Source organism: Pseudomonas rosaeacicularis (genome assembly GCF_057128745.1).
In genome coordinates this window covers 57044-113017 of sequence record NZ_JBSKHT010000015.1, presented here as the reverse complement: position 1 = coordinate 113017, position 55974 = coordinate 57044, and the positions used below count along the sequence as shown (strand labels likewise).

Annotated in this window: 55 protein-coding genes (2 of these 55 only partly in view); 32 read left to right on the top strand and 23 right to left on the bottom strand. The window is 56.9% G+C overall.

Going from position 1 to position 55974, the window contains the following annotated elements; translation table 11 throughout:
* From gyrB to ACWKWM_RS19990, 3 genes are all read left to right on the top strand, one after another.
* Positions 1-2138: the 3' portion of a DNA topoisomerase (ATP-hydrolyzing) subunit B gene (gyrB, locus tag ACWKWM_RS20000; RefSeq protein ID WP_483847801.1), read on the top strand. The gene continues 280 nt to the left of window position 1, outside the view; the window shows 2138 of its 2418 coding nt (coding positions 281-2418); its start codon lies beyond the left edge, outside the window; the stop codon is at positions 2136-2138.
* Between the two features lie 163 nt (positions 2139-2301).
* Positions 2302-4941 carry an MGH1-like glycoside hydrolase domain-containing protein gene (locus ACWKWM_RS19995; RefSeq protein WP_483847800.1) on the top strand — a complete coding sequence of 880 codons (2640 nt, stop codon included), beginning with the start codon at positions 2302-2304 and terminating at the stop codon, positions 4939-4941.
* A 51-nt stretch (positions 4942-4992) separates the two neighbouring features.
* Positions 4993-6192 carry an MFS transporter gene (locus ACWKWM_RS19990; protein ID WP_483847799.1) on the top strand — a complete coding sequence of 400 codons (1200 nt, stop codon included), beginning with the start codon at positions 4993-4995 and terminating at the stop codon, positions 6190-6192.
* A gap of 186 nt (positions 6193-6378) precedes the next feature.
* Here ACWKWM_RS19990 and ACWKWM_RS19985 read toward each other — a convergent pair whose 3' ends face one another.
* From ACWKWM_RS19985 to glyQ, 4 genes are read right to left on the bottom strand one after another with little or no spacing between them, the layout of a single operon-like run.
* Positions 6379-7149: a lysophospholipid acyltransferase family protein gene (locus ACWKWM_RS19985; RefSeq protein WP_483847798.1), complete on the bottom strand. Its 771-nt coding sequence runs from the start codon at positions 7147-7149 to the stop codon at positions 6379-6381.
* A 55-nt stretch (positions 7150-7204) separates the two neighbouring features.
* A complete protein-coding gene (gmhB, locus tag ACWKWM_RS19980; protein WP_483847797.1) occupies positions 7205-7756 on the bottom strand; it encodes a D-glycero-beta-D-manno-heptose 1,7-bisphosphate 7-phosphatase in 552 nt (183 codons plus the stop codon).
* Positions 7757-7772: 16 nt separating this feature from the next.
* Entirely contained in the window at positions 7773-9827 is a 2055-nt protein-coding gene (gene glyS / locus ACWKWM_RS19975; protein ID WP_483847796.1) for a glycine--tRNA ligase subunit beta, read from the bottom strand.
* Positions 9824-10777 (bottom strand): glycine--tRNA ligase subunit alpha, encoded by a 954-nt coding sequence (gene glyQ / locus ACWKWM_RS19970; protein WP_331188299.1) that lies wholly within the window; start codon positions 10775-10777, stop codon positions 9824-9826. Before glyQ ends, glyS begins: the two co-directional genes overlap by 4 nt.
* 81 nt (positions 10778-10858) lie before the next feature.
* Here glyQ and ACWKWM_RS19965 point away from each other — a divergent pair, with 81 nt between their 5' ends.
* Entirely contained in the window at positions 10859-11422 is a 564-nt protein-coding gene (locus tag ACWKWM_RS19965) for a DNA-3-methyladenine glycosylase I (protein ID WP_483847795.1), read from the top strand.
* A gap of 70 nt (positions 11423-11492) precedes the next feature.
* Positions 11493-12380: a lysophospholipid acyltransferase gene (locus ACWKWM_RS19960; protein ID WP_483847794.1), complete on the top strand. Its 888-nt coding sequence runs from the start codon at positions 11493-11495 to the stop codon at positions 12378-12380.
* A 121-nt stretch (positions 12381-12501) separates the two neighbouring features.
* On the opposite strand, the gene trkA is transcribed toward ACWKWM_RS19960, so the two are convergent.
* From trkA to def, 4 genes are all read right to left on the bottom strand, one after another.
* Positions 12502-13875, bottom strand: coding sequence for a Trk system potassium transporter TrkA (gene trkA, locus ACWKWM_RS19955; RefSeq protein WP_483847793.1), 1374 nt, complete (start codon positions 13873-13875; stop codon positions 12502-12504).
* A gap of 129 nt (positions 13876-14004) precedes the next feature.
* A complete protein-coding gene (gene rsmB, locus ACWKWM_RS19950) occupies positions 14005-15330 on the bottom strand; it encodes a 16S rRNA (cytosine(967)-C(5))-methyltransferase RsmB (protein ID WP_483847792.1) in 1326 nt (441 codons plus the stop codon).
* A complete protein-coding gene (gene fmt, locus ACWKWM_RS19945; protein WP_483847791.1) occupies positions 15327-16286 on the bottom strand; it encodes a methionyl-tRNA formyltransferase in 960 nt (319 codons plus the stop codon). Before fmt ends, rsmB begins: the two co-directional genes overlap by 4 nt.
* A 141-nt stretch (positions 16287-16427) precedes the next feature.
* Positions 16428-16934 (bottom strand): peptide deformylase, encoded by a 507-nt coding sequence (def, locus tag ACWKWM_RS19940; protein ID WP_483847790.1) that lies wholly within the window; start codon positions 16932-16934, stop codon positions 16428-16430.
* Positions 16935-17075: 141 nt separating this feature from the next.
* On the opposite strand from def, the gene ACWKWM_RS19935 reads away from it, so the two are divergent.
* From ACWKWM_RS19935 to tsaC, 3 genes are all read left to right on the top strand, one after another.
* Positions 17076-18101 carry a LysM peptidoglycan-binding domain-containing protein gene (locus ACWKWM_RS19935; protein ID WP_483847789.1) on the top strand — a complete coding sequence of 342 codons (1026 nt, stop codon included), beginning with the start codon at positions 17076-17078 and terminating at the stop codon, positions 18099-18101.
* Positions 18102-18225: 124 nt separating this feature from the next.
* Entirely contained in the window at positions 18226-19353 is a 1128-nt protein-coding gene (gene dprA, locus ACWKWM_RS19930; protein WP_483847788.1) for a DNA-processing protein DprA, read from the top strand.
* A gap of 38 nt (positions 19354-19391) precedes the next feature.
* Positions 19392-19949, top strand: coding sequence for an L-threonylcarbamoyladenylate synthase type 1 TsaC (gene tsaC / locus ACWKWM_RS19925; protein ID WP_483847787.1), 558 nt, complete (start codon positions 19392-19394; stop codon positions 19947-19949).
* A gap of 103 nt (positions 19950-20052) precedes the next feature.
* Here the strand turns inward: tsaC and ACWKWM_RS19920 are convergent, their stop codons facing one another.
* Positions 20053-21030: an NADPH:quinone reductase gene (locus ACWKWM_RS19920; protein ID WP_483847786.1), complete on the bottom strand. Its 978-nt coding sequence runs from the start codon at positions 21028-21030 to the stop codon at positions 20053-20055.
* 232 nt (positions 21031-21262) lie between these two features.
* On the opposite strand from ACWKWM_RS19920, the gene hemF reads away from it, so the two are divergent.
* Both hemF and aroE read left to right on the top strand, forming a co-directional pair.
* Positions 21263-22189, top strand: a complete 927-nt coding sequence (gene hemF / locus ACWKWM_RS19915) for an oxygen-dependent coproporphyrinogen oxidase (protein WP_483847785.1) — start codon at positions 21263-21265, stop codon at positions 22187-22189.
* Positions 22182-23009 carry a shikimate dehydrogenase gene (gene aroE / locus ACWKWM_RS19910; RefSeq protein WP_483847784.1) on the top strand — a complete coding sequence of 276 codons (828 nt, stop codon included), beginning with the start codon at positions 22182-22184 and terminating at the stop codon, positions 23007-23009. The genes hemF and aroE overlap by 8 nt, the downstream gene beginning before the upstream one ends.
* A gap of 96 nt (positions 23010-23105) precedes the next feature.
* Here the strand turns inward: aroE and choX are convergent, their stop codons facing one another.
* A complete protein-coding gene (gene choX, locus ACWKWM_RS19905) occupies positions 23106-24035 on the bottom strand; it encodes a choline ABC transporter substrate-binding protein (RefSeq protein ID WP_483847783.1) in 930 nt (309 codons plus the stop codon).
* 39 nt (positions 24036-24074) lie between these two features.
* On the bottom strand, positions 24075-25580 hold the full coding sequence (gene betC / locus ACWKWM_RS19900) for a choline-sulfatase (protein WP_483847782.1): 1506 nt from the start codon (positions 25578-25580) through the stop codon (positions 24075-24077).
* 114 nt (positions 25581-25694) lie between these two features.
* On the opposite strand from betC, the gene ACWKWM_RS19895 reads away from it, so the two are divergent.
* From ACWKWM_RS19895 to ACWKWM_RS19885, 3 genes are all read left to right on the top strand, one after another.
* The gene (locus ACWKWM_RS19895) at positions 25695-26645 is read left to right on the top strand and encodes a choline sulfate utilization transcriptional regulator (protein ID WP_483847781.1); all 951 of its coding nucleotides are present in this window, start codon (positions 25695-25697) and stop codon (positions 26643-26645) included.
* Between the two features lie 112 nt (positions 26646-26757).
* The gene (locus tag ACWKWM_RS19890) at positions 26758-27249 is read left to right on the top strand and encodes a hypothetical protein (protein ID WP_483847780.1); all 492 of its coding nucleotides are present in this window, start codon (positions 26758-26760) and stop codon (positions 27247-27249) included.
* A 140-nt stretch (positions 27250-27389) separates the two neighbouring features.
* Complete coding sequence (locus tag ACWKWM_RS19885; protein ID WP_483847779.1) at positions 27390-28166, top strand: hypothetical protein; 777 nt, start codon at positions 27390-27392, stop codon at positions 28164-28166.
* Between the two features lie 371 nt (positions 28167-28537).
* Here the strand turns inward: ACWKWM_RS19885 and ACWKWM_RS19880 are convergent, their stop codons facing one another.
* On the bottom strand, positions 28538-29206 hold the full coding sequence (locus tag ACWKWM_RS19880) for an NAD(P)-dependent oxidoreductase (protein ID WP_483847778.1): 669 nt from the start codon (positions 29204-29206) through the stop codon (positions 28538-28540).
* Positions 29207-29292: 86 nt separating this feature from the next.
* Between ACWKWM_RS19880 and ACWKWM_RS19875 the strand changes: the two genes are divergently transcribed.
* On the top strand, positions 29293-29625 hold the full coding sequence (locus ACWKWM_RS19875) for a DOPA 4,5-dioxygenase family protein (RefSeq protein WP_483847777.1): 333 nt from the start codon (positions 29293-29295) through the stop codon (positions 29623-29625).
* Positions 29626-29742: 117 nt separating this feature from the next.
* Here the strand turns inward: ACWKWM_RS19875 and ACWKWM_RS19870 are convergent, their stop codons facing one another.
* The 3 genes from ACWKWM_RS19870 to trpB all read right to left on the bottom strand — a co-directional run bounded on the left by ACWKWM_RS19870 (position 29743) and on the right by trpB (position 32441).
* Positions 29743-30276, bottom strand: a complete 534-nt coding sequence (locus ACWKWM_RS19870) for an anti-virulence regulator CigR family protein (protein WP_483847776.1) — start codon at positions 30274-30276, stop codon at positions 29743-29745.
* Between the two features lie 126 nt (positions 30277-30402).
* Positions 30403-31215 (bottom strand): tryptophan synthase subunit alpha, encoded by an 813-nt coding sequence (gene trpA, locus ACWKWM_RS19865; protein WP_483847775.1) that lies wholly within the window; start codon positions 31213-31215, stop codon positions 30403-30405.
* Complete coding sequence (trpB, locus tag ACWKWM_RS19860) at positions 31215-32441, bottom strand: tryptophan synthase subunit beta (RefSeq protein ID WP_483847774.1); 1227 nt, start codon at positions 32439-32441, stop codon at positions 31215-31217. The genes trpA and trpB overlap by 1 nt, the downstream gene beginning before the upstream one ends.
* A gap of 120 nt (positions 32442-32561) precedes the next feature.
* On the opposite strand from trpB, the gene ACWKWM_RS19855 reads away from it, so the two are divergent.
* Positions 32562-33461, top strand: coding sequence for a LysR family transcriptional regulator (locus tag ACWKWM_RS19855; protein ID WP_483847773.1), 900 nt, complete (start codon positions 32562-32564; stop codon positions 33459-33461).
* On the opposite strand, the gene ACWKWM_RS19850 is transcribed toward ACWKWM_RS19855, so the two are convergent.
* A complete protein-coding gene (locus tag ACWKWM_RS19850) occupies positions 33462-33788 on the bottom strand; it encodes an ElaB/YgaM/YqjD family protein (protein WP_268798674.1) in 327 nt (108 codons plus the stop codon).
* A 179-nt stretch (positions 33789-33967) separates the two neighbouring features.
* Between ACWKWM_RS19850 and ACWKWM_RS19845 the strand changes: the two genes are divergently transcribed.
* Positions 33968-34180 (top strand): dodecin, encoded by a 213-nt coding sequence (locus ACWKWM_RS19845; protein WP_483835303.1) that lies wholly within the window; start codon positions 33968-33970, stop codon positions 34178-34180.
* Positions 34181-34329: 149 nt separating this feature from the next.
* Positions 34330-34554: a DUF1161 domain-containing protein gene (locus tag ACWKWM_RS19840; RefSeq protein ID WP_483847772.1), complete on the top strand. Its 225-nt coding sequence runs from the start codon at positions 34330-34332 to the stop codon at positions 34552-34554.
* Between the two features lie 162 nt (positions 34555-34716).
* On the opposite strand, the gene ACWKWM_RS19835 is transcribed toward ACWKWM_RS19840, so the two are convergent.
* Positions 34717-35718: an LLM class flavin-dependent oxidoreductase gene (locus ACWKWM_RS19835; RefSeq protein WP_483847771.1), complete on the bottom strand. Its 1002-nt coding sequence runs from the start codon at positions 35716-35718 to the stop codon at positions 34717-34719.
* Positions 35719-35992: 274 nt separating this feature from the next.
* On the opposite strand from ACWKWM_RS19835, the gene ACWKWM_RS19830 reads away from it, so the two are divergent.
* Complete coding sequence (locus tag ACWKWM_RS19830; protein ID WP_122667221.1) at positions 35993-36424, top strand: OsmC family protein; 432 nt, start codon at positions 35993-35995, stop codon at positions 36422-36424.
* Between the two features lie 141 nt (positions 36425-36565).
* Positions 36566-36799 (top strand): DUF1161 domain-containing protein, encoded by a 234-nt coding sequence (locus ACWKWM_RS19825; RefSeq protein WP_483847770.1) that lies wholly within the window; start codon positions 36566-36568, stop codon positions 36797-36799.
* A gap of 125 nt (positions 36800-36924) precedes the next feature.
* On the opposite strand, the gene ACWKWM_RS19820 is transcribed toward ACWKWM_RS19825, so the two are convergent.
* Positions 36925-37341, bottom strand: coding sequence for a PA0061/PA0062 family lipoprotein (locus tag ACWKWM_RS19820; RefSeq protein WP_483847769.1), 417 nt, complete (start codon positions 37339-37341; stop codon positions 36925-36927).
* Positions 37342-37453: 112 nt separating this feature from the next.
* Here ACWKWM_RS19820 and ACWKWM_RS19815 point away from each other — a divergent pair, with 112 nt between their 5' ends.
* Positions 37454-38512 carry an aminopeptidase gene (locus ACWKWM_RS19815; protein WP_483847768.1) on the top strand — a complete coding sequence of 353 codons (1059 nt, stop codon included), beginning with the start codon at positions 37454-37456 and terminating at the stop codon, positions 38510-38512.
* 104 nt (positions 38513-38616) lie between these two features.
* Here ACWKWM_RS19815 and ACWKWM_RS19810 read toward each other — a convergent pair whose 3' ends face one another.
* A complete protein-coding gene (locus ACWKWM_RS19810) occupies positions 38617-39267 on the bottom strand; it encodes an HAD family hydrolase (protein ID WP_483847767.1) in 651 nt (216 codons plus the stop codon).
* Between the two features lie 125 nt (positions 39268-39392).
* Complete coding sequence (locus ACWKWM_RS19805; RefSeq protein WP_483847766.1) at positions 39393-39938, bottom strand: gamma carbonic anhydrase family protein; 546 nt, start codon at positions 39936-39938, stop codon at positions 39393-39395.
* Between the two features lie 113 nt (positions 39939-40051).
* On the opposite strand from ACWKWM_RS19805, the gene prlC reads away from it, so the two are divergent.
* The gene (gene prlC, locus ACWKWM_RS19800; protein ID WP_483847765.1) at positions 40052-42103 is read left to right on the top strand and encodes an oligopeptidase A; all 2052 of its coding nucleotides are present in this window, start codon (positions 40052-40054) and stop codon (positions 42101-42103) included.
* Entirely contained in the window at positions 42100-42387 is a 288-nt protein-coding gene (locus ACWKWM_RS19795; protein WP_483835312.1) for a YheV family putative zinc ribbon protein, read from the top strand. Before prlC ends, ACWKWM_RS19795 begins: the two co-directional genes overlap by 4 nt.
* A gap of 84 nt (positions 42388-42471) precedes the next feature.
* On the opposite strand, the gene ACWKWM_RS19790 is transcribed toward ACWKWM_RS19795, so the two are convergent.
* Positions 42472-44115: a phosphoinositide-specific phospholipase C-related protein gene (locus ACWKWM_RS19790; protein WP_483847764.1), complete on the bottom strand. Its 1644-nt coding sequence runs from the start codon at positions 44113-44115 to the stop codon at positions 42472-42474.
* A gap of 270 nt (positions 44116-44385) precedes the next feature.
* Here ACWKWM_RS19790 and ACWKWM_RS19785 point away from each other — a divergent pair, with 270 nt between their 5' ends.
* From ACWKWM_RS19785 to ACWKWM_RS19775, 3 genes are all read left to right on the top strand, one after another.
* Positions 44386-45444, top strand: coding sequence for a PA0069 family radical SAM protein (locus ACWKWM_RS19785; RefSeq protein WP_483847763.1), 1059 nt, complete (start codon positions 44386-44388; stop codon positions 45442-45444).
* Between the two features lie 309 nt (positions 45445-45753).
* Positions 45754-46485 (top strand): carbonic anhydrase, encoded by a 732-nt coding sequence (locus ACWKWM_RS19780; RefSeq protein ID WP_483847762.1) that lies wholly within the window; start codon positions 45754-45756, stop codon positions 46483-46485.
* Between the two features lie 144 nt (positions 46486-46629).
* Complete coding sequence (locus ACWKWM_RS19775; RefSeq protein WP_483847761.1) at positions 46630-48159, top strand: SulP family inorganic anion transporter; 1530 nt, start codon at positions 46630-46632, stop codon at positions 48157-48159.
* Between the two features lie 169 nt (positions 48160-48328).
* Here ACWKWM_RS19775 and ACWKWM_RS19770 read toward each other — a convergent pair whose 3' ends face one another.
* Positions 48329-48979: a hypothetical protein gene (locus ACWKWM_RS19770; RefSeq protein ID WP_483847760.1), complete on the bottom strand. Its 651-nt coding sequence runs from the start codon at positions 48977-48979 to the stop codon at positions 48329-48331.
* Between the two features lie 372 nt (positions 48980-49351).
* Between ACWKWM_RS19770 and coxB the strand changes: the two genes are divergently transcribed.
* The 4 genes from coxB to ACWKWM_RS19750 all read left to right on the top strand — a co-directional run bounded on the left by coxB (position 49352) and on the right by ACWKWM_RS19750 (position 53739).
* On the top strand, positions 49352-50479 hold the full coding sequence (coxB, locus tag ACWKWM_RS19765) for a cytochrome c oxidase subunit II (protein ID WP_483847759.1): 1128 nt from the start codon (positions 49352-49354) through the stop codon (positions 50477-50479).
* A gap of 169 nt (positions 50480-50648) precedes the next feature.
* A complete protein-coding gene (gene ctaD / locus ACWKWM_RS19760) occupies positions 50649-52241 on the top strand; it encodes a cytochrome c oxidase subunit I (RefSeq protein ID WP_483847758.1) in 1593 nt (530 codons plus the stop codon).
* Positions 52238-52816, top strand: coding sequence for a cytochrome c oxidase assembly protein (locus tag ACWKWM_RS19755; RefSeq protein ID WP_483847757.1), 579 nt, complete (start codon positions 52238-52240; stop codon positions 52814-52816). The genes ctaD and ACWKWM_RS19755 overlap by 4 nt, the downstream gene beginning before the upstream one ends.
* A gap of 29 nt (positions 52817-52845) precedes the next feature.
* Positions 52846-53739, top strand: coding sequence for a cytochrome c oxidase subunit 3 (locus tag ACWKWM_RS19750; protein WP_483847756.1), 894 nt, complete (start codon positions 52846-52848; stop codon positions 53737-53739).
* Positions 53740-53767: 28 nt separating this feature from the next.
* Here ACWKWM_RS19750 and ACWKWM_RS19745 read toward each other — a convergent pair whose 3' ends face one another.
* Positions 53768-53971: a twin transmembrane helix small protein gene (locus tag ACWKWM_RS19745; RefSeq protein ID WP_483835322.1), complete on the bottom strand. Its 204-nt coding sequence runs from the start codon at positions 53969-53971 to the stop codon at positions 53768-53770.
* A 72-nt stretch (positions 53972-54043) separates the two neighbouring features.
* On the opposite strand from ACWKWM_RS19745, the gene ACWKWM_RS19740 reads away from it, so the two are divergent.
* The 3 genes in view from ACWKWM_RS19740 to ACWKWM_RS19730 are tightly spaced (at most 9 nt apart) and all read left to right on the top strand, a layout consistent with a single transcriptional unit that may run on beyond the window.
* Positions 54044-54808, top strand: a complete 765-nt coding sequence (locus ACWKWM_RS19740) for an SURF1 family protein (protein ID WP_483847755.1) — start codon at positions 54044-54046, stop codon at positions 54806-54808.
* The gene (locus tag ACWKWM_RS19735) at positions 54774-55367 is read left to right on the top strand and encodes a hypothetical protein (protein ID WP_483847754.1); all 594 of its coding nucleotides are present in this window, start codon (positions 54774-54776) and stop codon (positions 55365-55367) included. The genes ACWKWM_RS19740 and ACWKWM_RS19735 overlap by 35 nt, the downstream gene beginning before the upstream one ends.
* A gap of 9 nt (positions 55368-55376) precedes the next feature.
* A protein-coding gene (locus ACWKWM_RS19730) for a COX15/CtaA family protein (protein WP_483847753.1) crosses the window boundary here: on the top strand, positions 55377-55974 show its 5' portion. 458 nt of this gene lie beyond the right edge of the window; the window shows 598 of its 1056 coding nt (coding positions 1-598); the start codon lies at positions 55377-55379; the stop codon falls past the right edge of the window.

Here is a 55974-nt window from a genome sequence, read left to right as displayed (position 1 = left end):
AGGTCATCATGACCGTGCTGCACGCCGGCGGTAAGTTTGACGATAATTCGTACAAAGTTTCTGGCGGCCTCCACGGCGTTGGTGTTTCCGTGGTTAACGCCCTCTCCGAGTTACTTCTGCTGACTGTGCGTCGTAGCGGCAAGATCTGGGAGCAGACCTATGTGCATGGCGTTCCTCAGGAACCCATGCGCATCGTCGGTGAAAGCGACTCCACCGGTACAGAGATTCACTTCAAACCTTCCGCTGAGACGTTCAAGAACATCCACTTCAGCTGGGACATCCTTGCAAAGCGTATCCGTGAACTGTCTTTCCTGAACTCCGGTGTCGGCATCGTTCTGCGAGACGAGCGCAGCGGTAAGGAAGAGTTGTTCAAATACGAAGGTGGTTTACGTGCGTTCGTTGAATACCTGAACACGAACAAAACTCCAGTTAATGAAGTATTCCACTTCAATGTGCAGCGTGACGACGGGATCGGTGTCGAAATTGCCCTGCAGTGGAACGACAGCTTCAACGAGAATTTGTTGTGCTTTACCAACAACATTCCTCAGCGCGACGGTGGCACTCACCTTGTTGGCTTCCGCTCGGCGTTGACGCGCAACCTCAATAACTACATCGAACAAGAAGGTCTGGCTAAAAAGCACAAGGTCGCCACCACCGGTGACGATGCGCGCGAAGGCCTCACAGCTATTATTTCGGTGAAGGTGCCTGATCCAAAGTTCAGTTCTCAGACCAAAGACAAGCTGGTCTCTTCCGAAGTGAAGACTGCGGTCGAACAGGAAATGGGCAAATACTTCTCGGACTTCCTTCTGGAAAATCCGAACGAAGCCAAGGCCGTTGTGGGCAAAATGATCGACGCAGCCCGCGCTCGTGAAGCCGCGCGCAAGGCTCGTGAGATGACTCGCCGAAAAGGTGCGTTGGATATTGCCGGTTTGCCAGGAAAGCTCGCCGACTGCCAAGAGAAAGACCCTGCCCTTTCCGAACTGTATCTTGTGGAAGGTGACTCTGCTGGCGGTTCCGCCAAGCAGGGACGTAACCGTAAGACTCAGGCTATTCTGCCGCTCAAAGGTAAAATCCTGAACGTCGAGAAAGCGCGTTTCGACAAGATGATCTCTTCGCAAGAAGTGGGCACGTTGATCACCGCTTTGGGCTGTGGCATCGGCCGCGACGAATACAACATCGAAAAACTGCGCTATCACAACATCATCATCATGACCGATGCTGACGTCGACGGTTCGCACATCCGTACGCTGCTGTTGACCTTCTTCTTTCGTCAGTTGCCTGAACTGGTCGAGCGCGGCTACATCTACATCGCTCAGCCTCCGCTCTACAAAGTGAAGAAAGGCAAGCAAGAGCAATACATCAAAGACGACGAAGCCATGGAAGAGTACATGACTCAGTCGGCCCTCGAAGATGCGAGCCTGCACCTTAACGAATCCGCTCCAGGCATTTCCGGTGAAGCGCTGGAAAAACTGGTCAACGATTTCCGGATGGTGATGAAGACGCTCAAGCGTTTGTCGCGTCTCTATCCTCAGGAGCTGACCGAGCACTTCGTATATCTGCCACCTGTCACGCTGGAGCAGCTCGCTGACCATGCCGGCATGCAAGCTTGGCTGGACAAGTTCGATGAACGTCTGCGCGTGGGCGAGAAGTCAGGCTTGGTCTACAAAGCCAGTCTGCGTGAAGATCGTGAGCGTGGCGTGTGGCTGCCAGAGGTCGAACTGATCTCCCACGGCCTATCGAACTACGTCACCTTCAACCGAGACTTCTTCGGCAGCAACGACTACAAGACGGTAACCGCCTTAGGCCTGCAGATCAGCTCACTGCTGGAAGAAGGCGCCTACATCCAACGCGGCGAGCGTAAGAAGCAGGTCACCGAGTTCAAGGAAGCGCTGGCCTGGTTGATGGCTGAAAGCACCAAGCGTCACACCATCCAGCGCTACAAAGGTCTGGGTGAAATGAACCCGGATCAGTTGTGGGAAACCACCATGGATCCAGCTGTTCGCCGCATGCTGAAAGTGACGATTGAAGATGCAATCGGTGCAGACCAGATCTTCAACACGTTGATGGGCGATGCGGTAGAACCGCGCCGTGAATTCATCGAGAGCAATGCGCTGGCAGTATCGAACCTGGATTTCTGAAGCTCGATTTTGCTCGATAAGAAACCCCGAAGGATCATCGTCCTCCGGGGTTTTTTTGTGTTCAGGCACAAAGCAACGCAGCCCTGAGTGTCGTCAAATAGATTTCTTTTCGTTTAATAGCCGCCCTACACTGCCAGACGTCTGACTTGTCCTGGAAGTGAAGATGACCGCCGACGCAGTTGCTACGTCCATCGTGGAAACCACCGAAGGCCTGCGCTTGGCCGGGGAAGACGCTTTCCGGTGGCGAGAATGGGGCCCCTACCTGAGCGATCGGCAATGGGGCACGGTACGGGAGGATTACAGCGCTGACGGCAATGCTTGGGATTACTTTCCCCACGACCATGCTCGCAGCCGAAGCTATCGCTGGGGCGAGGATGGCTTGGCCGGTTTTTCTGACCAGTCTCAGCACTGGTGCCTCGGGCTGGGGTTGTGGAACGAGCACGATGCCATCTTGAAGGATCGGCTATTCGGTCTGAACAATGCCGAAGGGAACCACGGTGAGGACGTGAAGGAGCTGTACTTCCACGTCGATGGACTCCCGAGCCATGCGTACATGCGCATGCTGTACAAGTATCCCCATGCCGCCTTTCCTTACGACGACTTGGTCACGGAGAACGCGCGACGCGGTCTGGAGGACCCTGAGTACGAGATTCTCGATACTGGCGTGTTTAACGACAACCACTACTTCGATGTGACCGTCGAATACGCCAAACACACCCCGGACGACATTTTTATGCGTGTCACCGTCGTTAACCGGTCCGACTGTGCAGCGCGATTGCACGTATTGCCGCATCTTTGGGCAAGAAACACCTGGAGCCTTGGGCGTGACTCCGAGCGCCCTTCCCTGTCGCTGGAGGGTGAAAGCGTTATCGCGCGCCATCCGCAGTTACCTGAAAAAATGGCAACGGCGTGGGGCAAACAGCCTGGTGAATGGCTCTTTTGCGAGAACGAAACCAATGGCCCTAAACTGTTCGGCACGCAAGGTACGGGGCCATTCAAAGACGGGATCAACGACTACATCGTCGGCGCGAAAGCTGATGCGATTCGCCACGATAAAGGCACACGCGTGGCTGCGCACTTTTTGATGCAGCTAGATGGCTACGCAAGCGAAGTGGTTTACCTAAGATTTGCGCCTGCCGATGCCGAGCGCATTAACGCTCGCGAGTTGTTCACTACACGTCTCAAAGAAACTGATGATTACTACAACGCGCTGCAATTGGGTATGCCGGACGCCGACGCGCGCAACGTCCAGCGCCAGGCATTGGCCGGTTTACTGTGGTCCAAGCAGCTTTATTACTTTGATGTGAAGGCCTGGCTGGAAGGCGATCCCAATCAGGCCCCGTTGCCGCCAGACCGTCCGAAAATTCGAAACAGCCAATGGCAGCACCTGTGCAATTTCGACATCGTCTCGATGCCGGACAAATGGGAGTACCCATGGTACGCGTCCTGGGACCTAGCTTTTCAGGCGGTGGCATTTGCCCTTATCGATCCCGACTTTGCCAAAGACCAACTGTTGTTGTTGATCAAAGATCGCTTTATGCACCCCAATGGTCAGTTGCCTGCTTACGAATGGCGTTTCGATGATGCCAATCCGCCCGTCCACGCTTGGGCGACGTGGCGGGTCTATCAAATGGAAAAGGCACTGAAGGGTGAAGGCGATGTTGATTTTCTTGAGCGAGTTTTCCACAAGCTGCTGCTGAATTTTTCTTGGTGGGTTAACCGCAAGGATGCCGAGGGACACAACATTTTTCAGGGCGGGTTTCTTGGGCTCGATAACATTGCCCTGTTTGATCGATCTGCGGCCATGGCCCCGGGTTATCAACTCGATCAAGCCGACGGGACGGCTTGGGTCGCCGGTTACGCGCTGGACCTGATGCGTATCGCCTTGGAGTTGGCCAAGCGCAACGAGGTTTACGTTGATATCTCGGTTAAGTTCTTTGAGCACTTTCTCTACATCGCCGGTGCAATCAATCAGGCGGGCAAAGACGCCGAGGGTCTATGGGATGACGAAGATGGTTTTTTCTACGATGTCCTGCATCGTCCCGATGGCACCAGCGACCCGGTCCGCTTGCGATCCATTGTAGGCTTGATTCCATTGTTCGCGGTTCGCGTGCTGGAGCAGCGCGAACATGAAGGCTTGAAAGGGCTGCGTGATCGACTGCTTGGCTTCTTGCATCACCGACCAGACCTCGCACTCCTGGTCTCACGCTGGACAGAACCGGGTAAGGGCAATCGCTTGCTGCTGGCTTTACTGCGGGGTCAGCGGACAAAGGATCTGCTCAAGCGCATGCTCGATGAAAGCGAGTTCTTGTCTGAATTTGGTATCCGCTCACTGTCCAAGTCCTACGCTGCACGGCCCTTCAGCATGCACATCAACGGCGACAATCTTTGCGCGGACTATCAGCCCGCAGAGTCAGAATCGCGCCTGTTTGGTGGCAATTCCAATTGGCGCGGCCCGATCTGGATGCCGCTCAATTACATGCTAATCGAATCACTGCGTGAGTTTCATCGCTATTACGGGGAGAATTTCTCGGTTGAGTACCCGACGGGTTCAGGTTATCTGGCATCGCTGGAAGAAGTGGCTGACGGACTCAGCGCACGGGTCTGTCGTATGTTTGTGCGGGATGAAGCTGGGAATCGCCCGTCCATGTCCGGTTATCCACAGCTACAAACTGACCCGCAGAGCCGGGATCTGGTGTTGTTTCACGAGTATTTTCATGGGGAAAACGGACGCGGATTGGGCGCATCGCATCAGACTGGTTGGAGCGCCTTGGTCGCGTTGATGCTGCAACCAAAGCAGTAGTCGATTGTTTGTCGTCAGGAGTATTTTCAAGCACAAGGAGCTGTCCCCAGGATGTCGTTGTACAAATACCGAAAAGTGCTGGAACTGCCGCGGGTGCTTCCAGCCATTCTGTTCATGTTCGTTGCAGGCCTTCCCCTGACCATAATGAGCCTTGCGCTAACGCTGCATGTGCTGACGGACCTGGGACGCGGCTATTTTGAGGCCGGTGTGGTGGGTACCACCACCGCGCTCGGTTTCGCACTCGGCTCACCCGTGCTGGGGCGCATGATCGACAAGCATGGCCTGCGCCCTGTCGTAGCGGTTTGCGGCCTCCTCTCCACTGTGGCTTGGGCACTGCTGCCGTTCGTCCCGTTTCTGGTATTCATCGGGCTGTCGTTTCTCGCTTCGTTGTTCACCGTGCCCACCGGCTCACTCGCCAGGCAATTCGTGGCAAGCCTGGTGCCTGAAGATTACCGCCGCCCCGCCTATTCGCTGAACATGATGTTGATGGAGTTTTCGTTCGTCATCGGCCCCACGGTGGGCATTTTGCTTATCACGTTGTATTCGCCTATGGCTACATTGGCAGGCATTGGTATCTGGCGTGCGGTTTCCTATGTTGTGCTGTACCGACTGAATTGGCCGACGCGTACGCCAGAAGAGATCAGGATTGAAGCAAAGCCAGTTCGACCCGCCATGCGGACATGGATGTCAGGTCGTTTGATCTCTGCCCTGTTCGTCAGCGCTGCGGCGTTGTTTGTGCTCTCCGGAACAGAGCTGGCATTGATTGCAGTCCTGCGTGGAAACGGCCAGCTCGCTTTCACCGGCTACGTCATTGCGGCTATGTCTGTAGCTTCGATCGCGGGCGGGTTTGTGCACGGCATTGTTCATCGATCATTGTCGCAGTCGTCCCTGGCTTTGGGGATGAGCTTGCTGCTCCTGCCAGTGGCACTGTTCGATCAGACCTGGTGGATTCTGATGATAGCGCTCCTGCCGACCAATCTGCTGTGTACGCCGACATTGGCGGCAGGCTCTGAAAGCATGGCTAATCTGGCTCCCGCTAACGTCCGGGGCGAAGCAATGGGTCTTCAAGATTCGGCTTACAGGATCGGACAAACAATGGCGATGCCGCTCGTAGGACTGGCGATCGATAGCGTTTCGCCGAGCATGGGATTCGTCGCAGCGGCGATCGGCGGGTTGGTGTTGATAGGGATGGCAGCGCTTTGCAATCTGTGGATAACCAAAGCGAAACTGGAGGGTGTAGATCTTAATTAGCGCTGGTGCAACAAGCGCCCAAGACCGGCAATTTCCGGCGTGCTTAGCGGGCCAAAAACAATGGCATCAAAAAACTTATGCACGTTTTTGGCCCGCTAATCGCGATATGAAATAAGCATGCAAATTAGCTAGTTACAGCGCTTTATCAGAATATTTACAAAAATGGTGCACAGGTTATCCACAAAATTACGCTGATGCTTTCTCAGGCGTGCTTGCGGGTATGCCCGGAGAGCCCAGAGCTTTTTGCGTGGCTTCGTTCCAAGCGAAAACGCGGTCATTCAATGCTGCAACTGCACGGGGCCCTGTGCCTTCGGCATACATGGGTTCACCGATCACCACCCGGATAGTGCCTGGCACTTTGCCCCACCCTTCTTTGGGCCAGAACTTGCCGGCATTGTGTGCCACAGGCAACACGGGCAACTCGGCGTTGACCGCCAGTGCCGAACCACTGCGCGAGAATTTCCCGATCTGCCCGTATGGAACACGAGTGCCTTCCGGGAAGATCAGAACCCACACACCGTCCTTCAACAACTCATCGCCCTTCTTGGCCACTTCTTTGAGCGCCGCTTTGGGGTTGTCGCGGTTGATAGCAATCGGACGAAGCATCGCCATCGCCCACCCGAAGAACGGCACGTATAGCAATTCACGCTTGAGCACTTGGCTCAGCGGTTGGAAGTGCGCCGACAGGAAAAACGTTTCCCATGTGCTTTGGTGGTTGGACACGATCACACACGGGGTTTCCGGTACGTTTTCCTGGCCGGTGACTTCAACTTTAATATTGAGCATCACCCGCGTTAGCCACAGCGCGCACCGGCACCAATAGACATTGATGAACCGATAACGAACGCGAAATGGCATAAAGGGCGCGACGAAGAAACTCAGCGAGCACCACAACAGAGCGGTGCTGCCCAAAAGCAGGTAAAAGAAGAAGATCCTGATTGCCCGCATCATCGACATAGAAGCATTTACCGTACGGGCGTTGCCCGAATCTTGCGCACCGTTGGGCGACCGGCTAGCCGTTCAACGAAGCGTTATTGTGAATAAGCTCTGCAGCAATCGCCGCCAGATCATCAAAAATCAGTGTACCGGCAGGCAAGGAACCGCTGCGGGTCTTGTGACCTTTGCCCGTCATCACCAGAACAGGCTGAGAGTCGACGGCCAGCGCGGCCTCCAGGTCACCCTTGCTGTCCCCCACAAACCAAACGCCAGCAAGATCTACAGCGTAATGGCTGGCTATGGTACGCAGCATGCCGGGCTTGGGCTTGCGACATTCACAGCCTTCGTCGGGGCCGTGTGGGCAGTAAACGATCAAACCGACCTCGCCGCCCTGCTCTGCTACCAAGGCGCGCAATCGCGCATGCATGGCATCCAGAGTGGCGATATCGTAATAACCACGAGCGATGCCGGACTGATTAGTAGCGATTGCCACTGTCCAGCCGGCGTTGCTCAACTGCGCAATCGCCTCGATAGAACCGGGGATCGGAATCCACTCCTCCACCGACTTTATATAGGCGTCGGAGTCCTCGTTGATCACCCCGTCCCGATCGAGAATCAGCAGCTTCACGTGTCGCTCTCCCGCATCAGCTCAACAGGGAAATGTCGGCAACGCCCAGGAACAGTCCTCGCAGACGTGCCAGCAGCGCGTAACGGTTAGCCCTGACACTGGCATCTTCGGCGTTGACCATCACCGCTTCAAAGAACGCATCCACAGGCTCACGCAGTGCAGCCAAGCGCGCCAGTGACTCGCTGTACTGACGTTGCGCAGCCATCGGCTGCACCGCCTGGTCTGCTTGCTGGATAGCGGAGTACAGCGAGAACTCGTTGGCGTTGTCGAAATATTTGGGCTCGACCGTGCTGGCGATGGCGCCTTCGGCCTTGCTCAACAAATTCGAGACGCGCTTGTTCACGGCCGCCAATGCCGCTGCTTCTGGCAGTTTGCGAAAAGCTTGAACTGCCTGGACACGCTGATCGAAATCCAACGCTGAAGCAGGTTGCAGCGCACGCACCGACAGGTAAACCGAAACGTCCACGCCTTCGTCTTCGTAGCGCGCACGCAGGCGATCGAATACGAACTCGAGTACCTGTTCCGGCAAGCCCGCTGGTTTGATCTTGGTACCGAATTGGGCAACTGCAAACTGCACGGTCTTGATCAGATCGAGGTCGAGTTTCTTCTCGATCAGGATGCGCAGAATGCCAAGCGCCGCGCGACGCAGTGCGTACGGGTCTTTGCTGCCGGTGGGCAGCATGCCAATACCGAAGATACCAACCAGCGTGTCGAGCTTGTCTGCGATGGCAACTGCAGCGCCGGTCAGCGTGGTAGGCAGTTCAGCGCCAGCGCCGCGCGGCATGTACTGCTCGTTGAGCGCCAGCGCGACGTCTTCTGGCTCGCCGTCAGCCAAGGCGTAGTAGTAACCGGCAATGCCCTGCATCTCAGGAAACTCGCCGACCATTTCGGTCGCCAGATCGCACTTGGACAGCAGGCCCGCACGTGCAGCGCGCTGAGCGTCGCCGCCAATACGAGCGGCGATAAAAGCAGCCAGCTTGGAAACACGCTCGGCCTTGTCGAACACGGTGCCCAGTTGTGCCTGGAACACCACGTTTTGCAGGCGCTGGTTAAAGGTCTCCAGCTTCTGCTTCTTGTCCTGCTTATAGAAAAACTCGGCATCGGTCAGACGCGGGCGAACGACTTTCTCGTTGCCGAGCACGATCTGCGTCGGGTCTTTGCTTTCGATGTTGGCGACCGTGATGAAGCGCGGCAGCAACTTGCCGTCTGCATCCAGCAGGCAGAAGTACTTCTGGTTGTCCTGCATGGTGGTGATCAACGCTTCCTGAGGCACATCCAGAAAGCGTTCTTCGAACGAGCAGACCAGCGGAACCGGCCACTCGACCAGCGCAGTTACTTCGTCCAACAGGCTCGGCGGTACGATGGCAGTGCCTTCGTATTCGGTGGCGAGTTCTTCGATGCGCTTGCTGATCAACTGACGACGCTCGTTGAAATCGGCCAGTACATACGCCGTACGCAGATCGCTGATGTAGCTGGCAGGCGAGCTGATGCGCACGTTTTCCGGGTGATGGAAACGATGACCGCGCGACTCACGGCCGGCGGTTTGCGCCAGGATCGTGCAGTCGATGACGTGCTCACCGAACAACATCACCAGCCATTGGGTTGGACGCACGAACTCTTCTTTGCGAGCACCCCAGCGCATGCGCTTGGGGATAGGCAGGTCGTTCAATGAGTCTTCAACGATGGTCGGCAGCAGGCTGGCGGTGGTCTTACCGGCGATGCTCTGGCTGTAGCGCAGTTTCGGGCCGCTTTGGTCGATTTCGCTGAGATCCACGCCGCACTTCTTGGCGAAGCCCAAGGCTGCCTGAGTCGGATTGCCTTCGGCGTCGAAGGCTGCCTGACGCGGCGGGCCATCGAGGTTCACGCTGCGATCGGGTTGCTGTGTCGCCAGTTCGGTGATCAGTACGGCCAGACGGCGAGGCGCGGCGAATACTTGCTTGGCGCTGTAGGTGAGGCCTGCGGCCTGCAAACCTTTTTCGATACCCGCCAGAAATGCATCGCCGAGCACGCTCAGTGCTTTGGGTGGCAGTTCTTCGGTGCCCAGTTCAACCAGGAAATCTTGAGCACTCATTGCGCAGCCTCCAGCTTAGCCAACACTTCGTCACGTAGATCAGGGGGTGCCATCGGGAAGCCAAGCTTGGCCCGGGCCATCAGGTATGCCTGGGCCACGGAGCGCGCCAACGTGCGCACACGCAGGATGTATTGCTGACGCGCAGTCACGGAAATCGCGCGACGGGCATCCAGCAAGTTGAAAGTGTGCGAGGCCTTCAGGACCATCTCGTAGCTCGGCAACGGCAGCGGTTGATCAAGTTCGATCAAACGCTTGGCTTCGCTTTCGTAGAAGTCGAACAGCTCGAACAGTTTTTCGACGTTCGCTTGCTCGAAATTGTAGGTCGACTGCTCCACTTCGTTCTGGTGGAACACATCGCCGTAGGTGACGCGACCGAACGGACCGTCGGCCCAGACCAGGTCGTACACCGAATCGACGTTTTGCAGATACATCGCCAGGCGCTCGAGGCCATAGGTGATTTCGCCGGTCACCGGGTAGCACTCGATGCCGCCAGCCTGCTGGAAGTAAGTGAACTGCGAGACTTCCATGCCGTTGAGCCAGATTTCCCAGCCCATGCCCCAGGCGCCAAGCGTCGGCGATTCCCAGTTGTCTTCGACGAAGCGTACGTCATGGACCAACGGATCGAGACCGACATGCTTCAACGAGCCGAGGTACAGCTCTTGGAAGTTGTCCGGATTGGGTTTGAGAACCACCTGAAATTGGTAGTAGTGCTGCAAGCGGTTCGGGTTTTCGCCGTAGCGGCCGTCAGTCGGACGACGACTGGGCTGCACATAAGCGGCGTTCCAGGTTTCCGGGCCGATGGCGCGCAGAAACGTGGCGGTGTGGAAAGTGCCGGCGCCCACTTCCATATCGTAGGGCTGAAGTACCACACAACCTTGCTCAGCCCAGTATTGCTGGAGGGCGAGGATCAAGTCTTGGAAGGTACGCACGGCTGGCGTAGGCTGGCTCACGAAATTCACCTGTACTGGGGGGCTGCGATTTAAAGAGCGGGAGTATACCCGATTCGACCGCGCCTCCACCCTTGGAGCCCTATGCCACGCTGCTTTTGGTGCAACGAAGACCCTCTTTATATGGCCTATCACGATCAAGAGTGGGGCGTGCCGTTGCGCGACGCGCAGATGCTGTTCGAGTTCCTGTTGCTCGAAGGGTTCCAGGCCGGCTTGTCATGGATCACGATTTTAAAGAAACGCGCTCGTTACCGAGAAGTCATGTTCGATTTCGATGTGCAGCGCGTCGCGCAAATGACCGAGGCCGAAATTGAAGCACTCATGCTTGAGCCCGGCATTGTGCGTAATCGCTTGAAGCTCAATGCCGCGCGGCGCAATGCTCAGGCCTGGCTGAAGCTTGAGGATCCGGTGGCGTTCGTCTGGTCCTTTGTCGGTGGAACGCCAAAGGTCAACCACTTCAAGGATCGCAGCGAAGTCCCGGCCATCACCCCGCAGGCTGAGGCCATGAGCAAGGCGCTGAAAAAAGCGGGCTTCACTTTCGTCGGTCCCACCATTTGCTACGCCTACATGCAGGCCACAGGCATGGTCATGGACCACACCGTCGATTGCGATCAGTACGCAGCGCTGGTGAGTAACGATTCACTGTAGGAGCGGTTGTTGCAGCCCGGCTCATGGCTGAATGGTTACAATGCCCGCCTCATCGATTCAGGAGTGATCTGTGGATAAGTTCAAAGGCGCCATGATGGTCGGGGCGTTGCGGTTGTTTGCCCTGCTGCCTTGGCGCGCGGTTCAAGCGGTCGGCACCGCCATCGGCTGGCTGATGTGGAAGTTGCCCAATCGTTCGCGCGAAGTGGCGCGGATCAATCTGTCCAAGTGCTTTCCCGAGTTGAACCCTCAGGAGCTTGAAGCGCTGGTCGGTCGCAGTCTGATGGACATCGGCAAGACGCTGACCGAAAGCGCCTGCGCGTGGATCTGGCCGGCGCAGAAATCGATCAATCTGGTGCGCGAAGTCGAAGGCCTTGAAGTGCTGACCGCCGCGCTGGCGTCGGGTAAAGGCGTGGTCGGTATCACCAGTCACCTGGGCAATTGGGAAGTGCTCAACCACTTCTATTGCAGCCAGTGCAAACCGATCATTTTCTATCGTCCGCCCAAGCTCAAAGCCGTGGATGACCTGCTGCGCAAACAGCGTGTGCAGTTGGGTAATCGCGTGGCCGCCTCGACCAGGGAAGGCATTCTCAGCGTTATCAAGGAAGTGCGCAAAGGCGGTTCCGTGGGGATTCCGGCTGACCCGGAGCCAGCAGAATCAGCAGGTATTTTCGTACCGTTCTGTGGGACGGTCGCGCTGACCAGCAAGTTCGTGCCGAACATGCTGGCGGGCGGCAAGGCGGTGGGTGTTTTCCTGCACGCAATGCGACTGGAGGATGGTTCGGGCTACAAAGTGGTCCTCGAAGCGGCGCCGGAAGACATGTACAGCACAGATACTGAAACATCTGCGGCGGCCATGAGCAAGGTCGTCGAAAAGTACGTGCGCACTTATCCAAGTCAGTACATGTGGACGATGAAGCGGTTCAAGAAACGTCCAGCCGGTGAGGCGCGGTGGTATTAAACCCGAGACCATCGATTCTGTAGGAGTGAGCTTGCTCGCGATTGCTTTATCTCAGACAAAATGGCGTAGGGCGTCTGAAAAAATCGCGAGCAAGCTCACTCCTACCAGTAAGCGGTGGGTTTTAAAAAAAGCTCAACCCCACCTGAAACAACCGCTCCACGTCCCTGATGTACTTCTTATCCACAAGAAACATGACCACGTGATCGCCCGACTCGATCACAGTAGCGTCGTGGGCGATAAGCACATCTTCCCCGCGGGTGATCGCGCCGATAGTGGTGCCTGACGGCAGATCAATATCCCGAATGGCCCGGCCAATGACCTTGCTCGATTTCGAATCGCCGTGCGCCACTACTTCAATCGCTTCCGCCGCGCCTCTGCGCAATGAATGCACGCTGACGATATCGCCGCGCCGCACGTGGGCCAGCAATGTACCGATGGTTGCCAGTTGCGGGCTGACCGCGATATCGATTTCGCCGCCCTGCACCAGGTCCACATACGCCGGGTTGTTGATGATCGTCATCACCTTCTTGGCGCCCAGCCTTTTGGCCAGCAGCGACGACATGATGTTGGCTTCATCGTCGTTGGTGAGGGCCAGGAACAGGTCAGCGTTGTCGATGTTTTCTTCCATCAGCAGATCGCGGTCTGAGGCACTGCCCTGCAGGATGACGGTGTTGTCGAGCGTGTCCGACAAGTAGCGACAGCGCGCCGGGTTCATCTCGATGATTTTGACCTGATAGCGGTTTTCGATGGCCTCGGCCAGCCGCTCCCCGATATGTCCGCCGCCCGCGATGATGATGCGTTTATAGCTCTCGTCGAGCCGGCGCATTTCGCCCATCACCGCTCGAATGTGCGCCTTGGCGGCGATGAAGAAGACCTCATCATCAGCCTCGATCACCGTGTCGCCCTGAGGAATAATCGGACGATCGCGACGGAAAATCGCGGCTACCCGCGTATCCACGTTGGGCATGTGCTCCCGTAGTTGGCGCAATTGCTGACCCACCAACGGCCCGCCGTAGTAGGCCTTGACCGCCACCAGCTGCACTTTGCCCCCCGCAAAGTCGATCACCTGCAATGCGCTCGGGTATTCGATCAGGCGCTTGATGTAGTTGGTCACGACTTGTTCCGGGCTGATCAAAACATCGACCGGAATCGCATCGTTATCGAATAGACCCGCACGCGTCAGATAAGCCGCTTCGCGAATACGCGCGATTTTGGTGGGCGTGTGGAACAGCGTGTACGCGACCTGGCAGGCGATCATGTTGGTTTCGTCGCTGCTGGTGACGGCCACCAGCATGTCGGCATCGTCGGCGCCAGCCTGACGCAATACATGGGGAAATGAACCGCGACCTTGTACGGTACGGATGTCCAGACGGTCGCCCAGATCGCGAAGTCGGTCACCATCGGTGTCGACCACTGTGATGTCGTTGGCCTCACTGGCCAGATGCTCGGCCAGCGTGCCACCGACCTGCCCTGCGCCGAGAATGATGATTTTCAATCAGTCTCTCCTTGAAATGGTTTGTCCTGCCGCCTGCCGCTCTTTGTGTAAGCGCTGCCGAAGGCTGCGATTGCGGTGTGCCATAAGATTCGCATCGCAGTCTTCGGCAGCGCCTACAGGGATCGAGTTTCAGGCAGATGCCGCAGCGATCTTGATCAGCTTGGCGTAATAGAAGCCATCGTGCCCACCTTCCTGGGCCAGCAATTGGCGACCATGGGGTTGTTTTAGCCCCGGCGGTGAATTGCCGTTTTGCCCTGCGATGTCCAGCTCCCGCGCGCCTGACGTCCGCGCGAGAAATGCTTCGATGACCTCAGTGTTCTCCATCGGCAATGTGGAGCAGGTGGCGTACAGCAGAATCCCGCCGACTTGCAGCGTTGGCCACAAGGCGTCCAATAACTCACCTTGCAGCGCGGCGAGGGCCGGAATGTCGTCCGCCTGACGTGTCAGCTTGATGTCGGGATGGCGTCGGATAACGCCCGTTGCCGAGCAAGGCGCATCCAGCAAAATGCGCTGGAACGGCTTGCCGTCCCACCATTGATTGGTGGCGCGTGCATCGGCAGCGATTAGTTCGGCGGTCAGGCCCAAGCGATCCAGGTTTTCCTTCACCCGAACCATACGCTTGGCTTCGAGATCCACGGCCACTACGCCAGCAAGTTGCGACTGCACTTCCAGCAGGTGGCACGTCTTGCCCCCTGGTGCGCAGCAGGCATCGAGCACGCGCTGACCCGGCGCCAATTCGAGCAGGTCAGCGGCCAGTTGCGCGGCCTCGTCCTGAACGCTGATCCAGCCGTCGGCGAAACCCGGTAGCCCGCGCACATCACCCGGCTCGGCCAACACGATGCCGTCTTGACTGAAGGCGGTAGCACTGGCCTGTATGCCCGCGTCCAGCAGCAGTTGCAGGTATTGATCGCGGGTCTTGTGACGACGATTGACCCTCAGGATCATCGGCGGATGCGCGTTGTTGGCCGCGCAGATCGCTTCCCAGTGCTCAGGCCAGGAGGCCTTCAGCGCTTTTTGCAGCCAGCGCGGGTGCGAGGTGCGCACTACCGGGTCGTGTTCGAGCTCGGTCAGCAGCGCTTCGCCTTCGCGTTGGGCGCGGCGCAGCACGGCGTTGAGCAACGCCTTGGCCCAGGGTTTTTTGAGTTTGTCAGCGCAGCCGACCGTTTCGCCGATGGCGGCATGGGCGGGAATACGCGAATAGAACAGTTGATACAAACCGACCAGCAGCAGGGCTTGCACATCGTTGTCGGCGGCCTTGAAAGGCTTTTGCAACAGTTTGGCAGCCAGCGCCGAAAGCCTTGGCTCCCAGCGCGCAGTACCGAATGCCAGATCCTGAGTCAGGCCGCGATCCCGGTCGTCTACGTTGTCCAATTGCTTGGGTAGCGAGCTATTAAGAGAAGCCTTGCCGCTGAGCACGGCGGCAAGGGCCTTGGCGGCGGCGAGACGCGGGTTCATTGGGCATCTACCGATTGGCCGAGCACGATGCCGATGGCGAATTTCTCGCGGCGGCTGTTGTACAAATCGGCGAAATTGAGGGGTTTGCCGCCGGGCAATTGCAGACGCGTCAAGCGTAAAGCACCCTGGCCACAAGCGACGATCAGCCCTTCTTTGCTGGCGCTGAGAATCTCGCCGGCTGCGCCCTCCCCTTGAGCGACTTCAGCGGCCAACACTTTCAGCGCTTCGCCATTTAGCGTGCTGTGACAGATCGGCCAGGGATTGAACGCACGAACCAGACGTTCCAACTCATCGGCTGGGCGTGTCCAGTCAATGCGGGCCTCATCTTTGTTGAGCTTGTGGGCGTAGGTGGCAAGGGCTTCGTCCTGAATCTCGTCGATCAGGGTGCCAACTGCCAGACCGGCAATGGCTTTCACCACAGCGGGCGGGCCGAGTTCAGCCAAGCGGTCGTGCAGTGTGCCACCGGTGTCTTCTGCGTTGATCGGTGTCGTTACTTTCAGCAGCATCGGGCCGGTATCAAGCCCCGCCTCCATGCGCATGACTGTCACGCCGCTTTCGGCATCACCCGCCTCTACTGCACGCTGGATCGGCGCCGCTCCGCGCCAGCGTGGCAACAGCGAGGCGTGGCTGTTGATACAGCCCAGACGCGGAATATCCAGCACCACTTGCGGCAGAATCAGGCCGTACGCGACGACCACTAACACATCAGGTTTGAGGGCTGCGAGTTCGGTCTGAGCCGCTGCATCGCGCAGAGTCGGCGGCTGCAAGACGGGGATATTGTGCTGCAAGGCGAGCTGCTTGACCGGGCTGGGCATGAGCTTTTGCCCGCGGCCGGCCGGTCGATCAGGCTGGGTGTAGACCGCGATCACCTCATAAGGACTGTCGAGCAGGGCTTTCAAGTGTTCGGCGGCAAATTCGGGGGTGCCGGCAAAGACGATGCGCAATGGCTCAGTCATGGGCTTCTCGTAGGGGAGTGCAATTGAACTGTAGGGGCTGCCGCAGGCTGCGATCGACCGGGACCGGTCGCCGGGTTCAGTATCGCCGAAGGTTGTTCCAACCTTATCGCAGCCTTCGGCAGCTCCTACAGGGAAGAGGGGTCAAGCGTTTTGCTTGTGCAGTTTTTCGAGCTTTTTCTTGATCCGGTCACGCTTGAGATTGGACAGGTAATCGACGAACAGCTTGCCGTTCAAGTGATCGCATTCGTGCTGAATGCACACCGCAAGCAGGCCTTCGGCGATGAGCTCATATGGTTGGCCATCGCGATCAAGGGCCTTGATTTTTACCTTCTGCGGCCGATCTACGTTCTCGTAGAAGCCCGGAACGGAAAGGCAGCCTTCCTGATATTGTTCCATCTCGTCGGTCAGGGTTTCGAACTCAGGGTTGATGAAGACCCGTGGATCGCTGCGGTCTTCGCTCAGGTCCATGACCACGATGCGCTGGTGTACGTTAACCTGCGTCGCCGCAAGACCGATGCCAGGGGCTTCGTACATGGTTTCAAACATGTCGTCGACCAGCTGGCGGACACCGTCGTCGACCACGGCCACCGGTTTAGCGATGGTACGCAGGCGCGAGTCGGGAAATTCGAGAATGTTTAAAATGGCCATATACGTGAGCGCTGCACTTGTAGGGTAAAGTCAAAATCGGCTGCTAGGCTTGGGACGTCACAAGCGGGCAACCCTGGTAAGAAGAAGTCTCGCAGGACTCCATGATTCACGCGAAGCCAACATGATAAAGGGATTCACCGCATGAGGAAATCACTACTCGCCCTGCTGCTGTTGGCCGCGACAGGCCTTGTTCAGGCGCAAGTACAGTTAAAGGAAGGTCATCCAGAGCGTTACACCGTTGTCGCCGGCGACACGCTTTGGGGCATTTCCGGAAAATTTCTGAGTCAGCCATGGAAATGGCCCGAGATCTGGCGCGCCAATCCTCAGGTCCACGACCCGGACTTGATCTATCCGGGTGACGTATTAACCCTCACGTACGTGGACGGCCAGCCACGACTGACGCTCAACCGGGGCGAGTCGCGCGGCACGATCAAACTGTCGCCACGCGTTCGCAGCAGCCCGGTGGCAGATGCAATCCCGATTATCCCGTTGGGCGCAATCAATGCGTTCCTGCTGAAAAACCGAATCGTCGATACTCCGAAAGAGTTCGAACAAGCGCCTTACATCGTCGGCGGTAACGGTGAACGCGTGCTCAGCGGCGCGGGAGATCGCATCTACGCCCGCGGCTTTTTCGATCCGGAACACGCCAGCTACGGCATTTATCGTCAGGGTAAAACCTACATCGATCCGGTCAGCAAAGAAGTACTGGGGATCAACGCTGACGACATCGGTGGCGGTGACATCGTGGCCAGCGAAGGTGACATCGGCACCTTGCAACTTCAACGCTCGACCCAGGAAGTGCGCCTCGGCGACCGATTGTTCGTCAGTGAAGAGCACGCCATTAACTCCACGTTTATGCCTAGCGCACCGTCCGCGCCTGTCGATGGACTGATCATCGACGTACCACGTGGTGTCACGCAGATCGGTGAGTTTGACGTGGTGACTCTTGATCGCGGCAGGCGCGACGGCCTGAGCGACGGCAACGTGCTGGCGATCTACAAGACCGGCGAGCATGTGCGTGATCGCGTCAGCGGCGATGACGTGAAGATTCCTGACGAGCGCGCGGGCGAGCTGATGGTTTTCCGTACCTATGAGCGCTTGAGCTACGCCCTCGTGCTGCACGCAACCAGATCTTTGGCGGTGATGGACAAGGTGCGCAATCCGTAACGCTATGTATAAGGTGCGACAGGCTTTTTTCCACCGAAGTGCTTCACTTGGATAATTGTTGTCAACAGAGTTATCCACAGGTTGCTCCTCTTTTTAGGAGGGGCCGCCGATCAAGGAAGATCCTATGCCGTTGTTCCAAAACGCTGCCTCATCGCCTGCCGAACTGGAAGCCCGTCTGCGCCTGCACAGGCTTCCGGAAGTTGGTCCGAAACGCTTTCATAAACTTATCGATGCCTTCGGTGGAGCCTCCGCCGCCCTCAGCGCCCCTGCTTCGGCGTGGCGCGCCTTAGGCGTTCCGATAGCTTCTGCAGAGGCCAGACGCAACCCTGAGGTACGCGATGGCGCCAGTGCCGCAATGGCCTGGTTAGAGCGTCCGGACCAGCATTTACTGATGTGGGACGATCCAGACTATCCCGCCCTGCTTGCCGAAATCCCAGACCCACCACCGCTGCTATTCATCGCTGGCAATCGCACTTTGCTGGATCGTCCGCAGCTTGGAATGGTTGGCAGTCGGCGCGCTTCCAAGCCGGGGATGGACACTGCGGCAGCGTTCGCTCGGAGTCTGGCGGGTGCGGGATTTGTGATTACCAGTGGCTTGGCACTGGGAATTGATGGCGCTGCGCATCAAGGCGCTTTGGATGTTGGAGGGGCCACAATCGGGGTACTGGGAACGGGCATCGAAAAACTTTATCCACAGCGGCACAAACACTTGGCGGGGGCGATGGTTGCCCAAGGTGGCGCTGTAATCTCAGAGTTGCCGTTGGATGCCGGTCCTCATGCCAGCAACTTTCCCCGGCGTAACCGGATCATCAGTGGTCTATCCCTGGGGGTGTTGGTGGTGGAAGCCAGTGTCGCCAGCGGATCGTTGATTACTGCGCGTCTGGCGGCCGAACAGGGGCGTGAGGTGTATGCCATTCCAGGCTCGATTCATCACCCGGGTGCGCGGGGTTGTCACCAGTTGATTCGCGACGGCGCGACGCTGGTGGAGACCATCGATCACATCATGGAAGGCCTGCGAGGCTGGCAAGTATTGCCGCCATCCAATGACCTTCAGGCGCCTGAGCCTGCCCAAGCGTCCAAACCGGTTGCTCACCCGCTACTTGCGTTATTGCATGCGGCACCGCACACCAGCGAAGCGCTTGCAGTGTCCAGCGGCTGGCCATTACCCAAAGTGCTGTCGGCGTTGACTGAACTTGAGTTGGACGGCTGCATTACGTGCGAGGCGGGACGATGGTTTGCCCGGGCGTCGTGAGGTTAAACTGGCCGCCAGCTTTGTATGGAGAGAGTGCGATGGTCAGCAGTTGGCGTGTGCAGCAAGCCGCACGAGAAATTCGGGCCGGGGCGGTGATTGCCTATCCAACCGAGGCCGTGTGGGGATTGGGGTGTGATCCTTGGGATCCTGAGGCGGTGTATCGCCTGCTGGCAATAAAAGCCAGGCCGGTGGAAAAAGGGCTGATCCTGATTGCTGATAACATCAACCAGTTCGATTTTCTGTTCGACGACTTTCCGGAGCTGTGGCTCGACCGGATGGCCAGCACCTGGCCCGGGCCGAACACCTGGCTGGTGCCACATCAGAACCTGTTGCCGGACTGGATCACCGGCGGGCATGAGACAGTCGCACTGCGGGTCAGTGATCACCCGCAAGTGCGCGAGCTGTGCGCGTTGACCGGTCCATTGGTTTCGACCTCGGCCAACCCGACCGGGAGGCCTGCTGCGCGCAGTCGTTTGCGTGTGGAGCAATATTTCCACCAGCAACTGGACATGGTGCTGGGTGGGAGTCTGGGCGGTCGTCGCAACCCAAGTGTGATTCGCGATCTGGTGACAGCGAATGTGGTGCGGCAGGGTTAACGCAACATTGTTTCTGTAGGAGCGAACTTGTTCGCGAGGCGCTCTGGCAGATGCACCGTGCTTACTGCCTCGCCAACAAGTTGGCTCCTACAGACGTTCTGTATTACGGAATTAGAATCATCGACCCCGTCGTTCGCCTCGCCGACAACTCGGTCTGCGCCTTGCCTGCATCCTTGAGTGCGTACTGCTGAATGTCGTCCACTTTCACCTTGCCGCTGGCTACCATACCGAACACTTCATCGGCCATGGCTTGCAACGCCTCCGGGGTATTGGCGTAGGAGCCCAGCGTTGGGCGAGTCACGTACAACGAGCCTTTCTGCGCCAATATCTGCAGGTTCACGCCTGATACCGGTCCGGACGCATTACCGAAGCTGACGAGCAAACCTCTCAGTTCCAGACAATTGAGCGACGTTTCCCACGTGTCTTTGCCGACGCCGTCGTACACCACCGACACCTTCCTGCCGTCAGTCAGTTCCAGCACGCGTTTGGCAACGTCTTCTTTGCTGTAGTCGATGATTTCCCACGCCCCCAAGGCCTTGGCGTGCGCGGCTTTTTCCGCCGAACTGACCGTGCCGATCAGCTTCACGCCTAGCGCATTGGCCCACTGGCAGGCAATCGAGCCGACGCCACCTGCGGCAGCATGGAAAAGAATGGTTTCTTCCGGGCGAATTTCATAGGTCTGGCGAAACAGGTATTGCACGGTCAGGCCTTTGAGCATAACGGCGGCGGCTTGCTCGAAGCTGATCTCGTCCGGCAGCTTCGCCAGATTGGCGGCGGGGATCAGGTGCAGGTCGGCGTAACTTCCCAAGGGGCCGGTGCCATAGGCCACGCGGTCGCCGACTTTTACGTTAGTCACCTCGCTGCCGACAGCCTCGACCACGCCCGCCCCTTCATTTCCCAGGCCGGATGGCATTGATGGCACTGGGTAAAGGCCGGTGCGGAAATAGGTTTCGATGAAGTTGACGCCAATTGCCTTATTGCGCACGAGCACTTCTTTGGGCCCCGGTGCTGCCGGCTCGAAGTCGACATACTCAAGGACTTCAGGGCCGCCGTGAGCACGGAACTGGATACGCTTTGCCATTTGCTTTCTCCGAAAGGGTCGAAACAACACGTGCGAAAGGGTCCTATCGGACTCCTTCACTTGGACTTCGTCAACAGCGACGTCTGGTTGGCCGGTGGTATGCTACGCGCCAATTTTGCCGATGCGCTTGTGTTTACAAGGCCTCGGGCTCGAATGCTGCGACGCTTGTTTGTGCCAATTTCGAGCTCGTTGCCCAAGGGTCAGTTCAAGCGCTTGATACGAAGGTATTGCCATGTCCACACGCACCGAAGCTGTCAAAGCCTACCTGCTCGATCTGCAAGACCGGATCTGCGCAGCCCTTGAGCAGGAAGACGGCAGCGCACGTTTCGTTGAAGATGCCTGGACGCGCCCGGCGGGCGGTGGCGGACGCACCCGGGTACTGGAAAACGGCGAGCTGATCGAAAAGGGAGGGGTTAACTTCTCTCATGTATTCGGCGCCGGGCTCCCACCATCAGCCAGCGCACACCGTCCTGAGCTGGCCGGACGGGGTTTCGAGGCGCTGGGCGTTTCGCTGGTCATGCACCCTCATAACCCTCATGTGCCGACCTCCCACGCCAACGTGCGTTTCTTCATCGCCGAAAAAGAAGGTGAAGAACCGGTCTGGTGGTTTGGCGGCGGTTTTGATTTGACGCCCTATTACGGCGTCGAAGAGGACTGTATCCATTGGCATCGCGTCGCCGAGCAGGCCTGCGCGCCTTTTGGCGCCGACGTTTACCCGCGTTACAAAGCGTGGTGCGACACTTATTTCCACATCAAGCATCGCAACGAGCCTCGCGGCATCGGTGGTTTGTTTTTCGATGATCTGAACGAATGGGATTTCGACACCAGCTTCGCCTTTCAGCGGGCCATTGGTGATGCGTTCATCGACGCCTATCTGCCCATCGTTCAGCGCCGCAAAGCTAAGCCTTACACCCCTCAACAGCGGGAATTCCAGGAGTTCCGGCGCGGGCGCTACGTCGAATTCAATCTGGTTTACGACCGCGGCACGCTGTTCGGCCTGCAATCGGGGGGGCGTACGGAGTCGATTCTGATGTCCCTGCCACCGCAGGTGCGCTGGGGCTATGACTGGAAAGCCGCGCCGGGCAGTGAAGAAGCACGGCTGACTGACTACTTTTTGCAGGATCGGGACTGGTTGGGTGAGGCGCAAACAAATGACTGACCAATACGTCGTCTTCGGTAACCCCATCGGCCACAGCAAATCGCCGCTGATCCATCGCCTGTTCGCCGAGCAAACCGGTCAGGCGCTTGAGTACATGACATCTCTGGCGCCGCTGGATGATTTCACCGCCTTCGCTAAGACGTTCTTTGAGAGCGGTCGTGGCGCTAACGTCACAGTGCCGTTCAAGGAACAAGCCTTTCAATTGGCAGACAGTCTGACCGAACGCGCTCAACGGGCTGGCGCGGTAAACACGCTGATCAAGCAGGCCGATGGCAGTCTTCGAGGCGACAACACGGACGGTGCGGGTCTGGTGCGCGATCTGATGGTCAACCACGGCGTGACGCTGAAGGGTAAACGCATTCTGGTATTGGGCGCCGGTGGCGCAGTGCGTGGGGCTTTGGAGCCGTTGCTTGCAGAGCAACCGGAAGTCATCGTCATCGCGAACCGTACGGTTGAGAAAGCCGAACAGCTGGCGAAGGAATTTTCTGATCTTGGCCCGGTATTCCCGAGCGGCTTCGATTGGCTTGAGGAGCCGGTAGACATCATCGTTAATGCGACCTCCGCCAGCCTGACAGGCGAATTACCGGCGATATCGCCGAGCCTGATCCAACCGGGCGAAACGTTCTGCTACGACATGATGTACAGCAATGAGCCGACCGCGTTTTGCCGATGGGCAACCGAGCACAAGGCCGGTCAATCGGTGGATGGCTTGGGGATGTTGGTGGAGCAGGCGGCAGAGGCATTCTTCCAGTGGCGCGGCATACGGCCTGAGTCGGCGCCGGTATTGGAAGAGTTGCGACGCTTGCTGGCAGGCGCGTAGTGACTCTGTAGGAGCGAACTTGTTCGCGAAGCGGTGTGCATGACACACCGCGTTGTCTGCCTCGCCAACAAGTAGGCTCCTACAGAGGGCGTCGTTCTACAACTTGGCTTTCACTGCCGCCGACGCATCTTTGTCATCCAGCGTCTTCACGCCATTGAGCCAAGTGTCCAGTACCGCCGGGTTGGCTTTGATGTAGGTCTTGACGGCCTCAGTGTTGGTCACTTTGGTATCCACCACGGTCTTCATGATGGTGTTCTCCATGTCCTGAGTGAACGTCAGATTGGACAGCAGTTTGCCCACGTTCGGACAGGCGTCCGCGTAACCTTTGCGGGTCACCGTGTAAACGCTGCCTGTGTCGCCGAAATATTTCTCGCCGCCCTTCAGATAATGCATGCCCTTGATCTGCACGTTCATCGGATGCGGTGTCCAGCCGAGGAAGACCACGAACTCGTTCTTCTTCACGTTACGCTGCACTTCGGCCAACATCGCCTGCTCGCTTGACTCGACCAGCTTCCATTCGCCCAGACTGAACTCGTTCTTCTTGATGATTTCCTGCAGCGACGCGTTGGCAGGCGCCCCGGAGCCAATGCCATAGATCTTCTTGTGAAACTTGTCGGCGAATTTGTTCAGGTCTGCGAAATCATGCACGCCTGCGTCGTACACGTAATCAGGGACGGCCAGTGTGAACTCGGTGCCTTCCAGGTTTTTCTTGTACTGAGTGACGTCCCCGGTGGCGATGAACTTGTCATAGAAGCCTTGCTGCGCCGGCATCCAGTTGCCCAGAAACACGTCCATTTGCCCGTCTTTGAGACCACCATAGGCAATCGGTACCGCCAGCGTGTCAACCTTCGCTTTGTAACCCATGCCATCGAGCAAAAAGCTGGTGATGGCGTTGGTCGCCGCGATATCGCTCCAGCCCGGATCAGCCATTTTCACTGTGCTGCAACTTGCCGAGTCAGCGGCGTACGCAACAACGCTGCTCAAACTCATGACCCCAACCGCCAGCGCCGTGGATAACTTCTTCATGGTGTGCCCCTTTTTTGGTTTTCTAGGTTTTGGCAGGGTTCAAGGTTGTGGATAACGGGCCTTGCGCTCCAGATCGTCTAAATCGATATGGTTGCGCATGTACTGCTGACTGGCGTCTACCAGCGGCTGGTGATCCCAACTCTTCAGCTTGCCGAGTGCCAGCGATTGCGCGACAAAGCGCCTGCGTCGCTGGCTGGCGAGCACCTGATGGTGTATCGCCGGTACATCCCATTTGGCCCGTGCTTCGGCCAGAAATGCGTTGAACAGGTCGTGATGGTCTTCGGACTGACTCAGCTCTTCCTGTTCTTTCGGATCGTTATGCACGTCATACAGGAGGCATGGATCGTCTTCCGAATAGATGAATTTGTAGGCGCCGCGACGAATCATCATCAGCGGTCCAATCGTGCCTTCGGCCATGTATTCGCCGAAGACTTCGTCGTGTCCGGCCTGACCCTGCAAATGCGGCATCAGCGAACGGCCATCCAGTGGTAGCCCGGCTTCCAGCGTGCCTTGCGCCATCTCGACAAAAGTCGGCAGCAGGTCAGCCGTTGAAACCGCTGACTTAACGCGGCCAGCCTTGAATTGCCCCGGAGCGTACACCAGCAAAGGCACCCGCGCTGACATCTCGAACCAGTGCATTTTGTACCAGAGGCCTCGCTCACCGAGCATGTCTCCATGATCACCAGAGAAGACGATGATCGTGTCGTCCGCCAGTCCTGTGTCTTCCAGCGTCTGCAACAGCTTGCCGACGTTGTCATCGATATAGCTGCACGCGCCGAAATACGCCCGACGCGCATCACGAATCTTTTCATCAGGCAGCGGTTTGTCCCACAGGTCGTAAACCTTCATCAAGCGCTGCGAATGCGGGTCCTGATCAGCCTGTGCCGGTCCTTGGGCAGGCATAGGGATGTCGTTGTCGCTGTACAGATTCCAGTAGCTTTTCGGGATGGTGTACGGGTCATGCGGGTGGGTCATCGAAACGGTGAGGCAGAACGGCTGATCGCCATCTTCACGCACATGATCAAACAAATACTGCTGAGCCTTGAACACCACCTCTTCGTCGAAATCCAGCTGATTGGTACGCACCGATGGACCGGCTTGCAGCACCGAGGCCATGTTGTGAAACCACGTCGGTCGCACGTCCGGCTCATCCCAGTTCACCGACCAACCGTAGTCGGCAGGGTAGATATCGCTGGTGAGGCGCTGTTCGTAGCCGTGCAACTGATCCGGGCCGCAGAAATGCATCTTGCCCGACAGCGCCGTGTGATACCCCAGGCGGCGTAGATAGTGGGCGTAAGTCGGGACATCAGCGGGGAAGTCGGCCGCGTTGTCGTAGGCGCCGATTTTGCTCGGCAGCTGACCGCTGACCAGGGTGAAACGCGATGGGGCACACAGCGGGCTGTTGCAATAAGCAGCGTCGAAGACCACACCTTCAGCAGCAAGGCGGCTCAAATTCGGCATTTTGATCGGAGATGAAGCGTAGAACGGCAACATCGGCGCGGCCATCTGATCGGCCATGATAAAAAGAATATTTTTGCGCTTCATGTATTCGCGGCATTCCATAGTGAATATTTATGCGAAATTGCTCCGAGTCAGGATGGGACCCTATAGTGCGTATGTAAAACCCATAGACGGCAATGCCTAGGATAAGCCCAGCTTATGTTTGACTCGCTTGGTGACATGTCGCTGGACCTGCTTCGTGGCTTTGAGGCGGCCGCTCGCCTGCGCAGCTTTACCGCTGCCGCTATCGAGCTTGGCACAACGCAGCCGGCGATCAGCCAGCAAATCAAAAGACTGGAAGAACAATTGGCCACTCGATTGTTTGATCGCATCTACCGAGGCATCGAACTGACGGACGCCGGGGAAATTTTGTTCAGCCATGTGCAAACCGGTTTGCAGTCGATGGATGCCGGTCTGACCGCTATCACCGAGCAGCACCAGCATGAGGTGTTGCAGGTCGCCACAGACTTTGCTTTCGCAGCGTACTGGCTGATGCCGCGCCTGCACCGCTTCCACAAGTTGAACCCGGATGTCGACGTCAGCCTCGTCACCAGTGAGCGCAGCCACACGATGCTGCGCGCCGATATCGACGTAGCGGTGCTGTTTGGCGACGGCCGATTCAAGCAGGGCGAGAGCCACTGGTTGTTCAGCGAAGAAGTCTTTCCGGTGTGTAGCCCACAGCTGATCGCCGGGCGTGCGCTGCCATTGCCGGTAGAGGCACTGAGAGAGTTTCCTTTGCTGCATCTACGCGGCGAAGGCAGCAACAACTGGTTCGACTGGGGCGGCGTGTTCCGCGCACTGAACATCCCCCAAGCCCCTGCGCCCGGGCAGCTTCGCTTCGACAACTACACACTGCTCATCCAGGCTGCAATCGGCGGCCAAGGCGTCGCGATCGGTTGGCGCCATCTGGTCGATGCGCTGCTGGATCAGGGCTTGTTGTGTCGCCCGATTCAAGCCAGCGCGATATCAGCCTACGGTTACTACGTCGTCCTCCCCCAACGCAAAAGGCGAGTTCAGATCGTGCAACAGTTCCTGGACTGGTTGAAAAGTGAACAAGCGCGCAGTGGGGATTCACTGGTGGGCAAGCCGTTGCCGTCGATTGCGGTGTAGGACTTAGTAAGATTATTAAAGAGTCGGCTTACGGAAAGTTGGGAAGTTTCTGACGCTTAAACAGACTCTAGTTTGTTAGTGTCTCCTTTTTTGTAATCAGGTTAAGTTCTTTATGTACCGGTATTTGTTAATTTTGCACCTTGTGATCATGGTTGAGGGGTGTACCTATTTCTCTTTGCCTATCCACCTTCAACACTGGGATGCAGCCGATATCCCACCTGAGTCTATTAATATCTTTAGTGAGACCATTATTCGAATGCGCAGTGATCTCGACGATACGATGCTTGATTTGAAGGAAGGACAACGTCTTGGAGAGCGATCATTTAACTCCTTCAGAGCATCATGGTTAATCGCATACTTCGATTCGTTGCGGGGAAGTTGTCAACAGTCAGGTAGAAGCCAAAGGAAGCTGACTTGTGTCGTCAAAAAACGCTTGGCTTATAACGGCTTAGGGCTTAGCGGAAACGGTAAATTTCGCTGTGCCAATCTGGTGATGCTGATCTACGAGTTTGAATATCCTTCGTTTATCAACCGTGATTCGGTTTGGTCATCCATGACGTTCGATGCGCGGCAGGAAGAGTGTAAGCCGATTGAGAGTCTCTGACTTTTTCTAAACTCCACCAAGCACTAGAGTAAATAAAATATTTATATATGTCATGCAAGGCTAAGACTTGAGTAACTTGTCGGTTGTCGAAATTGGTATCAGCCATTTGCTAATAGATAATTACATGATGCTAGACTTATATGAATAAAAATTACGCCATTGAAGCCCGCTCCCTGAATATTGCAGGTTTTTGGAGCCATAATTTTTGGGTGCTGCGTCATCCTAACGGCGAAGTGATGGGAGAGCTTCATGGATTGGCAACGGACAGACGCAATGGTCAGTTCGTGCCTATCGGAACTAATGAACATCATTCGTTACGAGCTTGGCATTTCACATCAGCAAAGCACAGCGCGGAGGTTGGTGTGAAGTCGAATGTTGTTAATCAACACGCTTTTTATGAACAAGGACAGCGAGCTAGTACTTTATTAATGGGTGACGTTAATGCAGTAATGCCGCGTTGGCGTGCAGCCGCGAAGTCCGTGGACTTTATCAATGGAATGGATTTGAACTATCCTGCTGGTGGCGTAAAGATAACTGGTAAAACCAAAAACAGTAACTCTATGTATACCACTATGGGTGATATCATGGGCTTGCCTCGCTTTAGCTTTTGGCAAGTATTTGAACCGGGGATATCTACACCGGTGTTGATTCCTGACCTAGTTGATGCGGTACAGGCATTGTCCGGGGAAGTATGGGATAGCCCCGTTCACTCTCCAGTACCCAGTAGTCAGCCAGCCGTGAATAGCAGCTCTGCTATTCCACCACCAAATACATTGCCCATGCCTCGTGGTGGTGGACGTCCTCCCCGCGTTAATCGGGGAGGTGTCGGGTATAGACCTGGTATTGGAAATTCACCGCCCCGGGGGAAAGTCAGTATTCCCTTCGTGGAAATCACCCGGGGCGGCGGAAGTAATTAATGCCCTGCCTTTCAGTTGTCTAAACGTTAATCTAACGCTAGCGTTGCTTTCGTCCAGATTAGCGATGTGAAATTTACAAACAGCGTCAAGCCTATTGGAGTTTGTAGAGTAGCTGCGTTATTTACTCTAGGTTTATAGGAGTTGGCGTCTGCTTGACTCAATATCAGCTGATTGGGGAGTGGTTGAAAAGTGAACAGGTGCGCAGTCAGCACTTGTTGGCGGGTAAACCATTGCCGTCGATTGCGGGGTTAATTGCACCTGACCCCTTGTGGGAGCGGACTCGTCCGCGAATGCCAAATGTCAGATGTTGAAACTGCATCTTAAAGACACGCGTCTTCTCGGACGAGTCTGCTCCCACAGGTTTTGCGTATTCACACCACAAAATTCACATACTGGCGCACATGCAGATTGAATTTGAGCTCATCAGCAATTCCCGCTGCCACCCGACCCAGTACCTCAAGCGGGACCTCAAGCCCTGACTCGACCGTCCCGCCTGTCTGGCTAAAGTGCTCGATGCTGAGCCCCGCCACGCCTTGTGGCGCTTTGACTAACGACCACTCAATTTCGCTTCGGCGCAGTGAATCGACAATGAGTGCCGAAGCCTGGAATTGATCAAGTCTAGGGTCTTGGTAGTCCGGAAGTGACGCTTCATGCCGTAGCTCGATATCACACACCACAATGAGCCGTTTCACGCCGCTACGGGGCATGCATGCCAGCAGGTTCTGTGTGACAAGTAGTTGTTGAACCGGGGTCAGGTCCTGAGGATTTTTTTTGAAATCGGCACCCGTGGGCAGCACTTTTGAATCCAACAGGCATATCACCACGCAGCTACCGGCGATGCTTTCGCAGATCCGCTCCTGATTGAAGAGATCGCCCTGCTTGGCTCGCAAACCTGGACGAGGCGCCAAGGCATTCAGATCATCAAGGACGGCGATGACCTCGTGTTGCCGCCGCAGTAATTCGGCCATGAGCGCGCTGCCAAAGCTGCTAACGGCCCCGAACAGTGCAACTTTCATCACCGGCGTTTCGGCGTTTTTCATAGTAATCGGTCCGCGACTGTGGATAACTTCCTACCCTTTGAGAGTAGCAGCGCATCCCGCTGTTCCGCGTTTATGGAGGACTGGCCATGTCGTCTGTCGAGGAATATCACGCTCACGTTTATTTCGATGCCCGGACCTTGGAGCAAGCTCGGGCCTTATGCGAAACGGTTGCCTCTGTGTTCGATGTAAAGATGGGGCGTGTGCATCAACGCCCCGTCGGGCCGCATCCGGACTGGAGTTGCCAATTGGCGTTCGATCACTCGAAGTTTGCTGACGTAATGCTCTGGCTGGCGCTGAATCGCAACGGGTTGGTGGTGTTTACGCATCCGCTGACTGGGGGTGATTTGGCTGATCACACTGAACACGCGATCTGGATGGGCGGGATTCGGGAGTTGAAGGTGGGGATGTTCAAGACGTGAGCGCGAGCCCCATGTGGGAGGGAGCTTGCTCGCGAGACGTTGGCCCTTGCGATATAAATCGACTGGTCCGACAAATCGCGAGCAAGCTCCCTCCCACAGGTTTTTGCCCGACCGGGATTAGTTCAAAACGCCTTCCAGGATTTCATAAACAAGCCCGCTACCAATAGCGATCAAGACCACGTCAGGCCCCAGACGGCGCCATTCGTAGCCGTCGTAACGCGGCAGATACTGCAGCGATCGGCTGTCCAGACGTTTGCCGTAGCCACGTGGCAGTGGATGCCCGCGCTCGATACGAATATTGGACGGCAGTGGTTGGCCACGACCGATGGTTTCGCGATGTTCATACACCTGGCGACGCACATCGTCGAAATTCGCGGGAGGACGCCCACCGCCGCGATTGTCTGCATGCTGCTGGTTACCCGGCTGGTTATTACCCTGCTGACCACGGCCCGGCTGGTTGTTACCCGGTTGATTGCCGCCTTGCTGATTATTGCCGTGTTCGTTGCCGCGACCTTGGTTCTGATCCTGATGATTGTCCGGACCACGATTATCCTGGCCGCCTCGCTCATCAGGCCCTGCAGCATTCACCAAGGTGGTAGCGCTGATCATCAAGATGCCTACCCCAGCAATCAAACGGTTTGACACTTTCATGTAGCGCGCTCCTGAACCAATATGGATCAGCAAAAAAGGGGTTCAGAATCTGGTCCTGAACCCCTTTGCTGTACTACTTAGTCTCGAGACAGTGGTTTGAATTCCTCTGTATCAAAAACTTTACTTTCAGCTAACGCGCGCCGCACGCACGCCTTCAGACAATGCCGAGCAGAGTGTCAGCACACCGGTAATGGCTTCGTCGGATGATTTGGCATTAGCGATGCAATCGATCAAAGCCGACCCGACAACTACACCCTCTGCCAGTCGAGCTATAGCCGCCGCCTGTTCCGGCGTACGGATGCCGAAACCAACGCTGATCGGCAAATCAGTGTGGCGACGCAAACGCTCGATGGCCTCTTTGACCTGATCAGTCGTTGCCGCGCCTGCACCGGTCACACCGGCAACGGACACGTAGTAAACGAAGCCTGAGCTGCCGTTTAGCACCGTTGGCAATCGCACGTCATCCGTCGTTGGTGTGGTCAGACGAATGAAATCCAGCCCAGCCGCCTGAGCCGGATCGCACAACTCCTCGTTATGCTCCGGCGGCAGGTCGACCACGATCAGGCCGTCAACGCCCGCTTCACTGGCTGCCGCGATGAAGCGGTCGATGCCGTAGGCGTGAATCGGGTTGTAATAACCCATCAGCACCAGCGGCGTGGTTTGGTCTTCTACGCGAAACTCACTGACCATTTGCAGGGTTTTCGCCAGGTTTTGCTTGGCCGCCAGCGCACGAATGTTGGCCAGCTGAATGGCTGGGCCGTCGGCCATCGGGTCGGTGAACGGCATGCCCAGCTCAATGACGTCGGCGCCATGTTTAGGCAGCCCTTTAAGGATCGCCAGCGAGGTGTCGTAGTCCGGATCGCCGCCGGTGACAAATGTCACCAGGGCTGCGCGGTTCTGTTGTTTGAGTTCGGCAAAACGTGTTTGCAGGCGGCTCATCAGTGTTTCTCCTGCGTGGACAGATCCAGGTGGTGCATCACGGTTTGCATATCCTTGTCGCCACGGCCGGACAGGTTGATCACCATCAAGTGATCCTTCGGCAGCAATGGCGCGCGTTTGACCGCCTCAGCCAGGGCATGTGCGGTTTCCAGCGCAGGAATGATCCCTTCAAGGAGACAGCACTGATGGAACGCCGCCAAAGCCTCGTCGTCGGTGACCGAGGTGTACTGAACACGGCCGATGTCGTGCAACCAGGCATGTTCAGGGCCGATGCCTGGGTAATCCAGACCTGCGGAAATGGAATGGGCGTCGGTTATCTGACCGTCGTCGTCTTGCAGCAGGAACGTACGGTTACCGTGCAGCACGCCCGGTACGCCTCCGTTCAGGCTCGCAGCGTGCTTGCCGGTTTCGATCCCGTGACCGGCCGCTTCAACGCCGATGATGTCGATGCCGGTGTCATCCAGAAACGGGTGGAACAGGCCCATCGCGTTGGAGCCGCCGCCAATGCACGCCACCAGGGAGTCGGGCAGACGTCCTTCCTGAGCCAGCATCTGCTCGCGAGTTTCCTTGCCGATGACGGCTTGGAAGTCCCGCACCATCGCTGGGTACGGGTGTGGCCCGGCCACTGTGCCAATCATGTAAAACGTGCTATCGACGTTGGTCACCCAGTCACGCAATGCCTCGTTCATGGCGTCTTTCAAAGTGCCAGTACCCGCAACGACCGGGATGATTTCAGCGCCCAGCAGCTTCATGCGGAATACGTTGGCCTGTTGGCGATCGATGTCGGTAGTGCCCATGTAGATCACGCATTGCAAGCCAAAACGCGCCGCCACGGTTGCGGTCGCCACGCCGTGCATGCCCGCGCCGGTCTCGGCGATGATGCGTTTTTTGCCCATGCGCCGCGCCAGCAGGACCTGGCCGATACAGTTGTTGATCTTGTGCGCGCCAGTGTGATTGAGCTCTTCGCGCTTGAAGTAAATCTTGGCACCGCCGCAGTGTTCAGTCAGGCGCTCAGCGAAGTAGAGAGGGTTTGGACGGCCCACATAGTCGCGCTGAAAGTAAGCCAGATCCTTGAGGAAAGCAGGATCGACCTTGGCCGCTTCGTATTCACGATTCAGGTCAAGAATCAGCGGCATCAAAGTTTCAGCGACGTACCGACCGCCGAACGATCCGAACATGCCTTTGGTGTCGGGACCATTGCGAAATTGGGTCTGGGTCTGGCTCATGGAACCTCCGGGATAACGAATGAGTGTTGCCGTTCAGGCAGTGAACACACTTTAACCAGCGTCACGCTCGTTGAAAACCGATAAGATCGGCGCAACCTGTCAGGAAAACTCACAGATACCATGAGCAGAGACCTTCCCCCGCTTAACGCCCTTCGCGCCTTTGAGGCCACCGCGCGTCTAAACAGCGTCAGTCAGGCAGCGGAGCAGTTGCACGTTACCCACGGGGCGGTTAGCCGACAGCTGAAAGTGCTTGAAGAGCATCTGGGCATCAGCCTGTTCAGCAAAGACGGTCGCGGCCTTAAACTCACAGATGCTGGCGTCCGCCTGCGTGATGCAAGCGGTGAAGCGTTCGATCGATTGCGCACTGTTTCCGCTGAACTGAGCAAAAGCAGCGCCGATGCGCCGTTTGTCTTGGGCTGCTCTGGGAGCCTGCTGGCGCGCTGGTTCATCCCTCGCCTTGGGCGGCTCAATGCGGACCTGCCTGATTTACGACTGCATCTTTCGGCTGGAGAAGGCGATCTCGATCCCAGGCGCCCGGGTCTGGACGCTTTGCTGGTGTTCGCCGAGCCTCCGTGGCCTGCGGACATGCAAGTGTTCGAACTTGCCAGCGAGCGAATCGGCCCCGTCATGAGCCCTCGCTTCGAACGCTTCGAAGCTCTGAAAACAGCCCCCGCAAGTGCACTGATCCACGAACTGCTGTTACAGACAACGTCGCGGCCTCAGGCGTGGCCGAGTTGGGCGAAACAGAACGGGATTGACCCTCATAGCCTGCATTACGGACAGGATTTCGAGCATTTGTATTACTTGTTGGAGGCAGCCTCTGCGGGCCTGGGAATAGCCATCGCCCCTGAACCTTTGGTGGCCGACGACTTGAAGGCGGGACGCCTGGCTGCGCCATGGGGCTTCAGAGAAACCCCGGCGCAACTGGCGTTATGGGTACCCAAACGTGCCGCAGACGGGCGAGCTCAACAGTTGGCGCATTGGCTCAAATGCGAACTGGAACGTTCAGGTCAGGCGTAATCAGTTACCGCGCTTGAACAGCAAGTATGCTGCCAGCAGGCCAACTGCACCGACAGCCACACCTGCTGTAGTCCAAGGATGTTCTTGAGCGTAGTCACGGGTGGCGACGCTGGTTTCGCGGGTTTTGACTTTGACGTCTTCGTAGACATCGCTCAGCAGGCTGCGTGAATGGCTCAGCGCGCTTTCAGCATTGGCTTTCAGGTTCTTCAAGGTTTTGCGCGACTCGTCCGACGCGTCCGACTTCAAGCTCTCCAGAGACTTGAGCAGACTCTCGATCTCGGCTTCCATGCTTTGCAACGAAGCTTTACGTGATGACGTGAATGGCATGATTTGACTCTCCTGCAGTGATGAGTGGCGTGTGTTGTTTGGGACTACAGGGTTTTCAGAAAGTGCAGTGCATGTTGCGAAGTACCGTTTCTTCTGAACTTTTCACCGGGTTTTCGCCACAGACGTAGTAAGCGATTTCGCTGCTAGGCTCACCCTCAAGACCTTTTAGGAGAACTGCCATGTCTGAACATACTTACAAAATGCTCGAACTCGTTGGCTCGTCGACCACAACTGTAGAAGACGCCATCAACAACGCACTCGCCGAAGCAGGCCAAAGCGTGCGGCACATGGAATGGTTCGAAGTGCTGGAAACCCGCGGCCACATCAAAGACAACAAAGTCGCTCATTTTCAGGTCACGATCAAAGTAGGCTTTCGCATCGACAAGAGCTGATTTGCTGAACTTTTGAACTGGCCGATTGCCACACCTTCGCTACAACGAAGCCCGCTGTCGATCAGTCGATGCGAGTGCAACGTATTTTGGCCGCTACTTTCCAGGCGGCCTTTTTGCCTGAAGTAGAGCCTGACGAGGGAGTGTGACCCATGAAGAAGTTTCTTTTGGCCGTAGGTTTGTTGAGTATCGCTGGCACCACTATGGCAGCTGGCAAATCCTGTGATGACGTGAAAGCCGAGATCGATGCCAAGATCAAAGCCAATGGTGCTACGTCGTACACCCTTGAAGCTGTCGACAAAGGCACAGCGGCAGACGGCAAAGTCGTCGGCACCTGTGAAGGCGGCGCTAAGGAATTGGTGTACAAGCGCGGCTGATTGTTGGCTGGTGAGTACGAAAAACCGACGCATTTGGCGTCGGTTTTTTTATGGGTGCGCGACAGACTGTAGGAGCGCGCTTGCCAGCGAAAGGGTCTGTTCAGGCACTACAAAGGTGATTGATACATCGCAATCGCGGGCAAGCGCACTCCTACAAACATCTCAGCCCTTGGCGACTTGCGCGAGGATCTCATACGAGCGCAAACGATCGGCATGCTCGTACATGTCGCAGGTAAAGATCAGCTCATCGGCATCTGTCTGTTCCAGCAGCACCTCCAGCTTGGCGCGGATCTTCTCAGGTCCGCCGACCATCGCCAGCCCGAGGAAATCCATCACTGCTTCACGCTCGTGTGGCAGCCACAGGCCGTTCATGCTCTCGACGGGCGGGCGCTGCATCAGGGACTGGCCACGCATCAAGGCCAGGATACGTTGATACACCGACGTCACCAGATAATCGGCACGTTCGTCAGTGTCAGCGGCAGACAGCGGTACACCAAGCATCACATACGGCTGATCCAGGGTGGCAGATGGCTTGAAGTGATTGCGGTAGACGCGAATTGCTTCGTGCATGAAGCGCGGCGCGAAATGCGAGGCGAACGCATACGGCAGGCCACGCTCCCCTGCCAATTGGGCGCTGAACAAACTCGAACCTAGCAACCAGACGGGAACATTGGTGTTGGTGCCCGGCACCGCGACCACGCGCTGATGAGGCTGGCGCGGACCGAGGTAGGCCATCAACTCGGCCACATCATAGGGGAAATCATCGGCGCTGCCGGAACGCTCACGACGCAGCGCCCGGGCAGTCATTTGATCAGAACCAGGTGCGCGGCCCAGACCCAGATCGATACGGCCTGGATATAGGCTGGCGAGGGTGCCGAACTGCTCGGCGATCACCAACGGAGCATGATTGGGCAGCATAACGCCGCCGGAGCCCACACGGATGGTCGAAGTACCGCCGGCAAGGTAAGCCAGCAGCACCGACGTCGCCGAACTGGCGATACCGTCCATGTTGTGGTGTTCAGCGACCCAGAACCGGTTGTATCCCCATTTCTCGACGTGCTGCGCGAGATCCAGCGAATTGCGTAACGAGTCGGCCGGGCCTTTGTCCTCGCGAACCGGCACCAGATCGAGGGTGGAAATCTTCACATCGGCTAATCGTGTCATGGGTCGCTTGTATCCTCTTGGGCTGCTGCGCGCATATGCAATCACTAAGCGCACATGCGAAGCCGGCCTAAAGCCTAAATATTTGCGTTAAGGCTATAGGATAAGGGCAAAAGGCTGGGATTCAATGGGGAAGGCAAAATTTCCTACTATTTTGGTCGGATTTATCTGACGAAATAAATTCACTGTTTTATCGCCGTTGAACTTTGCTACAAGGTCTATCCTCAGATTCCTTGTTCCTGTGCGATCCCTCGCACGCCCTTTATCAGGAGACATTATGAGTATCGTCAAGAAAGCATCCGCCCACTGGGAAGGTGACCTGAAAACCGGTATCGGCAGCATCTCTACTGAAACTGGCGTACTGCGCGAAGCACCCTACGGTTTCAAGGCCCGCTTCGAAGGCGGCAAGGGCACCAACCCTGAAGAACTGATCGGCGCTGCCCACGCAGGCTGCTTCTCCATGGCACTGTCGATGATTCTCGGTGGTGAGAACCTGACGGCCGAGAGCATCGACACCACCGCTGATGTGACCCTTGATCAAGTGGACGGCGGCTTTGCTATCACCGCTGTACACCTGACGCTGAAAGCCAAGGTGCCGGGCGCGACCCAAGAGCAATTCGACAAGCTGACCGCTGCCGCCAAAGAAGGCTGCCCGGTGTCCAAAGTGCTGAACGCAAAAATCACTCTGGACGCAACGCTACTGAGCTGATCGCCCACAGCGCTGTATCAAGACGACCCGCCCGGCCTGCGCTGAGCGGGTCGTTTTCGTTTGCACAGATCCAGAACTGGGCCGTGTAGGGGATGTCGTATGTAAGCCGCTGCCCATTGCGCGGCGCCCGAGGAGTCAAGCATGAACCGCATTGTGTTAGCCGTAATCGCCACTGCCCTTTCCAGCGGTGCGTTCGCCGCGCCCAAGCCTTGTGACGAACTCAAAGCTGAGATCGAAGCCAAGATCCAGGCGCGGAACGTCAGTTCGTACACCTTGGAGATAGTCCGAAAGGAAGAGGTGCAGGATCAGAATATGGTGGTCGGTACCTGCGAAAACGGCACGAAGATGATCATCTATCAGAACAATGATCGGTGAGACTACCGCCTGAACAACCGACGCGGTCTTCTGTAGGAGCGAACTTGTTCGCGAGACATCGAAGCTGACACACAGAATTGTCCGCCTCGCCAACAACTTGGCTCCTACAGATTTTCCATGGCGGCTTAAGGCAAACAAAACACGTTACTTTCCTCTGCCAACACCGTGCGCTGCTCGTCCTTGAGTTGCGCATCAATACTGTTGGCGATGTCTCGCACTTCAAGCCGATAGCGGCGGCCGGCTTCGAATTTGTCGTATTTGACGGTCACATAACAGGTGATCTCGTTGTACAAATCCATCGACAACCCCAGCCCGCCTGCTGCGTACTCATAGTCGTAACGTACTTCCAGTTCGTGTTTGCCCGGCGTCACTTGAAAATAGCGGCCGTCTTCAGTGCGCTTGCCGTCCAACTTGTCGGCCATGACCAGCTTGCCGGTGAAGGTGTGCATGTCGACCCACGCTTGCTGCGGGTCGACTGCAGGCAACGGGCCGGCGCAACCGGCCAGCAAGCTCAGGGCAGCAAGTAAAAAAGGCAGGCGCATGGCAGGCTCCGGGATGATCAGGACGCGGCGATGATAGTTGCGTTGATGGCCGGCTGTCCGGCATAACGCTGATGCTTTGAGACCTTCACGCTTTCGACTTTAAGGCCGCTGCATGAATTCCTTCAATCTTTCCCTCTGGCGATGCTGCATGCCGGTCGTGTTGCTGCTGCTCGGTGGTTGCTCCAGCATTTCGTATTACAGCCAATTGGCGACGGGTCAACTGCAATTGCTCAAAGCCCGGGAACCCGTAACTGACGTCATTGCCGACCCCAGTCGTGACCCAAAGCTGCGCGAACGGCTTGCCCAAGCGCAAAAGGCGCGAGTCTTTGCCAGCGAACACCTGCATCTTCCTGACAATAACAGTTACCGGCTGTACGCCGATATCGGCCGTCCGTACGTGGTCTGGAATGTCTTTGCGACAGGGGAATTTTCACTGGAGCCTGTCAGCCATTGCTTCCCTATTGCAGGCTGCGTGGCCTATCGCGGTTATTACGACCAGGGCTCGGCACGGGGCGAGGCAGCGTTGCAGAGGCTGGAGGGTAATGACGTTTACGTGAGCGGCGTGGAAGCCTATTCAACCCTGGGCTGGTTCAACGATCCCATCATCAGCTCGATGATGAATTGGGGCAGCGAACGACTGATGACGCTGATTTTTCATGAGCTGGCGCATCAGCAGTTCTACGTGAAGGACGACAGCGAGTTCAACGAGTCCTATGCCAACTTTGTCGAGCAGGAAGGCACGCGGCAGTGGCGTTCTGCGCGCGGATTGCCGCCTGAAACGTCTTCCGAAACCCGGCACCGCGATCAATTCACATTGTTGGTGCTCGCCGCTCGCGAGCGTCTTAAACAGCTGTACGCCCAACCGTTGCCACCTGACGTGATGCGGGCACGTAAAGCCGCTGAGTTCGAGCAGCTGCGTGCCGATTATCGGCAGATGCGCGATGCCCAATGGGCGGGAGACAAACGTTACGACGCTTGGATCAACGCCCCGATGAACAACGCACGTTTGCTGCCCTTTGGCCTTTACGATCAGTGGGTGCCGGCGTTTGCAGCGCTGTTCAAGCAAGTCGGCGGGGATTGGGTGGCGTTTTATCAGGCGGTCAAAAAGCTGGGTGGGCTGCCCAAGGATGAACGTAAGGCGACCTTGGAAAAGTTGATGAAGCTCGCTTAATGTTGGAGCGAGGCTTGCCCGCGAAGCTATAGACGCGGTGTGTCAGGCGGGCCGAGATCTCAGCTTCGCGAGCAAGCTCGGCTCCAACAGGTTTCCCGTCGACCTCAGGATTGACGGAACGCGTGATGCAGCTCTTTCAGCGTATCGAAGTGATACGTCGGCGCTTCTGCTTCTAGCTCTTCACGACTGCCAAACCCATAGCCCACCGCTGCGACGTCCAGGCCATTGCGCTTGCCGCCGATCAAATCGTGCTTGCGGTCGCCGATCATCAGCGTCTGTTTCGGGTCCAGCCCTTCCGTGTCTAGCAGATGGCGAATCAGCTCAACCTTGTCGGTGCGGGTGCCGTCCAGCTCGCTGCCATAGATCAGCTTGAAATGCCGAGCGAAGTCAAAATGGCGGGCGATTTCATGAGCGAACACCCAGGGTTTTGAGGTCGCGATGAACAGATTGCGGCCCTGCTCGGACAACAATTCCAACAGCTCGAAAACGCCGTCGAATACCAGGTTTTCATACAGCCCGGTGACCTGGAATCGCTCGCGGTAGAACCCCACCGCTTCCCAGGCTTTCGCCTCGTCGAAATCGTAAGAGCGCATGAATTGCTGCAGCAGCGGCGGTCCGATGAAATGTTCCAGCGCAGTAATGTCGGGTTCATCAATGCCCAAGCGGCTCAGCGCGAATTGAATCGAACGAGTAATGCCCTCGCGTGGGTCGGTCAGCGTGCCGTCAAGGTCGAACAGAATGTTTTGGTAGTGCATGGTTTTTCTCGGTAAATGACCTGTAGGAGCGAATTCATTCGCGAGGCGCCAGGACAGCCAACACACCTGTACCGCCTGTCACATTACTTCGCGAATGAATTCGCTCCTACGAAATCAGGGCTGAATCAAGGCTGATCGAAGCCTTCAGCCAAGTGCTGATCCTTGAGCTTCACGTAGTTCCCGGCGCTGTATGGGAAGAAGGCGATTTCCTTTTCGGTCAGCGGGCGAATCTGTTTCACCGGGCGTCCCACATAAAGAAAACCGCTTTCCAGCCGCTTGCCCGGCGGCACCAGGCTGCCCGCGCCGATGATTACTTCGTCCTCGACCACGGCGCCGTCCATGATCGTGCTGCCCATCCCGATCAAAATCCGATTGCCCACCGTACAACCATGCAGCATCACCTGATGACCGATGGTCACCTCATCGCCAATCAGGCAGGGGAAGCCGTCCGGGTTGAACGGCCCGGCGTGAGTAATGTGCAGCACGCTGCCGTCCTGAACACTGGTGCGCGCGCCGATCCGGATGCGATGCATGTCACCGCGTATGACCGTCAGCGGCCAGACAGAGCTGTCGGCGCCGATCTCGACATCACCGATTACCACCGCCGAATGGTCGACGAAGGCGCGCTCGCCAAGGGTTGGCGTGTGGTTCTGAAAAGTGCGAATGGACACTGATAGGCTCCTTCTCTGGGGCTGATAGCGCGGTCGTAGTAGCGAGATAGCTGCGGTCAGCCGCGATTGTAATTAAGATGGCCGGGTGTTTCTTTCTGCCAAGGTGCCAAACCGTGAGCGCGAACAACCCTCTGTTGCAATCCTACGACCTGCCACCTTTCTCGGCGATCCGCGCTGAGCATGTAAAACCGGCCATTGACCAGATTATCGCCGACAACCGCGCAGCAACTGTCGATCTCCTCGCCCAACAAGGCACGCAGCCTACATGGGCTGGCCTGGTATTGGCGATGGACGAACTCAACGACCGGCTCGGCGCCGCCTGGAGCCCGGTCAGCCACTTGAACGCTGTGCGTAACAGCCCTGAGCTGCGCGAAGCTTATGAGTCCTGCTTGCCGGCGCTGAGCGCGTACTCCACCGAAATGGGCCAGAACCGCGAGCTGTTCCAGGCCTTCGAAAGCTTGGCCAACAGCCCTGAGGCCGCTGGTTTCGACGTGGCGCAGAAGACTATTCTCGAACACTCGCTACGTGACTTCCGGCTGTCCGGCATCGACCTGCCGCCTGAGCAGCAGAAGCGTTACGCCGAAGTGCAGAGCAAGCTGTCGGAGCTGGGCAGCCAGTTTTCCAACCAATTGCTCGACGCAACGCAAGCCTGGACCAAGCACGTCACCGATGAATCCGCCCTCGCCGGCCTCACCGATTCGGCCAAGGCGCAAATGGCGGCTGCGGCCAAAGCCAAAGACCTCGACGGCTACCTGATCAGCCTTGAATTCCCGAGCTACTACGCGGTGATGACCTACGCCGAAGACCGTGCCCTGCGCGAAGAGATCTACGCGGCATATTGCACGCGCGCGTCGGACCAAGGCCCGAACGCCGGTAAGAACGATAACGGTCCGGTGATGGAACAGATCCTCGACCTGCGTCAGGAACTGGCCAAGCTGTTGGGTTTCGCCAGCTTCTCCGAGCTGAGCCTGGCGACCAAAATGGCTGAGTCCAGCGATCAGGTGCTCAGCTTCCTGCGTGATCTGGCCAAGCGCAGCAAGCCGTTTGCCGCCCAGGATCTTGAGCAGCTCAAAGCCTACGCCGCCGAACAAGGCTGCCCGGACCTGCAAAGCTGGGACAGCGGTTTCTATGGCGAGAAACTGCGCGAGCAGCGTTACAGCGTCTCCCAGGAAACCCTGCGTGCCTACTTCCCGATCGATAAGGTGCTGAGTGGCCTCTTTGCCATCGTGCAAAAACTGTACGGCATTGAAATCGCTGAGCAGAAAGGCTTCGATACCTGGCACCCGGACGTTCGCCTGTTCGAAATCAAGGAAAACGGTCAGCACGTTGGCCGCTTCTTCTTTGATCTCTACGCCCGCGCCAATAAGCGTGGCGGTGCATGGATGGACGGCGCTCGAGATCGTCGTCGCACGTTGGACGGCGTACTGCAAAGCCCGGTTGCCAATCTGGTATGCAACTTCACCCCGGCCGACAGTGGCAAACCTGCGCTGCTCACTCACGATGAAGTCACCACCTTGTTTCACGAGTTTGGTCACGGCCTGCATCACCTGCTGACCCGCGTCGAGCATGCTGGCGCTTCGGGCATCAATGGCGTGGCATGGGACGCGGTCGAGTTGCCAAGCCAGTTCATGGAAAACTGGTGCTGGGAGCCTGAAGGCCTGGCCCTGATTTCCGGTCACTACGAGAGCGGCGAATCGTTGCCTCAGGACCTGCTGGAGAAAATGCTCGCGGCGAAGAATTTCCAGTCTGGCCTGATGATGATTCGCCAGATCGAGTTCTCGCTGTTCGACTTCGAACTGCATGCTACCCATGGCGACGGTCGCACTACGCTGCAAGTGCTTGAAGGCGTGCGCGACGAGGTTTCAGTCATGCGTCCACCGGCCTACAACCGCTTCCCGAACAGCTTTGCGCACATCTTCGCTGGCGGTTATGCAGCTGGTTATTACAGCTACAAATGGGCGGAAGTGCTCTCGGCGGACGCTTTCTCGAAATTCGAAGAAGACGGTGTGCTGAATGAAGACACCGGTCGTGCGTTTCGCGAAGCGATTCTCGCCCGTGGCGGCTCGCAGGCGCCGATGGTGCTGTTCGTCGACTTCCGCGGACGTGAGCCTTCGATTGACGCACTCTTGCGCCATTCCGGCTTGAGTGAGGACGCCGCAGCATGACCGATACACCCGCTGTAGTGACCAAGAAGCGCTTCATCGCCGGGGCGGTATGCCCGGCGTGCAGCGAGCCTGACAAGCTGATGATGTGGAACGAAGATGACGTCCCGCATCGCGAATGCGTGCATTGCGGTTACTCGGACACGCTCAATGCCCAAGGTCAGTCGATCCCGAAAGAGCTCGGTACACGGGTAAACAAGCCCGTGGTCAAGCCAGCGGATCCGAAGGTCCAGGGCGTGCAGTTTTTCCCGAATCCTAAATTGAAGAAGCCGGTCGATCCAAGTTGAAATGAAACATGGATGCCCGCGAATTAATCGCGGGCATCCATGATCAGCCGTGTTCAAGTTAGGTGAATGTATGTAGCGGTAATGCTATTTTGTGCCGCGTAAACCTGCGAAAGAAATCTTGCCATCAATACCATGATGATAGTTAACAACTCTCACGTATTCATTTGTGAAGCTGGTGTTGAAGCTTGGGATGTTAAGGGGAGATTTAATATCTTTCAAGATTTCAATAGTAGTGACACCTTGATCATTCTTGCCATCCGGATGTCCGTACAGACTGAGTGATGCCCCCGCTTTGGCTTTCACGATTTTGGCGGATTTAATTTCGTCATTAGAACAGCCGAAGCTGTTGTTTTTCATTTTGACTACGTGATGGCTCGCAAACGGAACAACGCAATCAAGGTTCTGAGTACCGTTGCCTCCTTCATAGAATGCGATAGAAGAGTCAGAAAAATCAGTCGGTGTTTTGCCAATAGTGATACGGGATATCTTGCCGTTCAGACCATTGTTTTGGTTGTAGATAGTATCAAAGCTACTCCATGAGTAATTCGTCTGGAAGTTTGGGAGAACGACTCGTTCGTTGAAGCCGATGTCTCTCTTTACATCGATGATCAGGTGGTCGTCCTGAGTGCTACCGGAGGGGCTGTCGTACAGTGTAATCCGGGTGCCTCTGGATACGCCGGACAAACTTAACGATCGGGCTTCATCGTTCTCACAGCCGTTACCCTTCATATCTACAACGCCTGGCTTTGTTGGAATAACACAAACGGCATCCTGTTTTTTGTCAGCGTTAGCGCCCTCATAAAAGTAAATGCCGCCGTTGTTCAACGCATTGGTATAGCGTTCAACTTCTCCACTTAAATAGTGGTTCACGCCAATGAAGTTAGGTGTGGATTCACAGTGGTCGACGCGGCGCAGCAGGTAGGTCATGTTGTTGTCATAGGCCGCTGAGTCAGTCTCAAGTGACGTTCCATGGTGAAATTGATTCATCAGGAAGAGACGGCTCCATTCTTTTCCAGTCCGCTGATTGACGTTTTGGGTTTTCAGTGGGAGGGCATCGTTGCGTGTCGGGCATGACCAATTATGTGCTGACTCGATGTTGCTTGCCAACAAGCCCAAAGTGTCCCAGCGATTTTCGACCATCCAGTCGTTATCATATAGAACGGTAACCTTCTTATTGCCGACCGGGTAGTCCCCAACAATTTTCGTGCTGGCAGTCATGAACACCAGTCGATTATTCTTGGCGGCCATTTCTTTCAGTGTTGGCCATTCTTTGCCTGAAAAATTCTTCGGATCGAAGGAGTATTCTGCGAGCTCCGGAACCGCATCAAAAACTACTTTTAGTTGATCGAATTCGACGTAGGATTCAAGGAATATTGTCACGATTTCATTGGGGTTTTTCCGCAGGAATGGGACAAATTCATTCTTGAGCTGATTGATAAGCGTGCCGTAGCAAGCGAGATCTTTATGGCACAGTAGCACTTTGTCTTCAGGCTGTGTGTTTCGCGTGTTGTAATAGATGTCCAGCATAAAACCGCGAACACCATCTTTAAGCTGCTGTGAAATCTCCTTCCCATTTTGGTTGAAAATCTCGTAAGAGTTATGTGTTGTCACCCAGGAATACTGGTTGAAAGGCTTGTCCCGAGAGTCAATAGGGACGGCCGTGGCAGGAAGTGCGGTAAGCGCTAGCAATGAAGCAAGCGCAGTGGTTGCTGTAATACGGTTGTTCATTTCGAAATCCTTTTCGAATATTGCGTTGGTCACTCGACCTTTGGTGTAAAGCTGCTAATCATTAGCGGCTTGGTGCGTAGTAATAACGACTCTGATTACAACTGCAAGTCTGCGACGAAATACGTGTGTTGCCAATTGCGTAAGCTGATGACTAATAGGACGAGAATCCGCTGTACCGTCGATCACCTGTGGGGGCGTTTGTTACAGCCGACGTGGAGCTACACTTGTGATCGGTGTACTGTATGTATGAACAGTTATCGGGAAACTCTTATGTCTGACCAATTCCCCCCTCGCGGTCGAGGCACGGCCACTAATCCACACAATCGCTTCGCCCCGAACCGCTCGGTGGCCGAGGATGACGGCTGGTATCAGGAAGTGCCCATGACCCAAGGCACCACCGTTACGGTCGAAACTGCGAAAAGCATCATCACCCGCAATACCTCCCCCGACATCCCGTTCGACCGCTCGATCAACCCCTACCGAGGGTGTGAGCATGGTTGTATTTATTGTTACGCCCGTCCCAGCCACGCTTTCTGGGACATGTCACCCGGCCTGGACTTCGAGACCAAACTCATCGCCAAAACCAATGCCGCAGCGCTGTTGGAACAGCAACTGTCCAAACCTGGATACAGCGTTGCGCCAATTACGCTGGGGGCCAATACCGATCCGTATCAGCCGATCGAGCGGGAGTACAAAATCACTCGTGCGACGCTTGAGGTGCTGCTGCGCTATCGCCATCCCGTGACGATTATCACCAAAGGCTCATTGATTCTGCGCGATCTCGATCTGCTTCCAGAGTTGGCCAAGCTGCGGCTGGTTTCGGTGTTCATCAGCCTGACCACGCTGGACGACGAGTTGAAGCGCATTCTCGAACCACGAGCCGCAGCACCCAAAGCGCGCTTGCGGGCGATTCGCGTGATGAGGGAAGCCGGCATTCCGGTGGGCGTGTTGCTGGCGCCGATGATCCCTATGATCAATGACATGGAGCTTGAGGGTTTGATGGCCGAGGCAAAGGCTGCAGGCGCACTGGCCGCCAGCTATGTGATGTTGCGGCTACCGTTGGAGGTGGCGCCGCTTTTCGAGGAGTGGTTGCAGGTGCATTATCCGCAAAGAGCCGCCCACGTCATGAGTCTGGTGCGACAGTCGCGCGGCGGTGAAGTGTATGACAGTAGATTCGGCAGCCGGATGCGCGGCGAAGGCGTGTTCGCCGACCTGCTGGCGCAGCGCTACAGTATTGCGGTGAGGAAACACGGTCTCGATGCTCGAGACAGTTTCAAGCTCGATTGCGATGCGTTTTGCAGGCCGGGTGGGCAGATGTCGTTGTTGTAGCCAAGTGGCTCACGGCACTGTAGGAGCGCGCTTGCCCGCGACAGATTCATTAGGATCCAGAGTTGTGTTGAATGTTCCTAAGCCCTCGCGGGCACGCGCGCTCCTGCAGCGCGGGTGCCGGATTAGCTTTTCTTAACCAAGACCCGCGAGCTAGAGCGACGCATTCAGTTTAAGTTAAGTTTGGGCCGTTAAGGTAACTCCGAGTAACAAGTTGGGCGCGCACATAGCGATATGGTCGCTGTCCCAGAGCATGGGTCATCCTTCAGTCGATGCGGACCTCACACTTCAATCCGTCAGAGAGGACGAGACATGAGAGACACAGACATTCAGCCTTCAGTAGTGCCAGCGGATGCCTTGCCCGAAGCGGAATCCGCGGATGTGGCGCTGCGACATATCGTCGACGGCTTCAAGCATTTTCGTACTGACATCTTCCCCCAGCAGGAAGAGCTATTCAAAAAGCTCGCGACCGCCCAGCAGCCCCGAGCCATGTTCATCACCTGCGCCGATTCCCGGATCGTGCCGGAGCTCATCACTCACAGTTCACCTGGCGATCTTTTCGTCACCCGTAACGTCGGCAACGTCGTCCCCCCTTACGGCCCCATGAATGGCGGCGTCTCCACCGCCATTGAATATGCCGTCATGGCCTTGGGCGTTCATCACATCATCATCTGTGGCCATTCCGACTGTGGCGCCATGCGCGCTGTACTCAATCCGAAAAGTCTCGAAAAAATGCCGACCGTCACGGCCTGGCTGCGTCATGCCGAGGTTGCTCGCACCGTTGTTGAAGACAACTGCAATTGCAGCGGCGAGAAAGAAACGATGCATGTGCTCACCGAAGAAAACGTCATCGCTCAGTTGCAGCACCTGCGCACACACCCTTCGGTTGCGTCGAAAATGGCCAGTGGACAGCTGTTCATCCATGGCTGGGTCTACGACATCGAGACCAGCGAAATACGAGCCTACGACGCCGAACAAGACTGTTTTCTGTCTCTCGATGGCGACCATCCAACGCCGATGGCCACGCCGAGGCGTCGTTACTAAAGCCCCATCCAGGGACATCGTGTTGCCGGGCGTGTGAATCCTATTCACCACTGACGGTTCGATCCTCATTCAAGCTCGATGCGGTCGCATTTTTTGCGTGCCGCCGGGCGTTGTCACGTCTGAAGAATTTGCCGGAGAGTCGTCATGGCTATTACAAATCTGAAATCGGTCTTACCACGGGAGCTGATGGCTTCCGTGGTGGTTTTCCTCGTTGCCCTGCCCTTGTGCATGGGTATCGCCATTGCGTCCGGCATGCCGCCGGCCAAAGGCTTGATAACCGGGATTATCGGCGGTCTGGTCGTAGGTTGGCTGGCGGGATCGCCGCTTCAGGTCAGCGGTCCGGCTGCCGGGTTGGCAGTGCTGGTTTTTGAAGTGGTGCGTGAACACGGCATGGCAATGCTTGGGCCGATCCTGGTGCTTGCCGGTTTGCTGCAACTGCTCGCCGGGCGTTTCAAGCTCGGTTGCTGGTTTCGGGTGACAGCGCCTGCTGTGGTCTACGGGATGCTCGCAGGGATTGGCGTGTTGATTGTGCTGTCGCAGGTCCATGTGATGTTCGACAGCGGGCCTAAACCGTCAGGGCTGGACAACCTGATGGGCTTTCCGGAAACCCTGTTTAATGCCGTAGGCCCCGGCACAGGCATGCAGGCCGGGTTGCTTGGACTGGGTACAATTGCGGTAATGTGGCTATGGGAAAAGTGCCGTCCACATGCGCTGCGCTTCGTACCCGGCGCCTTGCTTGGCGTAGGCATCGCGACGGCGGTGAGCCTGTTCATGGCCTTGCAGGTCAAGCGCGTCGAAGTGCCAGCCAATCTGGCTGAAGCCATTGACTGGTTGCGCCCCGCAGACCTGATGAATCTGGCTGATCCGGCGATTCTGGTTGCGGCGATTGCCGTAGCGTTCATCGCCAGTGCCGAGACATTGCTGTCGGCTGCTGCGGTTGACCGCATGCACGACGGCCAGCGTTCGGACTTCGACAAGGAGTTGAGTGCCCAAGGCGTCGGCAACATGCTTTGTGGGTTGTTGGGCGCATTGCCGATGACCGGCGTGATCGTGCGCAGCTCGGCCAACGTTCAGGCGGGCGCCAAAACCCGATTGTCGGCGATCTTTCACGGGCTTTGGCTGCTGGCGTTTGTACTGTTGCTGTCGAGTGTGCTGCAGAGCATCCCGGTGGCGAGTCTGGCGGGTGTGTTGGTGTACACCGGTTTGAAACTGGTGGACCTAAAGGCGTTTCGTGGTTTGGGTCGTTACGGCCGCATGCCGATGTTCATCTACGCAGCGACCGCTGGCGCGATTATTTTTACTGACTTGCTGACCGGTGTGCTCGTGGGCTTTGCCTTGACGCTGGTGAAGCTGGCGCTTAATGCGTCGCGGCTGAAGATCAACCTGGTGGACCTGCCGGCCGAAGGCGAGATGGAGTTGCGTCTGAATGGTTCGGCGACATTCCTGAAAGTCCCCGCGTTGACACAGGCACTGACCGCCGTGCCGCCCGGCACCACGTTGCATGTGCCCCTGAGCAACCTGAGTTACATCGACCATTCCTGTCTGGAGTTGCTCGAAGAGTGGGGCCGAGCGAATGCGGCGCAGGGTTCGCGGTTGATCGTCGAACAGCGACTGTTGAAGCGCCGGGTGGAAGGACGCATACGCACCACGGTGGGAGGCGCGGCGTTGCATTGATAGTTGATTTAGCCGGTGGTGTGCAGCACTTGTGGGAGCGGACCTGTCCGCAAATGCGGTTGAACAGACGATAGATTTTTATCGAATGTAATGGCCTCTTCGCGGACAGGTCCGCTCCCACATGAGTTGTTTTGGCCGCAAAAGATCACTGTTCGCTGTAAATCGATCCTTAATCCTTCGGGCATTCCATCTCAAGTCCCACGCCCAGCTCTCGGGACAGACTCGGCCAGCGCTTCCAGGCGGATTCGGTATCCGGGCTGCTCAGGCGCTCGCGATAGGCTTCCACTGACTCCAGCGAGAAGCTGTCTTTGTTAAGTAACTCATCGACGGCATGGTGCACGGCTTCGTCCAATTGATTGGCGAACGCTTCACCGATCAATTGGTGGGCAATCACGCTGGCGACGGTGGTGTTGGCAGGGATCAGCGGTTGGCCGAAATGCATGATGTACAGGTCATTTACTTCCTCGACCAGACGGTGCGCCAGATAAGCCTCATCCAGCAGGCTGTCGAGCCCTTCGTGCCCAGCCATGATCGCGGGTGGCTGGATGAAAAAATGTTCAGCGATCTTCAGCACCGGTTTGATCTGCTCTTCGATTCCCGCTTCCTGCGCCACCGAGTTGGCTGCGTCGAGCAGATCGGGCACCTGATCGATATAAGCCGTGACGAAGCGTGTGAGTACGCCACGCGCGTCCACTTCAGGAAGATGAATCGCCGGATGAAGATGAGGAAGCTGTAATTCGAGTTGGCGCAATAATTGGCCGGTAGCGGCCTCATGGTCCTGTGCTCGTTTGATCTGCTCGCGCAAAGCGGCGGTGTTCATGAAGGCTCCTGAAGGCAATAAATCAGACCGTAATTATAGGGGAAGTCATACGTTAGCCTGCTTATCAATTGCGTTAAGACGCAATTGTCATAACAGCTTCATGGTTATGTGTATCCGCTATTAAAAGGCTGCTTTCGCCATTGTAGGACCCATTTTTCTCAGTATTTGCGCACGCGTATAGCCGGGTTCGCCAGTTTCTGCACCGGATTGCGCAGCGTTAGGCCGTGTCTATACTCGTGTCATTGAGAAGCACCTGATGTATCGGACTGTAAAGCAGGCATGGCCCCGGTCCTCAAGTAATGTGTCTTGACCACCGCTCCCTAGCCCGCAAGTGAATGCTGGCAAATAAGAAGAACAAGAGGGGAACTCGCAATGATGCGACATCCACACGTCTGGATGGGTCTTGTGTTGTGGTCGATATTCGGACAGGCGCACGCCGCCTGGACCACGAATATGGCACCGGGAGCGACCGAGGTAAGTCACGAAATCTTCGATCTGCACATGACCATCTTCTGGATTTGTGTAGTGATCGGGATCGTCGTGTTCGGCGCTATGTTCTGGTCGATGGTCATCCATCGGCGCTCCACCGGGCAGGTCGCTGCCAAGTTTCACGAGAGCACCACGGTGGAGATTCTGTGGACGGTCGTGCCGCTGTTGATCCTCATCGTCATGGCGATTCCTGCCACTAAAACCCTGATCAGAATGTACGACAACACTGAGTCTGGCCTGGATATACAGATCACGGGATATCAGTGGAAATGGCATTACAAATATTTGGGGCAGGACGTCGAATTCTTTAGCAACCTGGCCACGCCCGCCGACCAAATCCATAACAAAGAAACCAAGGGCGAGCACTACTTACTGGAAGTCGATCAGCCGCTGGTCCTGCCGGTAGGGGTCAAAATTCGCTTTCTCGTGACCGGAGCTGACGTCATCCACTCCTGGTGGGTGCCAGCCTTTGCGGTCAAGCGCGACGCCATCCCCGGGTTCGTCAACGAGGCCTGGACGCGCATTGAGAAGCCCGGCATCTATCGCGGCCAATGCACCGAACTGTGCGGCAAGGATCACGGCTTCATGCCGATCGTGGTTGAGGCCAAATCCCAGGCCGACTACGACACTTGGCTGACCGCTCGCAAAGAAGACGCGGCCAAACTCAAGGAACTGACCAGCAAGGAATGGACGCTGGATGAGCTGGTCGCGCGCGGCGACAAGGTTTATCACACTACCTGCGTGGCCTGTCATCAGGCCGAAGGTCAGGGATTACCGCCGATGTTCCCGGCGCTCAAGGGCTCGAAAACTGCAACCGGCCCCAAAGAGGAACACCTCAACGTTGTCTTCCACGGACGTGCCGGTACTGCCATGGCGGCGTTCGGCAAGCAGTTGTCGGAAGTCGATATTGCCGCTGTCGTCACTTACGAGCGTAACGCGTGGGGCAACAACAAGGGCGACATGGTCACGCCCAAAGACGTGCTGGCGCTGAAACAGGCGGATGCGAAATGAGCGGTTCGGTGAGGATTTTGTTGGAGCGAGGCTTGCCTGCGAAGCTTTGTCTCGACCACGAGGAATGCATCGCACGTCCTGACCTCTTCGCGGGCAAGCCTCGCTCCAACAGGTTGTGGTTCAGTCCCCCAAATTTCTATCCCCCTTGCTCTTTCGCAGGAGACAGAACATGAGCGCAGTGATTGACGACCATGGCCACGCAGGCGCTGCGCACGCGCACGGTCCGGCCAAGGGCCTGATGCGTTGGGTGCTGACCACCAACCACAAAGACATCGGCACGCTGTACCTGTGGTTCAGCTTCTGCATGTTCCTGCTCGGCGGCTCGTTTGCCATGGTGATCCGTGCTGAGCTGTTCCAGCCGGGGCTGCAAATCGTCGAGCCGGCGTTCTTCAACCAGATGACCACCATGCACGGTCTGGTGATGGTCTTTGGCGCCGTGATGCCTGCTTTCGTCGGCCTGGCGAACTGGATGATCCCGCTGATGATCGGCGCGCCCGACATGGCGTTGCCGCGCATGAACAACTTCAGTTTCTGGCTATTGCCAGCAGCGTTTCTATTGCTGGTATCGACGCTCTTCTCGCCCGGCGGCGGCCCTAACTTTGGCTGGACGTTTTACGCGCCGTTATCCACGACTTACGCGCCGGAGAGCGTGACCTTCTTCATTTTCGCCATTCACCTGATGGGCATCAGCTCGATCATGGGCGCGATCAACGTCATCGCTACCATCCTCAATCTGCGCGCTCCGGGCATGACCCTGATGAAAATGCCGCTGTTCGTCTGGACCTGGTTGATCACCGCATTCCTGTTGATCGCAGTGATGCCGGTGCTGGCGGGGTGCGTGACGATGATGCTGATGGACATCCATTTCGGCACCAGCTTTTTCAATGCGGCAGGCGGAGGTGATCCGGTGCTGTTCCAGCATGTGTTCTGGTTCTTCGGGCATCCCGAGGTGTACATCATGATCCTGCCGGCATTCGGCGCAGTTAGTTCGATTATCCCTGCGTTTTCGCGCAAACCGCTGTTTGGCTACACGTCGATGGTGTATGCCACGGCCAGCATCGCGTTTTTGTCGTTCATCGTCTGGGTGCATCACATGTTTGTGGTGGGGATCCCGTTGGTGGGCGAGTTGTTCTTCATGTACGCCACGATGCTGATTGCGGTGCCCACTGGCGTGAAAGTTTTCAACTGGGTCAGCACGATGTGGCAGGGAGAGCTGACCTTCGAGACGCCGATGCTGTTTGCCGTGGCGTTTGTGATTCTGTTCACCATAGGCGGCTTCTCCGGGCTGATGCTGGCCATCGCCCCTGCCGACTTCCAGTATCAGGACACCTATTTTGTGGTCGCGCATTTTCACTACGTGCTGGTGCCGGGGGCGATCTTCGGCATCTTTGCATCGGCGTATTACTGGCTGCCGAAATGGACCGGCCACATGTACGACGAAACCTTGGGCAAGCTGCATTTCTGGCTGTCGTTCGTTGGCATGAACATGACCTTCTTTCCGATGCACTTTGTAGGACTGGCCGGCATGCCGCGTCGGGTGCCGGACTACAACCTGCAATTTGCCGATTTCAACATGGTGTCTTCGATTGGCGCGTTCACCTTTGGCGCGACGCAGATCTTCTTCCTGTTCATCGTGATCAAGACTATTCGCGGTGGCGCGCCTGCACCCGCCAAACCCTGGGACGGCGCCGACGGCCTGGAGTGGACAGTGCCCTCGCCTGCGCCGTATCACACCTTCGTCACGCCGCCGGAGTTGAAATGAACATCGCAGGACCCAATCGCCCCCTTGTCCTGCGCCTATTGATCGCGGTGGTGGTGATGTTTGCCTTTGGATTTGCGCTGGTGCCACTGTACGACGTGATGTGCAAGGCGCTAGGGATCAACGGCAAGACTGGCGATCAGTACAAGCAAACCCAGGTCGTCGACCAGAGCCGGCAGGTACGGGTGCAGTTTTTGTCCACCAATTCTGCGGACATGTCCTGGGGTTTTTATCCCAAGGCTGATGAACTGAACGTGCACCCTGGCGCGGTCAACGAAATGCTGTTCGTCGCCCAAAACCCCACCGACAAGCCAATGACCGCTCAAGCCGTTCCGAGTATTTCGCCAAGCACTGCCGCTGTGTATTTCCACAAGACCGAATGCTTTTGCTTCACCCAGCAAATGCTGCAACCGGGCGAGCGCATTGAAATGCCGGTGCGCTTCATCGTTGATCGCGACCTGCCCAGCGATGTGAAGCACCTGACGCTCGCTTACACACTGTTCGATATCACCGCTCGCATGCCGCCCGTTGCGCACGTCGCAACCGTCACGCCCATTGCAGGAAAAACCGGCGGCTAGGCCCGCGCGTCCGAGAAGGAGAACCAGAAATGGCAACGCCCCTGCATGAGCATTACTACGTTCCGGCGCAGAGCAAATGGCCGATCATCGCCACGGTCGGGATGCTGGTGACAATGTTCGGGCTGGCGACCTGGTTCAACGACATGAAAGCCGCGCGCCCGGATTCCCATGGGCCTTGGATCTTCATGGTGGGCGGGCTGCTGGTCGCGTACATGATGTTCGGCTGGTTCAGCACTGTGATCAAAGAAGGTCGCGCGGGACTGTACAGCGCGCAGATGGACCGCTCATTTCGCTGGGGCATGAGCTGGTTCATCTTTTCGGAGGTGATGTTTTTTGTAGCGTTCTTCGGCGCGCTTTTTTACGTGCGGACGTGGGCGGGACCATGGCTGGGCGGTGAGGGCTCAAAGGGCATCGCGCACATGCTCTGGCCGAATTTTCAGTACACCTGGCCGTTGCTGAACACGCCTGATCCGAAGCTGTTTCCAGCGCCCAAAGGGATCATCGACCCGTGGGTGTTGCCGCTGATCAACACGGTCCTGCTGGTCAGTTCCAGCGTCACCGTGACCCTTGCGCATCACGCCCTGAAGAAGGGCCATCGCGGCACGCTCAAGCTGTGGCTTGCGCTGACCATCCTGCTAGGCCTCAGCTTTCTCACGCTGCAAGTCGAGGAATATCACCACGCCTACACCGAGCTGGGCTTGACTTTAGGTTCGGGCATTTATGGCGCGACATTCTTCATGCTCACCGGGTTTCACGGCGCTCATGTGACGATCGGCACGATCATTTTGTTTGTGATGCTGATGCGTGTTTTGCGCGGGCATTTCGATGCTGAACATCAGTTCGGCTTCGAGGCCGCGAGCTGGTATTGGCATTTTGTGGACGTGGTGTGGGTGGGGTTGTTTGTGTTCGTTTATGTGCTTTAAGCGCTCCTACGGTGATTGATGAGTGCAATCACCACGGCACATGCGTCACCAATTCCCCGCTGTAAAACCCGTAGGTAATCAGCCCCAGGGTAATGGCGGCGCAGCAGACGCGTACGGTCAGGGCTTTGAGCAGACGGGTCGATGACGCTTCGTCCTTGACCAGAAAAAACAGGCCGCTGAACAGGCTGATCACGGTGGCAATCAGCATAAAAACAATCGCCGCTTTGAGCATGGGGGCAACTCCAGGAGCAAACGCTATGCAACGGAGTATAGGTGTGGCTCGTCAGCAAATTCGGGGCGCCTGATGAAGCGCTTCCGGCCCGGTATTGCGCCGACGCTGGTGGTGTTGGCCATGCTGCCGCTGTTTGTGTCGCTGGGGTTCTGGCAGTTGAGCCGGGGCGAAGAAAAGCGCGTCCTGCTCGCCACTTACGCCGAGCGCCGCGCTGCACCTGCGGTGTCCGCCGAACTGTTGCCCACGACTGCCGACCCTGCTTATCGCCGGGTAGAACTGCGCGGCACTTTCGATACCGATCACAGCTTTTTGCTCGACAACAGCACTCGCGAAGGCAAGGCCGGGGTGGAGCTGATACAGCCGTTTCACGATCAGGTCAGCGGCCTGTGGCTGATGGTCAATCGTGGCTGGCTGCTATGGCCTGACCGACGTACCCCGCCCGCTTTCGATACGCCCGCTGAACCGCTGAGTCTGGACGCCTGGGTTTACATGGCACCCGGTGCCACGTTCCAGCTGCACCCGGATGCGCAAAGCGGCACCTGGCCGAAACTCATCACGGCGATTGATCCGGCGAAGGTCTGGAGCGAAATGGGCCGCGAAGGTTTTGCTCATGAACTGCGTCTGGAGCCTGGCCCGGCAGCGTATCGACTGGATTGGCCGGTCGTCGCCATGGGCCCCGAAAAACATCTTGGCTACGCCGTGCAGTGGTTTGCCATGTCGACGGCGCTGGTCGGGCTTTATCTGTATCTGGGCTGGAACAACACCAAAGGCAGCAAGAACAATAAGAAAGAGGAGCACCCCCATGGGAACAGCCATGAGCCCCACCAGCACGTCTGAAAATCCCTCGCCCAAGCGTCGCAGTAAAGGACGAATGCAGCTGATGTTGGTGCTGTTGGTGGCGGTCGGGCCGATGATCCTCGCCACCAGCATGTACAAGTTCAAGTTCTGGGTGCCGGACAACCGCAGCTTTCATGGCGAACTCATCGGCAACGGTGAAACCCGCGCAGAGCTGGGCGTTCAGTCCGACGAGAAACGCTGGCAGCTGCTAGTGACGGCCCCCACTGAATGCGACGCCGACTGCCAGCAACTGGTTTACCTGGCGCGGCAGATACAGATCGGCCTGGGCCGGGATGCTTCACGCGCCAGCCATGCGATCAGCACCACTCAACCGTTGAGCCCTGATTACGACGCCAGGCTCACCCGCGAGTACCCGCAGTTGCAGCGCTATTCACTGGATCTGAAGCGCTATCAACGCGCCGCGCCGGGCATTGATCTGCCGCAACTGTGGATTGTCGACCCCCACGGCAACCTTGTACTGCGCTACGGCGCTGAGGTGAACGGCAAAGACTTGCTCAACGATCTGCGTCAGCTGCTGAAACTGTCGAACATCGGATAGGGGGTCAAGATGACCAAGCCCGGATTTCGTCTCGCGCTGCTGGCCACAGGGTTGGCCCTTGTCGTCATTCTGCTCGGCGCCTACACCCGCCTGACCCACGCAGGGCTTGGCTGCCCCGACTGGCCGGGGTGTTACGGCTTCATCAGCGTGCCGAAAACCGACGTGCAACTGGTGTATGCCGGCGTGCGCTTTCCGGATTCGCCAGTTGAGGCACACAAGGGCCGCAACGAAATGGTCCATCGCTATTTCGCGGGCGGGCTGTCGTTGATGATCATGATGTTGGGCGTGCACGCTTGGCATCGTCGGCACATCATCGGTCAGCCCGTTCGTTTGCCGCTGATGCTGCTCGGTGTGGTGTTCGTGCAAGCGGCGTTCGGCATGTGGACAGTGACGCTCAGGCTGTGGCCGCAAGTAGTCACGGCGCATTTGCTAGGCGGCGTGATGACGCTGAGCTTGCTGTTTGTGCTGACGCTTCGTTTGAGTGGCCAATTCGAGGTGCTACCGCAGTTGCCGCCAAGGTTGCGTCGCATGGCAGCGGCGGGTCTGGCGTTGGTGGTGCTACAGATCGCGCTGGGGGGTTGGGTAAGTTCCAACTACGCAGCGTTGG

What these genes read in the sequence shown, in the direction of transcription:
- ACWKWM_RS19820 (WP_483847769.1), bottom strand. Translation starts at nt 37,341, where the DNA reads ATGCGCCTGCCTTTTTTACTTGCTGCCCTGAGCTTGCTGGCCGGTTGC.
- trpA (WP_483847775.1), bottom strand. Translation starts at nt 31,215, where the DNA reads ATGAGCCGCCTGCAAACACGTTTTGCCGAACTCAAACAACAGAACCGC.
- ACWKWM_RS19750 (WP_483847756.1), top strand. Translation starts at nt 52,846, where the DNA reads ATGGCAACGCCCCTGCATGAGCATTACTACGTTCCGGCGCAGAGCAAA.
- ACWKWM_RS19870 (WP_483847776.1), bottom strand. Translation starts at nt 30,276, where the DNA reads ATGAAAGTGTCAAACCGTTTGATTGCTGGGGTAGGCATCTTGATGATC.
- choX (WP_483847783.1), bottom strand. Translation starts at nt 24,035, where the DNA reads ATGAAGAAGTTATCCACGGCGCTGGCGGTTGGGGTCATGAGTTTGAGC.
- hemF (WP_483847785.1), top strand. Translation starts at nt 21,263, where the DNA reads ATGTCCACACGCACCGAAGCTGTCAAAGCCTACCTGCTCGATCTGCAA.
- fmt (WP_483847791.1), bottom strand. Translation starts at nt 16,286, where the DNA reads ATGACTGAGCCATTGCGCATCGTCTTTGCCGGCACCCCCGAATTTGCC.
- ACWKWM_RS19735 (WP_483847754.1), top strand. Translation starts at nt 54,774, where the DNA reads ATGGGAACAGCCATGAGCCCCACCAGCACGTCTGAAAATCCCTCGCCC.
- ACWKWM_RS19855 (WP_483847773.1), top strand. Translation starts at nt 32,562, where the DNA reads ATGAGCAGAGACCTTCCCCCGCTTAACGCCCTTCGCGCCTTTGAGGCC.
- ACWKWM_RS19920 (WP_483847786.1), bottom strand. Translation starts at nt 21,030, where the DNA reads ATGGCAAAGCGTATCCAGTTCCGTGCTCACGGCGGCCCTGAAGTCCTT.
- ACWKWM_RS19775 (WP_483847761.1), top strand. Translation starts at nt 46,630, where the DNA reads ATGGCTATTACAAATCTGAAATCGGTCTTACCACGGGAGCTGATGGCT.
- dprA (WP_483847788.1), top strand. Translation starts at nt 18,226, where the DNA reads ATGCCGTTGTTCCAAAACGCTGCCTCATCGCCTGCCGAACTGGAAGCC.
- trpB (WP_483847774.1), bottom strand. Translation starts at nt 32,441, where the DNA reads ATGAGCCAGACCCAGACCCAATTTCGCAATGGTCCCGACACCAAAGGC.
- ACWKWM_RS19770 (WP_483847760.1), bottom strand. Translation starts at nt 48,979, where the DNA reads ATGAACACCGCCGCTTTGCGCGAGCAGATCAAACGAGCACAGGACCAT.
- betC (WP_483847782.1), bottom strand. Translation starts at nt 25,580, where the DNA reads ATGAAGCGCAAAAATATTCTTTTTATCATGGCCGATCAGATGGCCGCG.
- ACWKWM_RS19850 (WP_268798674.1), bottom strand. Translation starts at nt 33,788, where the DNA reads ATGCCATTCACGTCATCACGTAAAGCTTCGTTGCAAAGCATGGAAGCC.
- ACWKWM_RS19965 (WP_483847795.1), top strand. Translation starts at nt 10,859, where the DNA reads ATGCCACGCTGCTTTTGGTGCAACGAAGACCCTCTTTATATGGCCTAT.
- ACWKWM_RS19875 (WP_483847777.1), top strand. Translation starts at nt 29,293, where the DNA reads ATGTCGTCTGTCGAGGAATATCACGCTCACGTTTATTTCGATGCCCGG.
- ACWKWM_RS19790 (WP_483847764.1), bottom strand. Translation starts at nt 44,115, where the DNA reads ATGAACAACCGTATTACAGCAACCACTGCGCTTGCTTCATTGCTAGCG.
- ACWKWM_RS19745 (WP_483835322.1), bottom strand. Translation starts at nt 53,971, where the DNA reads ATGCTCAAAGCGGCGATTGTTTTTATGCTGATTGCCACCGTGATCAGC.
- glyS (WP_483847796.1), bottom strand. Translation starts at nt 9,827, where the DNA reads ATGAGTGCTCAAGATTTCCTGGTTGAACTGGGCACCGAAGAACTGCCA.
- ctaD (WP_483847758.1), top strand. Translation starts at nt 50,649, where the DNA reads ATGAGCGCAGTGATTGACGACCATGGCCACGCAGGCGCTGCGCACGCG.
- ACWKWM_RS19890 (WP_483847780.1), top strand. Translation starts at nt 26,758, where the DNA reads ATGTACCGGTATTTGTTAATTTTGCACCTTGTGATCATGGTTGAGGGG.
- ACWKWM_RS19845 (WP_483835303.1), top strand. Translation starts at nt 33,968, where the DNA reads ATGTCTGAACATACTTACAAAATGCTCGAACTCGTTGGCTCGTCGACC.
- ACWKWM_RS19840 (WP_483847772.1), top strand. Translation starts at nt 34,330, where the DNA reads ATGAAGAAGTTTCTTTTGGCCGTAGGTTTGTTGAGTATCGCTGGCACC.
- aroE (WP_483847784.1), top strand. Translation starts at nt 22,182, where the DNA reads ATGACTGACCAATACGTCGTCTTCGGTAACCCCATCGGCCACAGCAAA.
- ACWKWM_RS19780 (WP_483847762.1), top strand. Translation starts at nt 45,754, where the DNA reads ATGAGAGACACAGACATTCAGCCTTCAGTAGTGCCAGCGGATGCCTTG.
- ACWKWM_RS19885 (WP_483847779.1), top strand. Translation starts at nt 27,390, where the DNA reads ATGAATAAAAATTACGCCATTGAAGCCCGCTCCCTGAATATTGCAGGT.
- ACWKWM_RS19795 (WP_483835312.1), top strand. Translation starts at nt 42,100, where the DNA reads ATGACCGATACACCCGCTGTAGTGACCAAGAAGCGCTTCATCGCCGGG.
- ACWKWM_RS19755 (WP_483847757.1), top strand. Translation starts at nt 52,238, where the DNA reads ATGAACATCGCAGGACCCAATCGCCCCCTTGTCCTGCGCCTATTGATC.
- ACWKWM_RS19935 (WP_483847789.1), top strand. Translation starts at nt 17,076, where the DNA reads ATGAGGAAATCACTACTCGCCCTGCTGCTGTTGGCCGCGACAGGCCTT.
- ACWKWM_RS19995 (WP_483847800.1), top strand. Translation starts at nt 2,302, where the DNA reads ATGACCGCCGACGCAGTTGCTACGTCCATCGTGGAAACCACCGAAGGC.
- ACWKWM_RS19990 (WP_483847799.1), top strand. Translation starts at nt 4,993, where the DNA reads ATGTCGTTGTACAAATACCGAAAAGTGCTGGAACTGCCGCGGGTGCTT.
- ACWKWM_RS19835 (WP_483847771.1), bottom strand. Translation starts at nt 35,718, where the DNA reads ATGACACGATTAGCCGATGTGAAGATTTCCACCCTCGATCTGGTGCCG.
- tsaC (WP_483847787.1), top strand. Translation starts at nt 19,392, where the DNA reads ATGGTCAGCAGTTGGCGTGTGCAGCAAGCCGCACGAGAAATTCGGGCC.
- rsmB (WP_483847792.1), bottom strand. Translation starts at nt 15,330, where the DNA reads ATGAACCCGCGTCTCGCCGCCGCCAAGGCCCTTGCCGCCGTGCTCAGC.
- ACWKWM_RS19825 (WP_483847770.1), top strand. Translation starts at nt 36,566, where the DNA reads ATGAACCGCATTGTGTTAGCCGTAATCGCCACTGCCCTTTCCAGCGGT.
- ACWKWM_RS19830 (WP_122667221.1), top strand. Translation starts at nt 35,993, where the DNA reads ATGAGTATCGTCAAGAAAGCATCCGCCCACTGGGAAGGTGACCTGAAA.
- ACWKWM_RS19740 (WP_483847755.1), top strand. Translation starts at nt 54,044, where the DNA reads ATGAAGCGCTTCCGGCCCGGTATTGCGCCGACGCTGGTGGTGTTGGCC.
- ACWKWM_RS19815 (WP_483847768.1), top strand. Translation starts at nt 37,454, where the DNA reads ATGAATTCCTTCAATCTTTCCCTCTGGCGATGCTGCATGCCGGTCGTG.
- ACWKWM_RS19985 (WP_483847798.1), bottom strand. Translation starts at nt 7,149, where the DNA reads ATGTCGATGATGCGGGCAATCAGGATCTTCTTCTTTTACCTGCTTTTG.
- ACWKWM_RS19895 (WP_483847781.1), top strand. Translation starts at nt 25,695, where the DNA reads ATGTTTGACTCGCTTGGTGACATGTCGCTGGACCTGCTTCGTGGCTTT.
- ACWKWM_RS19810 (WP_483847767.1), bottom strand. Translation starts at nt 39,267, where the DNA reads ATGCACTACCAAAACATTCTGTTCGACCTTGACGGCACGCTGACCGAC.
- def (WP_483847790.1), bottom strand. Translation starts at nt 16,934, where the DNA reads ATGGCCATTTTAAACATTCTCGAATTTCCCGACTCGCGCCTGCGTACC.
- ACWKWM_RS19880 (WP_483847778.1), bottom strand. Translation starts at nt 29,206, where the DNA reads ATGAAAAACGCCGAAACGCCGGTGATGAAAGTTGCACTGTTCGGGGCC.
- ACWKWM_RS19785 (WP_483847763.1), top strand. Translation starts at nt 44,386, where the DNA reads ATGTCTGACCAATTCCCCCCTCGCGGTCGAGGCACGGCCACTAATCCA.
- coxB (WP_483847759.1), top strand. Translation starts at nt 49,352, where the DNA reads ATGATGCGACATCCACACGTCTGGATGGGTCTTGTGTTGTGGTCGATA.